The sequence below is a fragment of the Vibrio sp. 1CM7H genome, from assembly GCF_023161645.1.
Taxonomy (GTDB): Bacteria; Pseudomonadota; Gammaproteobacteria; order Enterobacterales; family Vibrionaceae; genus Vibrio; species Vibrio diabolicus.
On sequence record NZ_JALNTV010000013.1, the window covers coordinates 1 to 52305 of the forward strand.

48 protein-coding genes and 1 rRNA gene are annotated in these 52305 nt (G+C 45.2%); 37 read left to right on the forward strand and 12 right to left on the reverse strand.

Going from position 1 to position 52305, the window contains the following annotated elements:
* The 4 genes from MSG33_RS22095 to MSG33_RS22110 all read left to right on the forward strand — a co-directional run.
* A partial coding sequence (locus tag MSG33_RS22095; protein WP_248382129.1) for an EF-Tu/IF-2/RF-3 family GTPase occupies positions 1-573 on the forward strand: 573 nt, incomplete at its 5' end.
* A 331-nt stretch (positions 574-904) separates the two neighbouring features.
* Entirely contained in the window at positions 905-1093 is a 189-nt protein-coding gene (locus MSG33_RS22100) for a bacterioferritin-associated ferredoxin (protein WP_031780493.1), read from the forward strand.
* Positions 1094-1194: 101 nt separating this feature from the next.
* Positions 1195-1671, forward strand: a complete 477-nt coding sequence (gene bfr / locus MSG33_RS22105; RefSeq protein ID WP_248382130.1) for a bacterioferritin — start codon at positions 1195-1197, stop codon at positions 1669-1671.
* Positions 1672-1874: 203 nt separating this feature from the next.
* The gene (locus MSG33_RS22110) at positions 1875-3152 is read left to right on the forward strand and encodes a malic enzyme-like NAD(P)-binding protein (protein ID WP_006742766.1); all 1278 of its coding nucleotides are present in this window, start codon (positions 1875-1877) and stop codon (positions 3150-3152) included.
* 113 nt (positions 3153-3265) lie between these two features.
* Here the strand turns inward: MSG33_RS22110 and metJ are convergent, their stop codons facing one another.
* A complete protein-coding gene (metJ, locus tag MSG33_RS22115; RefSeq protein WP_005381353.1) occupies positions 3266-3586 on the reverse strand; it encodes a met regulon transcriptional regulator MetJ in 321 nt (106 codons plus the stop codon).
* A 225-nt stretch (positions 3587-3811) separates the two neighbouring features.
* Here metJ and MSG33_RS22120 point away from each other — a divergent pair, with 225 nt between their 5' ends.
* The 3 genes from MSG33_RS22120 to metF all read left to right on the forward strand — a co-directional run bounded on the left by MSG33_RS22120 (position 3812) and on the right by metF (position 8560).
* Positions 3812-4975, forward strand: coding sequence for an O-succinylhomoserine (thiol)-lyase (locus MSG33_RS22120; protein WP_053807714.1), 1164 nt, complete (start codon positions 3812-3814; stop codon positions 4973-4975).
* Between the two features lie 12 nt (positions 4976-4987).
* Positions 4988-7396 (forward strand): bifunctional aspartate kinase/homoserine dehydrogenase II, encoded by a 2409-nt coding sequence (locus tag MSG33_RS22125; protein WP_248382131.1) that lies wholly within the window; start codon positions 4988-4990, stop codon positions 7394-7396.
* Positions 7397-7657: 261 nt separating this feature from the next.
* The gene (gene metF, locus MSG33_RS22130; protein WP_248382137.1) at positions 7658-8560 is read left to right on the forward strand and encodes a methylenetetrahydrofolate reductase; all 903 of its coding nucleotides are present in this window, start codon (positions 7658-7660) and stop codon (positions 8558-8560) included.
* Between the two features lie 70 nt (positions 8561-8630).
* Here metF and MSG33_RS22135 read toward each other — a convergent pair whose 3' ends face one another.
* From MSG33_RS22135 to argE, 3 genes are all read right to left on the reverse strand, one after another.
* A complete protein-coding gene (locus MSG33_RS22135) occupies positions 8631-9170 on the reverse strand; it encodes a PadR family transcriptional regulator (RefSeq protein WP_005395734.1) in 540 nt (179 codons plus the stop codon).
* Between the two features lie 426 nt (positions 9171-9596).
* Positions 9597-12230 (reverse strand): phosphoenolpyruvate carboxylase, encoded by a 2634-nt coding sequence (gene ppc / locus MSG33_RS22140; protein ID WP_248382139.1) that lies wholly within the window; start codon positions 12228-12230, stop codon positions 9597-9599.
* 272 nt (positions 12231-12502) lie between these two features.
* Positions 12503-13639, reverse strand: a complete 1137-nt coding sequence (gene argE, locus MSG33_RS22145) for an acetylornithine deacetylase (protein ID WP_114324094.1) — start codon at positions 13637-13639, stop codon at positions 12503-12505.
* A gap of 144 nt (positions 13640-13783) precedes the next feature.
* Between argE and argC the strand changes: the two genes are divergently transcribed.
* The 4 genes from argC (at position 13784) to argH (ending at position 19028) form a co-directional block, all read left to right on the forward strand.
* On the forward strand, positions 13784-14788 hold the full coding sequence (gene argC / locus MSG33_RS22150) for an N-acetyl-gamma-glutamyl-phosphate reductase (protein ID WP_248382141.1): 1005 nt from the start codon (positions 13784-13786) through the stop codon (positions 14786-14788).
* Positions 14789-14809: 21 nt separating this feature from the next.
* Positions 14810-15601 carry an acetylglutamate kinase gene (argB, locus tag MSG33_RS22155; protein ID WP_248382143.1) on the forward strand — a complete coding sequence of 264 codons (792 nt, stop codon included), beginning with the start codon at positions 14810-14812 and terminating at the stop codon, positions 15599-15601.
* An 84-nt stretch (positions 15602-15685) separates the two neighbouring features.
* Positions 15686-16900, forward strand: coding sequence for an argininosuccinate synthase (locus MSG33_RS22160; RefSeq protein WP_006742773.1), 1215 nt, complete (start codon positions 15686-15688; stop codon positions 16898-16900).
* Positions 16901-17153: 253 nt separating this feature from the next.
* A complete protein-coding gene (gene argH, locus MSG33_RS22165) occupies positions 17154-19028 on the forward strand; it encodes an argininosuccinate lyase (RefSeq protein ID WP_248382145.1) in 1875 nt (624 codons plus the stop codon).
* 206 nt (positions 19029-19234) lie between these two features.
* Here argH and MSG33_RS22170 read toward each other — a convergent pair whose 3' ends face one another.
* The 3 genes from MSG33_RS22170 to MSG33_RS22180 all read right to left on the reverse strand — a co-directional run bounded on the left by MSG33_RS22170 (position 19235) and on the right by MSG33_RS22180 (position 22288).
* Complete coding sequence (locus MSG33_RS22170) at positions 19235-19504, reverse strand: DUF3624 domain-containing protein (RefSeq protein WP_012841349.1); 270 nt, start codon at positions 19502-19504, stop codon at positions 19235-19237.
* Positions 19505-19894: 390 nt separating this feature from the next.
* Positions 19895-21367 (reverse strand): dihydrolipoyl dehydrogenase, encoded by a 1473-nt coding sequence (locus tag MSG33_RS22175; protein ID WP_248382147.1) that lies wholly within the window; start codon positions 21365-21367, stop codon positions 19895-19897.
* Between the two features lie 192 nt (positions 21368-21559).
* A complete protein-coding gene (locus MSG33_RS22180; RefSeq protein WP_248382149.1) occupies positions 21560-22288 on the reverse strand; it encodes a redoxin family protein in 729 nt (242 codons plus the stop codon).
* A gap of 170 nt (positions 22289-22458) precedes the next feature.
* Here MSG33_RS22180 and oxyR point away from each other — a divergent pair, with 170 nt between their 5' ends.
* Positions 22459-23370, forward strand: coding sequence for a DNA-binding transcriptional regulator OxyR (gene oxyR, locus MSG33_RS22185; protein WP_005395720.1), 912 nt, complete (start codon positions 22459-22461; stop codon positions 23368-23370).
* Positions 23371-23421: 51 nt separating this feature from the next.
* Here the strand turns inward: oxyR and MSG33_RS22190 are convergent, their stop codons facing one another.
* On the reverse strand, positions 23422-25983 hold the full coding sequence (locus MSG33_RS22190) for a PBP1A family penicillin-binding protein (protein ID WP_104974736.1): 2562 nt from the start codon (positions 25981-25983) through the stop codon (positions 23422-23424).
* Between the two features lie 143 nt (positions 25984-26126).
* Here MSG33_RS22190 and pilM point away from each other — a divergent pair, with 143 nt between their 5' ends.
* The 14 genes from pilM (at position 26127) to rplI (ending at position 37316) form a co-directional block, all read left to right on the forward strand.
* The gene (gene pilM, locus MSG33_RS22195) at positions 26127-27143 is read left to right on the forward strand and encodes a type IV pilus assembly protein PilM (RefSeq protein ID WP_005395718.1); all 1017 of its coding nucleotides are present in this window, start codon (positions 26127-26129) and stop codon (positions 27141-27143) included.
* Positions 27127-27702, forward strand: a complete 576-nt coding sequence (locus MSG33_RS22200) for a PilN domain-containing protein (RefSeq protein WP_046874634.1) — start codon at positions 27127-27129, stop codon at positions 27700-27702. Before pilM ends, MSG33_RS22200 begins: the two co-directional genes overlap by 17 nt.
* Positions 27695-28288, forward strand: a complete 594-nt coding sequence (pilO, locus tag MSG33_RS22205) for a type 4a pilus biogenesis protein PilO (RefSeq protein ID WP_012841351.1) — start codon at positions 27695-27697, stop codon at positions 28286-28288. The genes MSG33_RS22200 and pilO overlap by 8 nt, the downstream gene beginning before the upstream one ends.
* Positions 28278-28793 (forward strand): pilus assembly protein PilP, encoded by a 516-nt coding sequence (locus tag MSG33_RS22210; RefSeq protein ID WP_005395715.1) that lies wholly within the window; start codon positions 28278-28280, stop codon positions 28791-28793. The genes pilO and MSG33_RS22210 overlap by 11 nt, the downstream gene beginning before the upstream one ends.
* Positions 28794-28818: 25 nt before the next feature.
* Positions 28819-30564 (forward strand): type IV pilus secretin PilQ family protein, encoded by a 1746-nt coding sequence (locus tag MSG33_RS22215; protein ID WP_248382151.1) that lies wholly within the window; start codon positions 28819-28821, stop codon positions 30562-30564.
* Between the two features lie 187 nt (positions 30565-30751).
* A complete protein-coding gene (gene aroK / locus MSG33_RS22220) occupies positions 30752-31270 on the forward strand; it encodes a shikimate kinase AroK (RefSeq protein ID WP_005381319.1) in 519 nt (172 codons plus the stop codon).
* Between the two features lie 32 nt (positions 31271-31302).
* Positions 31303-32403 carry a 3-dehydroquinate synthase gene (gene aroB, locus MSG33_RS22225; protein WP_248382153.1) on the forward strand — a complete coding sequence of 367 codons (1101 nt, stop codon included), beginning with the start codon at positions 31303-31305 and terminating at the stop codon, positions 32401-32403.
* A gap of 52 nt (positions 32404-32455) precedes the next feature.
* Entirely contained in the window at positions 32456-33970 is a 1515-nt protein-coding gene (locus MSG33_RS22230; RefSeq protein WP_124008948.1) for an AAA family ATPase, read from the forward strand.
* A 69-nt stretch (positions 33971-34039) separates the two neighbouring features.
* Positions 34040-34879 (forward strand): Dam family site-specific DNA-(adenine-N6)-methyltransferase, encoded by an 840-nt coding sequence (locus tag MSG33_RS22235; protein WP_047009939.1) that lies wholly within the window; start codon positions 34040-34042, stop codon positions 34877-34879.
* Positions 34880-34971: 92 nt separating this feature from the next.
* On the forward strand, positions 34972-35643 hold the full coding sequence (gene rpe, locus MSG33_RS22240; RefSeq protein WP_005395709.1) for a ribulose-phosphate 3-epimerase: 672 nt from the start codon (positions 34972-34974) through the stop codon (positions 35641-35643).
* A 242-nt stretch (positions 35644-35885) separates the two neighbouring features.
* The gene (gene rpsF, locus MSG33_RS22245) at positions 35886-36275 is read left to right on the forward strand and encodes a 30S ribosomal protein S6 (protein WP_005381299.1); all 390 of its coding nucleotides are present in this window, start codon (positions 35886-35888) and stop codon (positions 36273-36275) included.
* An 8-nt stretch (positions 36276-36283) separates the two neighbouring features.
* Positions 36284-36586, forward strand: coding sequence for a primosomal replication protein N (gene priB / locus MSG33_RS22250; protein ID WP_005381298.1), 303 nt, complete (start codon positions 36284-36286; stop codon positions 36584-36586).
* 16 nt (positions 36587-36602) lie between these two features.
* Positions 36603-36830: a 30S ribosomal protein S18 gene (gene rpsR, locus MSG33_RS22255; RefSeq protein WP_000090472.1), complete on the forward strand. Its 228-nt coding sequence runs from the start codon at positions 36603-36605 to the stop codon at positions 36828-36830.
* 33 nt (positions 36831-36863) lie between these two features.
* The gene (rplI, locus tag MSG33_RS22260; protein ID WP_005381278.1) at positions 36864-37316 is read left to right on the forward strand and encodes a 50S ribosomal protein L9; all 453 of its coding nucleotides are present in this window, start codon (positions 36864-36866) and stop codon (positions 37314-37316) included.
* Positions 37317-37395: 79 nt separating this feature from the next.
* On the opposite strand, the gene MSG33_RS22265 is transcribed toward rplI, so the two are convergent.
* A complete protein-coding gene (locus MSG33_RS22265) occupies positions 37396-38160 on the reverse strand; it encodes a DUF481 domain-containing protein (RefSeq protein WP_006743223.1) in 765 nt (254 codons plus the stop codon).
* Between the two features lie 221 nt (positions 38161-38381).
* Here MSG33_RS22265 and MSG33_RS22270 point away from each other — a divergent pair, with 221 nt between their 5' ends.
* Positions 38382-39782, forward strand: a complete 1401-nt coding sequence (locus tag MSG33_RS22270; RefSeq protein WP_005395704.1) for a replicative DNA helicase — start codon at positions 38382-38384, stop codon at positions 39780-39782.
* Between the two features lie 13 nt (positions 39783-39795).
* Positions 39796-40872 carry an alanine racemase gene (alr, locus tag MSG33_RS22275; protein ID WP_041853013.1) on the forward strand — a complete coding sequence of 359 codons (1077 nt, stop codon included), beginning with the start codon at positions 39796-39798 and terminating at the stop codon, positions 40870-40872.
* A 38-nt stretch (positions 40873-40910) separates the two neighbouring features.
* On the opposite strand, the gene MSG33_RS22280 is transcribed toward alr, so the two are convergent.
* Entirely contained in the window at positions 40911-41330 is a 420-nt protein-coding gene (locus tag MSG33_RS22280) for a secondary thiamine-phosphate synthase enzyme YjbQ (RefSeq protein ID WP_248382155.1), read from the reverse strand.
* Positions 41331-41636: 306 nt separating this feature from the next.
* On the opposite strand from MSG33_RS22280, the gene pgi reads away from it, so the two are divergent.
* Positions 41637-43289: a glucose-6-phosphate isomerase gene (pgi, locus tag MSG33_RS22285; protein ID WP_139059620.1), complete on the forward strand. Its 1653-nt coding sequence runs from the start codon at positions 41637-41639 to the stop codon at positions 43287-43289.
* A 105-nt stretch (positions 43290-43394) separates the two neighbouring features.
* Here the strand turns inward: pgi and MSG33_RS22290 are convergent, their stop codons facing one another.
* Positions 43395-43856, reverse strand: a complete 462-nt coding sequence (locus MSG33_RS22290; protein ID WP_005381269.1) for a chemotaxis protein CheX — start codon at positions 43854-43856, stop codon at positions 43395-43397.
* A 9-nt stretch (positions 43857-43865) separates the two neighbouring features.
* Positions 43866-44330: a zinc uptake transcriptional repressor Zur gene (gene zur, locus MSG33_RS22295; protein WP_005381268.1), complete on the reverse strand. Its 465-nt coding sequence runs from the start codon at positions 44328-44330 to the stop codon at positions 43866-43868.
* A gap of 321 nt (positions 44331-44651) precedes the next feature.
* Between zur and dusA the strand changes: the two genes are divergently transcribed.
* The 8 genes from dusA to MSG33_RS22335 all read left to right on the forward strand — a co-directional run.
* Positions 44652-45632: a tRNA dihydrouridine(20/20a) synthase DusA gene (dusA, locus tag MSG33_RS22300; protein WP_046874642.1), complete on the forward strand. Its 981-nt coding sequence runs from the start codon at positions 44652-44654 to the stop codon at positions 45630-45632.
* A gap of 163 nt (positions 45633-45795) precedes the next feature.
* Complete coding sequence (gene pspG, locus MSG33_RS22305) at positions 45796-46011, forward strand: envelope stress response protein PspG (protein WP_005398086.1); 216 nt, start codon at positions 45796-45798, stop codon at positions 46009-46011.
* A 98-nt stretch (positions 46012-46109) separates the two neighbouring features.
* Positions 46110-46769, forward strand: coding sequence for a TIGR04219 family outer membrane beta-barrel protein (locus MSG33_RS22310; protein WP_104971004.1), 660 nt, complete (start codon positions 46110-46112; stop codon positions 46767-46769).
* Positions 46770-46925: 156 nt separating this feature from the next.
* Positions 46926-47156, forward strand: a complete 231-nt coding sequence (locus MSG33_RS22315; protein ID WP_248382159.1) for a hypothetical protein — start codon at positions 46926-46928, stop codon at positions 47154-47156.
* A gap of 117 nt (positions 47157-47273) precedes the next feature.
* Entirely contained in the window at positions 47274-49145 is a 1872-nt protein-coding gene (locus tag MSG33_RS22320; RefSeq protein WP_248382157.1) for an assimilatory sulfite reductase (NADPH) flavoprotein subunit, read from the forward strand.
* Positions 49145-50881 (forward strand): assimilatory sulfite reductase (NADPH) hemoprotein subunit, encoded by a 1737-nt coding sequence (cysI, locus tag MSG33_RS22325; protein WP_053807695.1) that lies wholly within the window; start codon positions 49145-49147, stop codon positions 50879-50881. The genes MSG33_RS22320 and cysI overlap by 1 nt, the downstream gene beginning before the upstream one ends.
* Positions 50874-51653: a phosphoadenylyl-sulfate reductase gene (locus tag MSG33_RS22330; protein WP_139059615.1), complete on the forward strand. Its 780-nt coding sequence runs from the start codon at positions 50874-50876 to the stop codon at positions 51651-51653. The genes cysI and MSG33_RS22330 overlap by 8 nt, the downstream gene beginning before the upstream one ends.
* 577 nt (positions 51654-52230) lie before the next feature.
* A 16S ribosomal RNA gene (locus MSG33_RS22335) occupies positions 52231-52305 on the forward strand; the annotation flags it as partial.

Sequence of the window (52305 nt, forward strand, 5' to 3'; positions counted from 1 at the left end):
CGTGCGGTAGATCAGCCATTCCTAATGCCTATCGAAGACGTATTCTCAATCCAAGGTCGTGGTACAGTAGTAACTGGCCGTATCGAGCGTGGTATCCTAACTGTAGGTGACGAAGTTGCTATCGTAGGTATCAAAGACACTACTACTACTACATGTACTGGTGTTGAGATGTTCCGTAAGCTTCTAGACGAAGGCCGTGCAGGTGAGAACGTTGGTGCACTTCTACGTGGTACTAAGCGTGACGAAGTTGAACGTGGTCAAGTACTAGCGAAGCCTGGTTCAATCACTCCACACACTAAGTTCGAATCAGAAGTATACGTACTGTCTAAAGATGAAGGTGGTCGTCACACTCCATTCTTCAAAGGCTACCGTCCACAGTTCTACTTCCGTACAACTGACGTAACTGGTGACATCCAGCTACCAGAAGGCGTAGAAATGGTAATGCCAGGTGACAACGTACAGATGACTGTTGAGCTAATCGCACCAATCGCAATGGACGAAGGTCTACGTTTCGCGATCCGTGAAGGTGGCCGTACAGTAGGTGCTGGTGTTGTTGCTAAGATCTTCGACTAATTCATAACGAATTAAACGAAATCTTGCACTCTTCTTCTTTATGAAGAAAGCGCATCGAGAAAGGGAAGCTTAGGCTTCCCTTTTTTATATCTAAATTATATTTGGTTATAAGTGTTCGTAGGAAATACGTTAATTTTTTAATTTAAAAACAGAATATTACCGGCTCTATTTTTCAACACCTTTAGTCGTAACACCTAACCCTCTGATCTTTGCCTACTGTCACCAAATCTATATAACAAAATATTCTGAACAGGCCTATCAATGCGACTGGTAACAAGAACTATTCTTGTTTATATTGGTTGCCACAGGTTAATTTAATAGGTTTTTGAGTATGTACGTTTGTCTTTGCCATGGGGTCTCCGACAAGAAAATTAGGAAGTTGGCGATAGATGAAGGCGTAACGGATATTAAAGGAATCAAAAAATGCACAGCATTGGGTAGCCAATGTGGTAAGTGCATCAGACAGGCCAAGGATATTTTAGCGGAAACCAGTTACACGGTATTCAAACAAGCTAGCTAATTACTGTGAGCATGCGGTAATTAAGTAATTATTTGCCTAGCGTTTTGACACCTTCTCATTTGCTTCTACATTTAAATGAAGCTAAAGAGGAGGTTTTTGTCATGAAAGGCGATCCAATCATCATCCAACATCTCAATAAAGTGCTCGGAAATGAGCTCATCGCTATTAATCAGTATTTTCTTCATGCTCGAATGTATAAGGACTGGGGGTTAAAGCACCTAGCAGATAAGGAATATCACGAATCTATCGATGAGATGAAACATGCCGATCATCTGATTGAGCGTATTTTGTTTCTTGAGGGCTTACCGAATCTACAAGATTTAGGCAAGTTGATGATAGGTGAAGACACTAAAGAAATGATCGAGTGTGACTTAAAGCTTGAAATGGCCGCCATTCCAGATTTAAAAGATGCGATTGCCTATGCTGAAGACATTCGAGACTATGTGTCTCGCGATCTGTTTCAAGATATTCTTGAAGATGAAGAAGAGCATGTTGATTGGCTAGAGACGCAACTTGGCTTGATTGAAATGTCTGGCATTGAGAACTACCTCCAAGCGCAATACGTAGACGAAGAGTAATAACGTCCAGGATTTTGCGCACTTCAATTGTAAGAAGAAAAGAGCACCTGACTCGAAAATCAGGTGCTTATCCCCGCTATCTGGTCTAATCTCTTTTATTATCGGCTTTTTAAGGATATTGCTCGCAATCTTGCCTATGAAGTTTGATTTCTATCCGATAGAATTTATGCCCCCTTACCTAAAAATAAAAAAGAGAAACGTCCATGTCTGAAGACAATCGCCAAGCAGCCACTCCAGAAGAAGAACATCGCCAAAAAGCATTGGATTACCATGCTTATCCAACTCCAGGGAAGATTGCTGTCGAATTGACAAAGCCTGCGGAAACGGCGGGTGATCTTGCCCTTGCTTACAGCCCAGGTGTTGCAGAACCAGTGCGTGAAATCGCACAAAACCCTGATAACGTGTACAAGTACACAGCGAAAGGCAACATGGTTGCTGTTATTTCTAACGGTACCGCTATCCTGGGTCTAGGTAACCTAGGTCCACTTGCATCTAAGCCAGTAATGGAAGGTAAAGCGTTACTGTTTAAACGTTTTGCAGGTCTTGATTCTATTGATATTGAAGTTAAGCACCGCACGATCGATGAATTTGTTGATACTGTTGCAAGCATTGCAGACACTTTTGGTGGTATCAACCTTGAAGATATTAAAGCACCAGATTGCTTTGAGATTGAAAAGCGTCTAATTGAGCGTTGTGATGTACCAGTATTCCACGATGATCAGCACGGTACTGCGATTGTAACGGCAGCAGGCATGCTGAACGCGATCGAACTTCAAGGTAAGAAGCTTGAAGACTCAACGATCGTTTGTCTTGGCGCTGGCGCTGCAGCTGTTGCGTGTATGGAGCTGCTGATTAAATGTGGTGCAATGCGCGAAAAAATTTACATGCTGGATCGTAAAGGTGTGATCCACACTCGTCGTGATGATCTTAATGAATACAAGCAGCTATTCGCAAACAACACGGACAAACGCACATTAGAAGATGTGATTGAAGGCGCGGATCTGTTCCTAGGTGTATCTGGTCCAAACCTATTGCCAGCGGAAGCGTTGAAGCTGATGGCAGATAAGCCAATCGTATTTGCATGTTCGAATCCAGATCCTGAAATTAAGCCGGAACTTGCCCACGCTGTTCGTGATGATTTGATCATGGGTACTGGCCGTAGTGATTACCCGAACCAAGTAAATAACGTATTGTGTTTCCCATTCATCTTCCGTGGTGCTCTTGATGTGCGCGCAAGTGAAATCAATGATGAAATGAAACTTGCAGCCGTTGAGGCGATTCGTGAGCTAGCAAAAGAGCCTGTACCTGAAACTGTATTGAAGGCCGCAGGCGTCGATAAGCTTGAGTTTGGTGCAGACTACATCATTCCAAAACCAATGGACTCACGTTTACTACCACGTGTTGCAAAAGCAGTGGCTCAGGCGGCGGTTGATTCAGGTGTTGCTCGTATCGAGATGCCTGAAAACTACATGGCAGAGTAATATATCTATTAGATGTGATGTACAAAAAATGGGACGCAATCGCGTCCCATTTTTTATATCATTCTTTTGGCTCGAGATAAGAATTGCTATCTGAAGCCTCCAGCCTCGCTTTTTTACTCTTCGTCAAACGACTCAAACTCGATGCCCATTTCCGTCATCAGTGCTTTTACTTCTGTTGGAATATCATCTGGACGGTCTTTACGAAGGTCTTCATCTGTTGGAAGTGGCTGACCTGTGTACGCGTGCAAAAATGCTTCGCATAGTAATTCACTATTGGTTGCATGGCGTAAGTTATTGATCTGACGGCGAGTACGCTCATCAGTTAGCACTTTTAAAACTTTTAGCGGGATAGAGACGGTAATTTTTTTTACTTGTTCGCTTTTTTTGCCGTGCTCTGCATATGGGCTAATGTATTCGCCATTCCAGTCAGCCATTGCACACCTTCATTTATGTAATCGGTTAAAAATAATTTAGGTGCTGATTTTAGCTGCATTTACCGCCATAAGCAAAGACATATAGACGTCTAGAAGTGTTGACGTCTCATTTTTTGACGAGTAAAGTGAACAGAACAGCAAAGGAAGCGTGTTGATCACTTTATTTTACTCATTAGATATAGCGCATTCCTATTTAGAAGTCATTACCCGTGAAAGGATACACCCATGAGCTCTCGCAAACCTGCGACCATTGCAGTACGCACTGGTATTGAATCAGACAGCCAATATCACGCTGTCGTTCCACCTATTTATCTTTCCACTAACTATGGTTTTCCTGCTTTTGGTGAAGTACCTAAGTATGATTACACGCGATCTGGAAATCCAAACCGCGGACTGTTGGAAAGTGCGTTATCTGAACTCGAGTCTGGAAAAGGAGCGGTTGTCACGAACTGCGGTACGTCGGCATTAAATTTATGGGTGTCCGCTTTTCTTGGCCCTGATGATCTCATTATTGCTCCTCACGATTGTTATGGCGGCACCTATCGTCTTTTTAATACCCGAGCCAACAAAGGTGATTTTAAGGTTCAGTTTGTCGATCAATCAGACGAGCAAGCTTTGGATGCAGCATTAGCACAAAAACCAAAACTCATCTTGTTAGAAACCCCATCAAACCCTCTGGTTCGCGTGGTGGATATTTCTGAGACTTGTGAAAAAGCGAAGCGAGTTGGGGCATTGGTCGCGGTGGACAATACCTTTTTGACACCCGTGTACCAAAAGCCTTTGGACTTGGGCGCAGATTTCGTCATTCACTCCACAACGAAGTACATCAACGGTCATTCAGACGTGATTGGTGGCGTGATCATCACCAAAACAGAAGCGCATGCAGAAGAGCTTGCATGGTGGGGCAATTGCATTGGTGCGACTGGCACACCTTTCGATAGTTATATGACGTTGCGAGGCATTCGTACACTTGGTGCTCGCATGCGAGTGCATGAAGAGAGTTCACAGCAGGTACTGGCTTATCTCCAGAAGCAAGCGTTAGTTAAAACCATTTATCATCCAAGCCTGCCGGAGCACCCGGGTCATGACATTGCTAAAAAGCAGCAAACTGGTTTTGGCTCTATGCTGAGCTTTGAGTTTGCCGGTTCGTTTGAGCAGTTAAAAGTGTTCGTTAAAGAGCTCCAACTGTTTTCATTGGCTGAGTCATTAGGTGGAGTTGAAAGCTTGATTTGTCATCCGGCATCCATGACGCATCGCGCTATGGGAGAGGAAGCACTGGCAGAAGCGGGGGTGTCGCATCAACTATTGCGTTTGTCTGTCGGCTTGGAAGATGCACAAGATCTCATCACAGATTTAGAGCAAGCATTCGCTAAAGCTGCCCAACAATAGGAGACGATAATAATGACTTTACAACGTCAGCTGCATAAGTTTGGTGGCAGTAGCTTAGCAAACCCAGAATGCTATTTACGCGTTGTGGATATTCTTAAGGAGTATTCGACGGAAAATGATCTTGTGGTCGTCTCGGCGGCAGGAAAAACCACTAACCGCTTGATTGAGTTCCTGGAAGGGCTAGACAAAGATGGCCGAATCGCGCATGAAGCACTTCAAAGCCTAAGGCAGTTCCAAACGGAGTTAATAGAAAACTTGTTGGAAAATGAAGTACAAGAAGAGCTATTAGCGTTACTGCATGATGAGTTCAGTACCTTATCTGAGCTGACAGCACCACTCACTGGCGCGCAAAAAGCCGCGGTACTAGGACACGGAGAAGTTTGGTCTGCTCGTCTATTGGCCGCGTTATTATCTCAACGTTCTATCCCCGCTGTTGCACAAGATGCACGAGCGTTTTTACGTGCGGAAGCCGGGACTCAACCTGAAGTTGATCGCGCTCGTTCATATCCTTTGATAAAAGAAGTTCTCGCGCAACACAATCATAAACGTGTGGTAATTACTGGCTTTATGGCTCAGAACGAGGCGGGCGAAACCATTTTACTTGGTCGTAATGGCTCTGACTATTCTGCAACTGTCATTGGTGCTCTGGCTGAAGTGAGCACGGTCACCATTTGGAGTGACGTTGCCGGTGTCTATAGTGCCGATCCGCGTTTGGTGGCAGACGCGTGTCTGTTACCGTTACTTCGATTGGATGAAGCCAGCGAACTCGCCCGTTTAGCCGCCCCAGTCCTACACAGTCGTACACTTCAGCCTGTGGCGCAAAGTACTATGGATCTCAACCTCAAGTGTAGCTATCTGCCGGAATCGGGCTCTACTCGTATTGAGCGTGTCTTAGCGTCTGGCCGTGGCGCTAAAATTATTACCTCGCTGGATGATGTTTTATTGGTGCAGCTGTCTTTCATGCATGGGCACGACTTCGAAAAAACACAGAATGATGTATTACAAGCGTTGCAGCGAGCGCAATTGGAACCATTGGCATTTGAGGCACAGCCCGATCAACACACGTTGCGCTTGGCGTATACCGCAGAAATTGCTGGTGGCGCACTGAAACACTTACAAGAGCTTGCGGTTGAAGCGGAGATTAAGCTCAAAGAAGGCTACTCGCTCTTAGCGGCAGTAGGCGCTGGCGTTACGAAAAACGCCAACCATTGTTTTGGTTTTTATCAGAAGTTAAAACACTCTCCGGTTGAATTTATTTCTGAAACTGAGTCGGGGCTGAGTTTAGTCGCCGTTTTGCGTCGTACTGATACCGAAGTGTTGGTTCAAACGATTCATAGCCAGTTGTTCCAAGCGCAAAAGCGCGTGGCGGTGGCTTTATGTGGCAAGGGCAACATTGGTTCTAGTTGGTTAAATCTATTTGCAACTCAAAAAGGTGAACTCGAAAAACGTCATGGCATGAGCTTTGACCTTGTCGCAGTCGTGGATAGTCAAACCTACTGGTTCGATGAACAAGGTATTGATGCAGCAAGTGTTGCTGAACGATTTGATGATGAAAGCCTAGTAAACGATGGGTCTTGGTTGACTCAATTAGGAGCGCTAAAAAATTACGATGAAGCCGTAGTGCTTGATGTGACAGCGAGTAAAGACTTAGCTCAGCGCTATGTAGGAATTGCACAGCAGGGCATTCATTTGATTTCCGCTAACAAAGTGGCGGGTTCGGCAGATAGCCAGTATTACCATCAGGTTCAAGATGCATTCGCTAAAATTGGTCGTTACTGGCTGTACAACGCGACGGTTGGTGCGGGGTTACCAATAAACCATACCGTGCGAGATCTACGTGAAAGTGGTGATGAGATCGTTGCTCTATCGGGTATTTTCTCAGGGACGTTATCATGGTTATTCCAACAATTTGACGGCTCAGTACCATTTAATGATTTAGTCGACCTCGCTTGGCAGCAAGGTTTAACAGAGCCTGATCCTCGTTCTGATTTAGATGGTTCAGATGTGATGCGTAAGCTGGTTATCTTAGCTCGAGAGTCTGGTCTCGATATTGAGCCGGGCAGCGTTAAGGTTGAATCTCTGGTACCAGAAGAATTAAGAGAACTTAGCATCGATGACTTCTTCGATAACGGGGGGCTGTTGAGTGAAATACTGCAAGAGCGCCTGACAAAAGCACAGAGAAACGACCAAGTGCTTCGCTACGTTGCTCGTTTAGAAAAAAATGGTAAAGCGACGGTGGGAGTAGAAGCGTTATCTCGTGAACATGCGCTCGCCAACCTACTGCCGTGCGACAACATTTTTGCCATTGAAAGTAAGTGGTACAAAGATAACCCACTCGTTATTCGAGGGCCAGGCGCAGGAAGAGAAGTGACAGCCGGCGCGATTCAATCCGACCTCAACCGATTAGCCGGTTTATTCTAAAGTTGCGAGATACCTAAAACCCTGGAACCCGACCAGGGTTTTTTATTTTTCCTTCAGTGCCATACTGAAGTATCGGCTTATGATAAGTGGTGAAATAACGTTCAAGTAATAACTTGAACTATCCTCATTATTAACTTGAGAAAAATTCATAATTACAAGGTTGACATTAAATCGTATTCAATACATTCTGTAGACATATAGACGTCTAAACGTCGATTTAAGGAATTTGTTTTCGTGGCGGAGTGCCACAGGGAGAGTAAGATGGGATACACGCACGCAGGCCATATTGACGCCTTGAACCAGAATATTGCTGAGTTGTCAGACAACATCAATGTATCATTTGAGTTTTTTCCACCAAGCAGCGCGAAGATGGAAGAGACACTCTGGAATTCAGTGCACCGTCTTAAAACGCTCCAACCTAAATTTGTTTCTGTGACTTACGGCGCTAACTCTGGCGAGCGTGACAGAACGCACTCCATCATTAAAGAAATCAAAGCAACAACCGGATTGGTTGCTGCTCCTCACCTCACTTGTATTGATGCGACTCGCAAAGAGTTAATTAATATTGCCGATGATTACTGGAATAATGGTATTGAAAATATCGTTGCTCTGCGTGGTGATATTCCTCCTGGTGGCGGTGCGCCTGACATGTATGCCTCGGATCTGGTTGAGCTGCTGAAATCACGTCATGATTTTGATATCTCAGTAGCCGCATTTCCTGAGGTTCACCCTGAAGCTAAAAGTGCGCAGTCTGACTTATTGAACCTAAAACGTAAGGTTGATGCAGGCGCAAACCGTGCAATTACTCAGTTCTTTTTTGACGTCGAGTCTTACCTTCGTTTCCGCGATCGCTGTGTGGCGGCAGGAATTGATGTGGAAATTGTCCCTGGTATTTTGCCAGTGTCGAACTTTAAGCAAGCCTCTCGCTTTGCTGCGCAGAACAATGTGAAAGTACCTGGCTGGATGAGTAAACAATTCGAAGGCTTGGATGATGATCCGGTGACTCGTCAGCTTGTGGGAGCAAGTCAAGCTATTGATATGGTGCGCGTACTTAGTCGTGAAGGCGTTAAGGATTTCCACTTCTACACCCTAAACCGTGCAGAGATGACTTACGCTTTATGTCATACGCTAGGCGTTCGTCCTCGCGCTGTAGTAGGTGCATAAATCGGGTTTCAAAAAGACAAAAGGCTTGCCAAGTGGCAAGCCTTTTTCGTTGTATCAAAGTAAAAGGAAATTAACCAATCACTTCAAGCTCTGTTAGGACTTCTTCAGCCCACGTGATCCACGTTTCACGTAACAGTAGGTTACGACGAAGCGTTAGACGTTCTAGGCGAGCTTGTTTATCTAAAGTTGACGGTGTTGCGTAGTAAGCCGCTTCAATTTCTTTGTAGTGAGAAACCAGTTTGCGAGACTCTTCAACCAGTTCGGCGAGTTGATCACGGAAAGGTGTTGATGGTTGAACGGCACATGCCATCAATTTCGCTGAAAATTCATCACGAACAGTCGGGTGTGCAGTTGGTTGATCAAACCATTCTCCTAAAGCGCTGCGACCAGCATCTGTGATGGAGTAAACCTTACGGTCTGGTTTGCCTTCTTGGGGTTCTAATACGCAAGTAACCAGCTCTTTCTCGGCCATTTTATTGAGTTCACGGTACACTTGTTGGTGGCTTGCTTTCCAGAAGTAACCGATGCTAGCAGAGAATTCTTTAGTGATATCGTAACCGGTTGCGTCGCGAGTGCTAAGAACAGTTAAGATTACGTGTGGTAATGACATGTCTTCAATCCAAATGGTCAATAAACTTGTAAACAAGCTACTTATACTTTCAGCTGTGCTCTTTCTGGCACTTGAGTTTTTTAATGTATAAGTAGCACCAACAATGTTGGTCCTGTCACCTTAAAGCCGTTTATCACCTAGAGAGATGGGGAGTCCCATCATGGCTGGAGCAGGTATGATTGGATTTATGAGCTCTCAGCAGGCAAGTAGTATATAAATAATAAGCATGAAGTGGAATAGTAGGACAAAATTACCCTAAAAAACTAACATAATAATCAATAGTGTTAACTTGTGGTTTTTTATTCTTTTTGTGTGGTAATTTTTGGGTTTTTTATAGTTTATTAAACTGCCTTTTGGTTGCGAAATTATCCAGCGCCAAAAAAAAAGCTGAGCACTTGCTCAGCTTTTTTATTACAAATGAAGCGATTAGCCTGTGTTGCGCATGCCAGCTGCAATACCAGCAATTGTCACCATTAGCGCTTCTTCTAGGTTTGCAGATGCTTCTTCGGTTTGGCGTGTACGGTATAGCAACTCGGCTTGTAGCATGTTCAATGGTTCAACGTAGATGTTGCGCAAGCGAATCGATTCGAGTCCCCAAGGGTCATGCTGCATCAAGTTTTCGTTGTTCTCTACATTCAGTACTGCTTTGATATCTTCTTGAAGCTGAGCGCGAAGCTTTTCACCGAGTGGACGGAGTGATTCATCCACCAATCGCTCATCGTAATAGCGAGAAATATCGATATTACACTTCGAGTACACCATTTCTAACATGCCAAGGCGAGTCGAGAAGAACGGCCATTCACGACACATCTCTTCGAGCAGCGCTTGGTGACCTTTATCGATCGAGTATTGAATCGCTTCACCCGCACCTAGCCAAGCAGGAAGTACCAAACGGTTTTGGCTCCATGAGAAGATCCACGGGATTGCACGTAAGCTTTCTACTCCGCCCTTCGGATTACGTTTTGCAGGACGAGAGCCAAGTGGCAACTTACCGAGCTCGAGCTCTGGTGTCGCTTGACGGAAGTAAGGCACAAAGTCAGGCTCGCCGCGAACTACGTTGCGATAAGACTCGCAGCTAACTTCAGATAGCACTTCCATTAAGTCGCGCCATTCTTGTTTTGGCTCTGGTGGTGGCAATAGGTTGGCTTCTAGAATCGCGCTCGCGTAAAGGTTAAAACTGTTTACGGCGACATCTGGAAGGCCCAGTTTAAAGCGGATCATCTCGCCCTGTTCTGTTACGCGCAAACCACCTTTCAAGCTTTTTGGTGGTTGAGACAGAAGTGCAGCGTGTGCAGGTGCGCCGCCACGACCAACGGTGCCGCCACGACCGTGGAATAGAGTTAGTTCAACACCTTCTTCTTCCGCCACTTTTACTAACGATTCCATCGCATGGTACTGAGCCCAGCCTGCAGACATGACACCCGCATCTTTCGCTGAGTCAGAGTAACCAATCATGACCATTTGGTGGTTTTGGATAAAGCCACGGTATAGGTCGATACCCATCAGCTGTTTGATGACCGATTCTGCATTGTTCAAGTCGTCTAGCGTCTCGAATAACGGGCAAACATCCATACGATATGGGCAGCCAGCTTCTTGCAGAAGTAGGTGGACTGCTAACACATCTGATGCAGTGCGTGCCATAGAAATAACGTAGGCACCGAATGCTTCACGCGGTTGTGCTGCAATAATCTTACAGGTGTCCAAAACCTCTTTGACAGGTTCTGATGGTTCCCAATCACGAGGCAGAAGAGGACGTTTAGATGCGAGTTCGTTGGTTAGGAAAGCAATCTTATCTTGCTCGCTCCATTGTTCGTAATCACCAATGCCTAAGTAGCGGGTTAATTCAGACAATACGTCTGAATGACGAGTGCTCTCTTGGCGGATATCAAGGCGAACAAGATGAATACCAAATGCTTTTACGCGGCGCAATGTATCCAGTAGAGAGCCATTTGCGATCACACCCATGCCACATTCATTTAGCGACTGGTAACAGGCATACAGAGGTTCCCAAAGTTGCTCGACTTTTTGCAACGGAGCTTTAACGGCCAGTTTTTGACCATGGATTTTAGCATCGAGAATATCTTTGGTTTCGTTCAATAGGGTGCGAAGTTGTTTCAGGATCGCACGATATGGTTCGTGCTGATCTTCGCCAGCAAGCTCACGAACTTGGTCGTTTGAAACCGTCATAGACAGTTCACTGATCAACTCGTTGATGTCATTGAGATAAAGATCTGCGGCTTTCCAACGAGACAGAAGCAATACTTCACGCGTCACGCTATGAGTGACGAACGGGTTACCGTCGCGGTCACCCCCCATCCAAGAAGAGAAGTGCACAGGGCGAGCATCAATTGGTAAACCTTCACCCAAGTAAGATTTCAAGCGATCGTGCATTTCACGTAAGAAGTCTGGCACTGCTTCCCACAGTGAGTTTTCTACTACGGCAAAACCCCATTTCGCTTCATCCAATGGAGTAGGGCGTTGTTGACGAATCACGTCAGAATGCCAGCTTTGTGCGATAAGTTGCTCTAAGCGACGCTCGGTTTTCTTGCGCTCTTTAGAAGAAAGATCACTCAGTTCCAACTTTGATAAGCACTCATTGATCTTGACCAATTTGTTGATCATGGTGCGACGCGTGATTTCCGTTGGGTGAGCCGTCAATACCAATTCAATATTCAGACCACGAACCGCTTGCGCAGTGTCCAGTTTGCTCACATCGTTTTGTACCAGTTTAGAAAACAGCGAGTTAATCGCGTCTGGTTCACAAATGTGCTCTTCACAATGGCGTGAAATCGTGTGGTATTGCTCAGCAATATTGGTGAGATTTAGAAATTGATTAAACGCACGGGTAACGGGCGTTAGTTGCTCATCGGGTAGGTGTTTGATTTCTTCTATCAAGCTTTCCCTGTCTGCTTGATTACCTGCTTGAGCCGATTTGGATAATTTACGAATGGTTTCCACTTTCTCGAAGATTTCTTCGCCATGGGCATCGCGAATGGTGTTACCCAATAAGTGGCCTAACATGCGCACATTACTTTTGAGTGCGGCGTATTTCTCGTTCATTGTCGTCCTGCCTCGTAAAAAAACTACATCCATTGTCCTTGTTAAGACTCCAATCTAGCGAAAAGCACCAGTTATAGTCAAATAAAGCAGACTAAGTTTGCAATTATTCCGCTGTCTCCTGATTTAGAGCAAATTTACGGCAGCTGTAGAATAAGAAGTGAAAATTAATTACAAAATAACAAGTTAAAGAAGTGTTAAGGCTAGCGCTAAATTGTGAAGATAAAAAGATGCAGCTCAATCGAGCTGCACTGACTTTTGAGTTTATTCGTGTATTAACAGCAATACTTGACCATTGCCTTTGAAAGCACATCAATTGTGGGATCGATAAAATCAAATGAGAGAAACTCATCCGGTTGGTGCGCTTGGTCAATTGAACCGGGGCCGAGAACTAAGGTTGGACAGAGCTGTTGTAAGAAGGGCGCCTCAGTACAGTAGTTCACGGTTTCTGAACTGGTTTGGCAGATCTCTTCAACACCACCGATAAATGGGTGGTCATGTTGGCATTCGTAACCCGGAATTGGTTCATGTAACGGAATTATCTCCAAGCGTCCAGGCCACTTTGCTTCGACTTCTTTTAATGCTCCGCGCAGCATATTTTCTAGGCCATCCAGGCTGATCCCTGGTAGTGGGCGAACATCATAGTGCAGCTCACAGCAACCACAAATACGGTTAGCGCTGTCACCGCCGTGAATGTGTCCAAGGTTTAGGGTAGGGCTTGGAATGGCAAAACCCGGATGGTGGTATTCTTTCACCAATTTATCGCGCAGTTGCATCATGGCAAACATCACTTCATGCATGATCTCAATCGCGTTAACGCCTAAGGCAGGATCGGATGAATGGCCTGACTTACCCGTGACCCGAATTGCATTCGCCACATGACCTTTGTGGCCGCGAATAGGAACGAGGCTGGTAGGCTCACCAATAATGCAGTAATCCGGCTTAAAAGGGGCGTTTACGGTGAAATGTCGTGCACCCAACATTGTGGTTTCTTCGTCACAAGTGGCTAATACGTATAGCGGCTTGGTCTGCTTGCTCCAGTCGACTTTTTTGACGGCTTCGTAAATAAAGGCAAAAAAGCCTTTCATGTCTGCCGTGCCTAAACCGTAAAAGCGGTTGTCTTTTTCAGTCAGCTTATGTGGATCAAAGTTCCATCGCCCTTGATCGAATGGCACGGTATCACTGTGGCCAGCAAGTAAAAGGCCGCCTTCACCCTCTCCCATACGTGCAATCATATTGTGCTTGCCTGGCTCCACCTCGATCACTTCAACGTTGAAGCCCAGATCTTTAAACCAAGATGCGAGTTTTTCGATGACTTTTGCATTGCCCTGATCCCAGCTCGGATCCGTGGAGCTGATAGAAGAGGTGCTGATGAGTCCTTCATAGACCTCTAGAAAAGTTGGTAATTGCATGGATTCTTCAAATCTCCTGTTGACAGACAGACCACAAAAATGTAAAACACATATTAAATCATATTTAATGAATAAAAAATCAAAATAAAGCAAAAATTAAATATGAATAGTCATTTGAGCCTTTAAGTATATGGATGTCACACAATGCTAAAAACCACGATTATTGGAGCCAGCGGTTACACCGGCGCAGAGTTAGCGTTAATGGTTAATAAACACCCACAACTCACGCTATCAGGTTTATACGTTTCCGCCAACAGTGTTGATGCAGGAAAGAATATTGCGCAGCTGCACGGTAAGTTAGCAGGCATCATTGATATTCCGGTCTCGCCACTAACGGATCCACTGCAAATCGCTCAAGAATCGGATGTGGTGTTTTTAGCAACGGCTCATGAGGTGAGCCACGATCTAGCCCCAACTTTCTTGGAGGCAGGCTGTCAGGTATTCGATTTATCGGGGGCATTCCGCGTCCAAAGTGAAGGTTTTTACAACACCTTTTATGGCTTCGAGCATCAACATAATAACTGGCTAGATAAAGCTGCATACGGTTTAGCAGAGTGGAACCAGGAATCAATTAAAACTGCTCCCTTAGTTGCTGTAGCTGGTTGCTACCCGACTGCTTCGCAGTTAGCCATCAAACCTCTACTCGAAAATGCATTAGTGGATACCAATCAATGGCCTGTCATTAACGCGACCAGCGGTGTGTCCGGAGCTGGGCGTAAAGCTTCTATGGTGAACAGTTTCTGTGAAGTGAGCTTGCAACCTTATGGTGTATTTACTCATCGTCACCAACCAGAAATTGCTCAGCACTTAGGTTGCGATGTGATTTTTACTCCGCACCTAGGCAACTTTAAACGCGGCATTCTTGCCACGATCACCATGAAGCTAGCATCACGCGTTACAGAGCAACAAGTCGCTCAAGCATTTGAACATGCTTATCTAGGAAAGCCAGCCGTGCGTTTAAAAGGCGATGGTATTCCACGTATTCAGGATGTCGAAAATACCCCTTTCTGCGATATCGGCTGGAAGGTACAAGGCGAACATATCATTGTGATTTCAGCCATCGACAACCTACTCAAAGGTGCATCAAGTCAAGCGATGCAATGTCTCAATATTCATTATGGTTACCCAGAACTGACAGCTTTGCTGTAGTCGTTGAAAGAGGGAAATGCGATGACGCAAACCAATCAAGCTCCTTTAGTCATTAAGCTAGGCGGTGCTGCTCTATCTTGCACTCAAACCTTAAGCCAACTGTTTGGTGCCATTGCGGCTTACCAAAAATCGGCACAGCGACAAATCGCCATCGTTCATGGCGGTGGCTACCTAGTTGATGAGTTGATGGCAAAGCTTCAGCTTGAAACCGTAAAGAAAAACGGTTTACGCGTAACGCCTTACGATCAAATTCCGGTGATTGCAGGCGCGCTTGCAGGCACAGCGAATAAGCTACTTCAAGGTCAAGCCATCGCAGATGGACTCAATGCAGTAGGTCTTAGCCTTGCGGATGGTGGTTTGTGTCTTGTTGAAGAACTTTACCCAGAACTCGGCGCGGTAGGTAAAGCATCACCGGGTGATTCAACGCTATTACAAGCGGTATTAAACACAGGCGCACTGCCGATCATCAGTTCAATTGGCTTAACCACAGATGGCCAGATGATGAATGTGAATGCTGACCAAGCCGCAGTCGCGGTTGCGGGCGCATTAGATGCGGAGTTGGTCCTGCTATCAGACGTGAGTGGTGTATTAGATGGTAAAGGCCATTTGATCAAAACCCTGTCGGAACAACAAGCGAACATGTTGATCGATGGACATGTGATCACAGACGGCATGATCGTCAAAGTTAAAGCTGCTTTGGAGGCGGCCAATGATCTTGGTCGCCCTATCGAAGTCGCGACCTGGCGTTACCCAGAAAAATTAGTACAGCTATTCGCTGGTGAAAGTATTGGAACGCAATTTTTGCCTCAATAAGCATCAGCAAAAGAATTCAATATTAGGAAGTAGTAGTTGGCACTGACCGCCGAGCGCAGCGCCAGTTAAGTTTGGAGAAGAAAGATGAGCAAAGTGAACGTAAATAAAGTGGTAGTCGCATACTCAGGCGGTCTAGATACCTCAGTAATTATCCCGTGGCTAAAAGAGAACTACGATTGTGAAGTCGTTGCTTTCGTTGCCGATGTTGGTCAAGGCGCAGAAGAGCTAGAAGGTATTGAAGAGAAAGCAAAAGCTTCAGGTGCTTCTGAGTGTTACATCGCTGATCTGAAAGAAGAGATGGTGGCGGATTACATTTACCCAACGCTAAAAACCGGCGCGTACTACGAAGGTAAGTACCTGCTGGGTACATCAATGGCGCGTCCAATTATTGCTAAAGCACAGGTTGAAGTCGCACGTAAAGTGGGCGCGGACGCATTGTGTCACGGCTGTACAGGTAAAGGTAATGACCAAGTTCGTTTCGAAGGCGCATTCGCAGCACTAGCACCAGATCTACAAGTGATTGCACCTTGGCGTGAATGGGACCTAGTGAGCCGTGAAGAATGTTTAGATTACCTAGCTGAGCGTAACATTCCTTGTTCAGCGTCTCTTACTAAGATCTACTCACGTGATGCAAATGCATGGCACATTTCCACTGAAGGTGGCGTCCTAGAAGATACGTGGAACGCACCAAACGAAGATTGCTGGGTATGGACTGTAGACCCAGAGCAAGCACCAAACGAAGCGGAATACGTCACGCTGAAAGTAGAAAAAGGTGAGGTGGTCGAAGTTGATGGTGAAGCGATGACACCATACAACGCGTTGGTTTATCTAAACGAAAAAGGTTCGAAGCACGGTGTTGGTCGTATCGATATCGTTGAAAACCGTCTTGTTGGAATGAAGTCTCGTGGTTGCTATGAAACACCGGGAGGCACCATCATGATGGAAGCGCTGCGCGCTGTAGAGCAGCTTGTGCTAGACAAATCATCATTCGAATTCCGTGAGGAGCTAGGTCTAAAAGCGTCTCACCTTGTATACGATGGCCGTTGGTTTACGCCGCTATGTAAGTCGATCCTTGCCGCTTCTGAAGAGTTAGCGCAAGACGTGAATGGCGAAGTGGTTGTTAAGCTCTACAAAGGCCAAGCCACGGTAACGCAAAAACGTTCTGACAACAGCTTGTACTCAGAAGAGTTCGCAACTTTTGGTGAAGATGAGGTTTACGACCAAAGCCATGCGGGTGGTTTCATCCGTCTTTACTCGCTATCAAGCCGTATCCGTGCGTTGAACAGCCAGAAGAAATAATCTCTTCACATCTCGGATTGAGTAAAGACCTGCTATTGGATAGCAGGTCTTTTTTGTTGGCTTACGTCTATGAGTACAAAGATGCAAATGCATTCTATTTGAATATATATGTAAAAATATTGAATTTATACTTTATTTTTTGTCGAAATTGCCGTAACGTTGACCCATAAGAAAAAGTGAGCAAATGACCATCAAATTGGTTACTACTCATTCGAGAACGTTAGAGTAAGCAATAGTCATCAGGAGAAACGCAATGGCATTATGGGGCGGAAGATTTACCCAAGCGGCAGACACTAGATTTAAAGAGTTTAACGATTCGTTGCGTTTTGACTACCGATTGGCTGAGCAAGACATCGTAGGTTCAATCGCATGGTCTAAAGCTCTGCTTTCTGTAGATGTTCTATCGGCAGAAGAACAGCAAAAGCTGGAACTTGCTTTAAACGAGCTGAAGTTAGAAGTGATGGAAGATCCTCATCAAATTCTTCGCTCAGATGCAGAAGATATCCACTCGTGGGTTGAACAGCAGCTGATTAGTAAAGTGGGAGATTTAGGTAAAAAACTCCACACTGGGCGTTCTCGTAATGACCAAGTAGCGACAGACCTAAAACTTTGGTGTCGTCAGCAAGGCCAGCAACTGTTGATTGCTTTAGATCGTCTGCAAGCACAAATGGTTCATGTTGCTAAGCAGCACCAAGGCACAGTATTGCCTGGCTATACTCATCTTCAGCGCGCTCAACCTGTCACCTTTGCTCACTGGTGTTTGGCTTATGTTGAAATGTTCGAGCGTGACTACTCTCGTCTGAATGATGCCTTACAGCGCCTCGACACTTGTCCACTTGGTTCGGGTGCTTTAGCTGGCACGGCTTATCCGATTGATCGTGAACAATTAGCTCATAACCTTGGTTTCCACCGCGCTACGCGTAATTCACTCGATTCGGTTTCGGATCGTGATCATGTGATGGAACTGATGTCGGTGGCCTCGATTTCTATGTTGCACCTTTCTCGTCTTGCAGAAGATATGATCTTCTACAACTCAGGGGAGTCTAACTTTATTGAGTTAGCGGATACGGTGACGTCTGGTTCGTCATTGATGCCACAGAAGAAAAATCCGGATGCACTTGAGTTGATCCGTGGTAAGACAGGGCGTGTCTATGGCGCATTATCGAGCATGATGATGACAGTGAAAGCCCTACCATTGGCGTACAACAAAGACATGCAAGAAGATAAAGAAGGGTTGTTTGATGCGTTAGACACATGGAATGATTGCATGGAAATGGCAGCGCTGTGTTTTGATGGCATTAAAGTAAATGGTGAGCGTACGCTTGAAGCTGCGAAGCAAGGGTATGCGAACGCGACTGAGTTAGCTGATTACTTAGTGGCGAAAGGCATCCCATTCCGTGAGGCGCACCATATTGTGGGCGTAGCGGTGGTAGGGGCAATTGATAAAGGCTGTGCGCTGGAAGAATTGTCTCTGCAAAAGCTAAAAACCTTCTCTGAGGTGATTGAAGATGATGTGTATGACATTCTGACAATAGAGTCTTGTTTGGAAAAACGTTGTGCGCTGGGTGGCGTTTCGCCTCACCAAGTCGCTTATGCGGTAGAGCAAGCGGATAAACGTCTGAGCCAGCGTGACAGCTCGGCAGTGAAAGTGCGTCCTGCACGTTTGACGGACATTGAAACACTAGAGGGCATGGTGGCTTATTGGGCGAATCTCGGTGAGAATCTACCCCGCTCTCGTAATGAGCTCGTGAGAGATATTGGCTCCTTCGCGGTGGCTGAGCATCATGGTGAAGTGACAGGTTGCGCTTCTCTATATGTGTATGACTCAGGGTTGGCTGAAATACGCTCTCTTGGTATCGAAGCAGGCTGGCAAGGTCAAGGACAGGGCAGTGCAATCGTAAATCACTTGGTTGAGAAAGCACGTCAAATGGCGATAAAGAAGGTCTTTGTCCTCACTCGAACGCCAGAGTTCTTTATGAAGCAGAGCTTCTTACCAACATCGAAGTCGCTGTTGCCAGAAAAAGTCTTGAAAGATTGCGATCAGTGTCCACGTCAGCACGCGTGTGATGAAGTGGCGCTAGAGATCAATTTAATGGAGCAAGTGATCCAAAAATCGTATGTGGCATGAGCTGAAATTTCGGAGTGATTTTATTAGCATTCAATGACATAGTTATTCTCTGATTCACTTACATCAGTATTTGCTAAAAAAATCGAAAAAATTTGGAACCTTTGAGAGGAAGCTCGGTCTATTAAAGTACCACTGCTTTTTCTTAGAAGAATCTAAGAGAGCCCCAGAACTGATATTGGTTTTGGGGCTTTTTTCTATCTGCCACTTTACTCTTTTTTATCCGTCTCTTTTCGTCCTCGCCGACGTTGCCACGGCAAGATGACAAAACGCATCCATAAATGCAAAAACAATAAAATATTGAAAGCGAAACCAGCAAAGATCAAAGCGATCGACTCGATGCTTTGTGGATCATCTTTGAACGCAAACCACCACACAATCCAGCACAGTACCGAAAGCACCGTTAACTGATCCAAGCATCGTTGGCAACGCCCAAGCTTTTTCCAAAACCAATGTTCCTCGCAACGGCGACAAGTCATAGTGTTTTCCAAGGCATCAGTGTTGCTTCAGATTATATACCCAACACAAAGAGAGAAAGCGTTTTTTGTCGCAGCTTAGAGCGCAGGAACACAACCAAAAATGGAAAGTTAGCTTTGTAGAGCTTATGTGGCACGTGATTGATGTATGGTGCGCTGTCAGTCTTTAATAGGAAAAATAATCATGTCGACAGAATTGAAATTTGCGCTGAGTATCGCTGGTGGCTTTTTTACGATCGGTGTAGTCGCGATCATCATGGTAAGTCGTTACGCAATGATGGCAGTGTAGTACTTATGTAATCGCCTCAAAGTAGTCAACAGAAAGCCTCGTTAATCACGAGGCTTTCTGTTTTGTTTGGTATGTAAAGACTGGCTCGATTGAGCATGAAAGCGTTAGCAACCAGGCCCACAGTCAAGGCAATGTTTCACCATTTCTGGCCCTAAGTGTAGTTTTGCATTCAAATCACGTAGAGCGGTGCGGACACCCTCTTCGATCACTGGATGATAGAAGGGCATATCTAGCATCTCAGAAACCGTCATTCTATTTTGGTGTGCCCAAGCCAAAAGATGCGCGAGGTGTTCTGCGTTAGGCCCCATCATCTCTGCACCTAAAAAGCGTCCAGTACCTTGCTCGCCATAGACATGTAACATCCCTTTGTTTCGTAGCATGACGCGTGAACGCCCTTGATTCTCAAACGAGACTTCGCCAGTAACAAAACAACCACAGCTTCCTAAGCGAGTTTCTAGTTGTTTGAAAGTTTCGCCGACCATAGCTATTTGCGGATCGGAGAATACAGCTGAAATTGGCGAACGACGCAGACCTGCACGAATATCCGGAAAGCGACCAGCATTATCACCAGCAATGCGACCTTGGTCAGCGGCTTCGTGCAGCAGTGGAATTTGGTTACTTGCATCACCTGCGATGAAGATGCTCTCTACCGAAGTTTGCAATGTATAGTGATCTGCGGTTGGTACGCCGCGTTCATCGAGGGTAATATTGGTGTTCTCGATCGCTAGCTTATCTACGTTAGGACGTCGTCCAGTGGCTGCTAAAACGTAATCAACAATAAAGGTTTCTAATTCGCCATCGTGGTTGATGAATTGGATTTCGACCTTGTCTTCGCTGTCATTGTCTGATGAAGCAATGCGCTTCATGCTTTCTACTTTTACATCGGCATCAAGATAGAACTCTTCTTTAAAAGTTTTATCGGCATAAGCCATCACCTCTGGATCTGTCAGTGGACCAACTTGACCACCAAGACCAAAGAGCTTCACTTTCACCCCTAGGCGGTGCAATGCTTGACCGAGTTCAAGACCGATCACTCCAGGGCCAAATACCGCAACGGACTCAGGCAAATCATCCCAACCAAAGACATCATCATTAATTACGAGACGGTCACCCAACTCATTCCAAGCTGCTGGATAAGCAGGACGAGAGCCCGTCGCGATCACAATCCGTTTTGCGGTGACCTGAGTATGGTCATCTATGATAAGTGTATGATCATCGGCAAACTTCGCGTAACCTGACAACTTGTCGTCTGCGGGAATATCATCGACGCTTTCAAGCACAAAGCCAACAAAACGATCACGTTCGCGTTTTACACGATCCATGACTTCTTGTCCGTTAATGCGTATTTCACCTTGCGGATGGATCCCAAATCCAGGCGCTTTTTCGATTTGGTGGACACTTTCTGCGGCCGCAATCAACAGCTTAGAGGGCATGCAACCGACGCGAGCACAGGTTGTTCCGTAAGGGCCGCCTTCAATCATTACTACGCTATTAGTATGAGCTTTTGCTGCTCGATAAGCGCCAAGACCAGCAGTACCACCACCAATAATCGCTACGTCGACATTAACTGGTTTCATCGTGAACTCTCGCTTTTCGTTTTTAAGCCAAGCTAGCTACATTGAGCTTGGAGAGTGAATTGGGTCGTTGAATCTGTATAAGGAGTCACCTTATCGGTAGACGACTACTTATCTAGACTAGTAGAAGAAGTGAGTTAGGGTTGGCCTCCGAGCCAAAGGCACCGGAGACCGAGGGTGTAGGCTATGGACAGCTTAGCCTAGATACGCTTCTAGCTCTTCGCTACCGCCGATGTGCTTGCCACCGATAAAGACTTGTGGAACAGTCGTGCGACCAGATATAGCTCGTAGACTAACTGTCGTTGCGTCTTTACCCAGAATCACTTCTTCATATTGAAGACCGTGGTCAATCAGGTTTTGTTTCGCTTTCATACAGAAAGGGCAGCCTGGCTTAGTGAATACCGTGATGGACTCTTGCGTTTTGTAGTCTGGCGCAATGTAGTTCAGCATGGTGTCTGCGTCTGACACTTTGAATGGGTCGCCTGGTTCGTTTGGCTCAATGAACATTTTTTCCACTACGCCATCTTTTACTAGCATGCTGTAACGCCATGAACGTTTGCCAAAGCCGATGTCGTTTTTATCCACTAACATACTCATGCCATCGGTGAATTCACCATTACCGTCAGGAATGAAGGTAATGTTTTCTGCTTCTTGGTCTTGTTTCCATGCATTCATCACGAACGTATCATTGACTGAGACACAAATAATCTCATCCACTCCGTGCTCTTTAAATACAGGGAACAATTCGTTGTAACGAGGTAGATGGCTTGATGAACAGGTTGGAGTAAATGCACCCGGTAAGCTAAATACGATAACGGTCTTACCTTTAAATAGCTCATCAGTCGTTACATTCATCCAAGAGTCACCTTGACGAACTGGAAAAGTAACTTGAGGGACTTGTTGACCTTCTTTAGATACAAACATAATGATTTCCTTTAACTATTTTAAATTATGCGTATAGAGCTTAGCGTTTTTCTTTGCTCTGTTTCGTTCTGTTGAGCCCATTATTGTAAAAATCCTTTGATAGCTCTAATCGTTTGGTGTTATGGTTTTGATAGGTATTAACTATTGTTAAAAGAAGCGAATTGTGAGTTATGAATATTCGAGATTTTGAGTACTTAGTTGCACTTGCGGAACATAAGCACTTTCGCAAAGCGGCAGAAGCATGTTTTGTTAGCCAACCAACATTGAGTGGACAAATTCGTAAGCTAGAGGATGAACTCGGTACCACGCTTTTAGAGCGAAGCAGCCGTCGCGTTTTGTTTACCGATTCAGGGTTGCAGTTGGTGGAGCAAGCTAAGCGTATCTTAAGTGAAGTGAAAACTTTTAAAGATATGGCGAGTGGTCAGAGCGGAGCAATGACTGGGCCTATGCATATCGGTTTCATCCCGACGGTAGGTCCGTATCTACTACCCAAAATTCTGCCGCAAATAAAAGAAGCATTTCCTGAACTGGAGCTGTTCCTGCACGAAGCTCAAACACATCAGTTGGTGCGTCAATTAGAAGAAGGTAAATTGGACTGCTTGGTCTTGGCTTCGGTTGATGAAACGGCACCTTTTAAAGAAATCGAAGTGTATAACGAGCCGTTAAGCGTTGCGGTGCCATGTGATCATGAGTGGGCCTCTCTCGACCATGTTGATATGTTGGAGTTGAATGGTAAAACCGTTTTAGCGCTAGGAGACGGCCATTGTCTGCGTGATCAAGCGTTAGGTTTCTGTTTTGCTGCCGGAGCGAAAGACGATGAACGCTTTAAGGCAACCAGTTTGGAGACACTGCGGAATATGGTCGCTGCTGGTGCTGGGATTACGTTATTGCCTCAGCTTTCTATCCCCAATGAGAAGCAAAAAGATGGCGTGTGCTATGTACCAGCCGTTAACCCTACGCCTTCGCGCAATATAGTGCTTGTATATCGCCCAGGCTCACCACTGCGTGCAAGGTTTGAAGCTTTGGCGGCGAAGATTAAAGAAGTATTGGCTTCCTATCCTTCATTGAACGCCGCGGCGTAAAAGCCGACATAAAAAAGGGAGAGCGAATGCTCTCCCTTTTGCTTTAGTGATTTAGAACAGCTCTTCTGCGCCAGAGCCGGAAGAATAAATACTGTCTTCCAAACGGTCTCCAGCGTATTCGGTAGGCTCAGTGCCTTTTTCAAAGTATTCGAACATCGATGTGCTGTCTACTTTGTGCGTTAGCATGCCAGTGTTGCGATCAATACGAACACGAATGATGTTATCTGGAATATTTTTACCTTGCTCAGGTGTTTCTTCTAGTGCAACGCGCATAAAGTCAATCCAAGCGGGTTCTGCGGTTTTCGCACCCGATTCAGCACCAGAAATTTGGCCTTTTCCTAGGTTGCTATTAACCGTTGTGCGACCAAGGGCGCGTGAGTGATCATCAAAACCAACCCAAGCAATGGCAACAACACCAGGACCATAGCCGTTGTACCAAGCATCTTTGGAGTCATTCGTTGTACCCGTTTTACCACCGATATCACGACGCCCCAGTTTTTGTGCACGCCAGCCAGTACCGTTCCACCCCGTACCTTCACGCCAGTTACCACCACCCCAAATGTTGCTGTACATCATCTCACGCATCAAGAATGCGTTTTGCTCAGAGATAACTTGTGGAGCATATTGAGGTTCATCATTTTCCAGTGCGTTGTCTGTTGCCAAACCATCAATCGCGACGTCTTGTTCGCCAAACTCATCGGCATAGCGATTGTCTGGTTGAGCGCTCATTTGTGGGCAATCCTTATGACAAACGCTCTTTGGATTCGCTTTAAACAGCACTTCACCGAATGCATCTTCCACGCGTTCTACGTAGAACGGTTCGACGTAATAACCTCCGTTCGCAAATACAGAGTAGCCTTGTGCCACTTTCATTGGTGTTAAGCTGCCAGCTCCGAGCGCGATGGTCTCTGAACGTGGTACTTGGTTAATATCAAAACCAAAACGAGTAAGGTACTGACGAGTTTCATCAAGGCCTACTTCACGCAGCGTACGCACTGCCATCACGTTCTTTGACTGAGCTAATCCGAGGCGAAGGCGAGTTGGACCGCCATAGGTTGGTGGTGAGTTTTTAGGTCGCCAAGCCGAACCAGAACCTGCGTCCCATTTGTTAATTGGCGCATCGTTGATCAGAGTGGCTAGGGTAAGTCCCTTGTCAATTGCGGCTGAGTAGATAAATGGTTTGATACTTGAGCCAACCTGACGCACTGACATAGTGGCACGGTTAAACTTACTATGAACAAAGTTAAAGCCACCCACTAACGACAATATCGCACCATTTTCCGGGTTCATCGCGACAAACGCGGTGTTCGCTGTTGGCACTTGGCTCAGTTTCCAGCTTTGTGTCGTGTTGTCATCTTCATTGGTTTCGCTCACTTCGCGAACCCAAACTTGTTGACCCGTCGCTAGCACATCATGCGCTGATTTTGGTGTTGAACCTTGGCGGTTTTCGGTGATGTATTTACGTGCCCAATGCATTCCAGTCCAAGGAATGGTCTGCTCTTCATGGTTTTTAACCCAAACTTGCGCAGTTTTATCATCGACTTTTGTCACGACGGCAGGGTAAAGGTCACCATAAGTTGGCTGCTTCTTAAGGTGCTTTTCTATTTGCTCGCTGTTCCAAGCGGTTTCACCTTCTTTCCAAAGCACTTTCTCCGCACCGCGGTAGCCGTGACGTTCATCGTATGACAGCAGATTATTTACCACGGATGTATTCGCGGCATCTTGCAGTTTAGAGTCCACCGTCATGTAGATATTCAAGCCAGAGGTATAGGCTTCTTCTTCACCGTACTCTTTCACGGCCCATGCACGAGCTAGTTCCGCCACATAAGGAGCGGAAAGTTCAATTTCAGCACTGTGGTAACGTGCCACGATAGGTTCGTTGCGTGCTTCGTCATACTGTTCTTGCGTGATGTATTTTTCATCAAGCATTCGCATTAACACGACGTTACGGCGTTTTGTCGCACGCTCAAGAGAGTAAATTGGGTTCATCGTTGATGGCGCTTTTGGCATCCCTGCGAGTGTCGCAAGTTCGCTTAACGTCAATTCATCAAGGCTCTTACCAAAGTAAACTTGAGCGGCCGCACCAAAACCATATGAGCGGTAACCAAGGAAGATTTTATTGACATAAAGTTCCATGATTTCTTGCTTACTCAGAAGCTGCTCAATGTGGATAGCAATGAAAATCTCTTTAATCTTACGCATGATCTTCTTCTCATTAGATAAGAAGAAGTTACGCGCTAGCTGTTGCGTAATGGTGCTTGCGCCCTGCTTAGCGGAACCTGAAATCGCAACTACAACGGCTGCACGAGTGATGCCGATAGGATCGATACCTGGGTGTTCGTAAAAACGGCTATCTTCGGTTGCGATTAGCGCATGAATTAAGTCTTGAGGAATTTCATCATAAGTAACAGGAATACGACGCTTTTCACCGAACTGTGCGATCAGCTTCCCGTCTTGACTAAACACCTGCATAGGTGTTTGTAATTCAACGTCTTTTAGAGTTGCAACATCTGGCAATTCAGGCTTCACGTACTGATAGAAGCCAAATATTGTGGTGACTCCAAGAATTATGCAAATCAATGTTAAAAATAATAAACGCTTTATGAACTTCACCGGAGAATCCCTGATTGGTTGAGGCTGTGTAACGGCAAACCCTTGTACTCTTAGGTCAAAAATTTAGCACATAGAGATATTAACTCTTATTTGGGTGCTAATAACAACCTTTGCACGAAGAAATTTCGGAGCGAGAGTAAGAGATGGATAAGCTAATCGTTACCGGCATCGATATAGGCCATAACAGCCTCAAAGCCGTAGTACTTAAACCCACAGGCAACAATTACGCTCTGTTGGGTTACAAAGAAATATTACTAAAGGAAGGTATTGTCGCTGAAAATAACACTATAAATCATCAAGAAATTGTAAAGACCCTAAAGCTGATTAAAAAAGAACTGCCTTTTGGTGCTAAAAAGGTCGCAATTTCAGTGCCTGATAATTCGGTGATCAGTAAAAAACTGCAAATAGAACAAAACCTTGAAGATAGCGAAGTTGAGTTTGCTGTGATTCAGGCATTTTCTCATCAATCGCCATTCCCTGTCGAAGAGCTGAGTTTAGACTTCGTCCGTCTTCGTGCCGAAGATGGGTTGCGTGGGACTGATAACTATCAAGTGTTTGCGACAAGAAAAGATGTGGTCGATAGTCGCGTGGATGCATTACAAAAATCCGGACTAAAACCCGTTTTAGTGGACGTGCATTCACAAAGTCTTGGTCATATCTGGAAGCTCACCGCCGATCGCTTTCCTGACAAAAATAAGTACTGCTTACTCGATATTGGCACCTCATCGAGCTCCTTTACCATGTTTACCGAACAAGGTGAGCTGTTTCACAAAGAGTTTGCTTGCGGCACTCGAGGAGCAAACAGCCCTGTTCAAGATGATTTGATGTCCGATGATGCTCAGGAGAAAACAGAGCTGTTTAATCGCCAAATCGTGGAACGGGTGAAACGTCAGATGCAGCTCTACACCTCAATTAATGGCTCGCAAAATATCAAAGGTATCTGGTTATCAGGGGAAGGAGCTTCGACACCAATGCTCGCGGAAGAGTTATCTCAGCAACTGTCACTAGAGTGTGAATTGCTAAACCCGCTAGGGCTATTTGAGATGAAGGTGTCCAAACGTAAACGTCGTGCCGCGGATTGGCAGCATTTCTCTACAGCCGCAGGACTCGCGATTCGTGGCATTCATTGGCTAGGAGGTGCGCGTGCTTTATCGCATTAATTTACTTCCTTGGCGAGAGAACCAAAGAGAAGAGCACCGACGTCGTTTCATTAGCTTGGTCGCGTTAGGCATGTTGGTCGCCATTGGTATTCAATGGGGTATTGGAAAGTTTTTTGAGTACCAACAAGATCAGCAGCAGGAGCGGCTTGATTACCTTACTCACTACATTGCTGAGCTCGACCAGCGTATTGAAGCAATGAAAATCGCCGAGCAAGAGCACAGCAAAATCCTCGAACGTTTAAAAGTGGTTGAAGGGTTACAAAACGGTAGAAACAAAACGACCGAGTTTATGAACTTGATGCCAGCCGTCATTCCTGAAGGTGTATATGTTGACAAGATCAAAATGAATGATCTGGAAATTGAGATCTCTGGGATCTCTGATAGCACTCCAAAACTTGCCACGATGCTGGACAACATGGAGCGTTCGGCCAAGTTGAATGATGTAGAAATGCACTCCATCGTTCACGGAAAAGCGCGTTTTGGAAAAGAGTTCCAAACGTTCAAAGTGTCTTTCATGTTCAAAGTGCCGGAGAAGAAAGTGGAGGCCCAGCATGGTTGATTGGCAGGATCTCGAAATAGATGAAATGGCAGAGTGGCCATTGTTGCCTCAGCTTGTGGTTATCGCGCTGCTGATTTTCCTCATTCAAGGTTTTGGCTATTGGTTTTACCTTAAGCCAAAAGAAGAGCAATTGAATAACTTGGTCCAGCAGGAGCAGACGCTCAAGGTAGCACTGAAGATCAAAGCGAACAAAGTAGCTGCATTGCCTCAGCTTCAATCTCAGTTGGATGAACTCACCACGCGTTACGAGTTATTGCTACAACAACTGCCCGCGCAAAAAGAGTTGGCTACGATGCTCGCTTCGGTGAATGAACTCGGTATCGACAATAAGTTGACCTTTACCCGTATCGACTGGGGTGAAAAGCAATCAGAGCATTTCCTCTATCGTCTTCCTTTAAACATTGAGTTAACGGGAGATTTTCATGACATCGGACATTTTTCTCAGGCGATAGCAACGCTACCTCGAATCATCACGTTTAAAGATGTGACTTGGCAGCGTGTCAGCCAAGAAAGTGAAACTCTGCACTTTAGGGTACGAGCCAATACCTATCAGTTTAAGCCAGAGGAGACGAACAATGACAAGTAAGCACTTGTTACTGGTACTGATGGGGTCTCTGCTACTTGGATGTCAGGCGAATGATGAGTCATTAACGGATTTTATTCGAGGGGTGGAGAGTCAGGCGCGTCGAGATGTCGAGAAACTTAAGCCTGCAGATAAGTATGTTGCCGTCACGTACGCACCTGAAGTACAGCGTGCGCCCTTTGAGTTACCAAAAGAAGCTACGATCGCCACTCAGCCCGTTGCAAGAAAAGATTGCTGGCAACCGCCTTCAAGAAGGCGCACTGGCAAATTAGAAAAATTCCCATTAAGCCAATTACGTTTGAAAGGAGTTATGGGCATGGGTAATACGGTTTCTGGTCTCGTTCAGGCACCCAACGGCACCGTTTATAAAGTGAAGCCGGGGCAATACCTCGGACGCAACAACGGCAAAGTGACCCATGTCAGCCATTCCTATTTGTTAATTAATGAAACGTTGCCCGACGGCTTAGGGTGTTGGCAGAAGCGTAAAGTTAAGTTGGCTTTGAGATAGCCCCATTTATTTTTGATATTGAGTAATGAAAATGAGACAAGGATTAACACGTACACCAAGGATACTAACTGGGCTCTTCTCCTTATGGTTGTTTGTATTTTTAGCCCCTTTAGTGGCAGCAGAAGAAGTATCGTCTAATGCCTTAAAGAGTATCGATTTTCGCACTAATAAAGATAAAGACGCCGTTATTGTCGTTGAACTGGCGTCACCTGCCGCGATTGTTGATGTCAAACGCGTACAGGAAGGGTTAAGTATCGATTTGCTTAATACTTCGGTAAAAGACGAGCAACTGTATCTCCTAGACGTAAAAGATTTCTCGACTGTGGTTGAAAGCGTAGAGGTGTTTCGCGATACCTCAACTACGCGCTTGGTTGCGCACATTAATGAAGAATATACGCATGATTACCGTTTAACGGGGCGATTCTTGGAAATCAAAGTGGCTAAGATCAAACCCAATGAGAAAGCCCCGGATAAAAGCATTCTAGAAAAAGAAGGCAAGCTCATTTCAATTAACTTCCAAGATATTCCTGTACGTAACGTGTTACAGCTGATTGCTGACTACAACCAGTTCAACTTGGTTGTCTCAGACTCCGTAGAAGGTAACCTCACACTTCGTCTTGATGGTGTTCCGTGGCAGCAAGTGTTGGATATTATTTTGCAAGTTAAGGGGTTAGATAAGCGTGTGGATGGCAACGTGATTCTGGTTGCTCCAACAGATGAGCTTGATCTGCGCGAAAAACAGCAACTCGAAAAGCAGCAGCTAGAACAAACGATGGGAGAGCTCTCGTCTGAAATCATCAAGGTAAACTTCGCCAAAGCATCAGATATTGCAGAGATGATCAACGGAGAGGGGAACATCAGTATGTTGTCTGAGCGAGGCAGTATGACCATTGATGAGCGGACTAACTCGTTATTGATTCGTGAGTTACCTGAAAACATTGAAGTGATTCGAGAAATTATTGAATCTTTGGATATCCCGGTGAAGCAGGTTCAAATTGAAGCGCGTATTGTGACCATCAATGAAGGCAATATGGACGAGTTGGGAATTCGCTGGGGCTTTACCTCTATTAATGGCAATAACACGGTTGGTGGCTCTATCGAAAACAACCTTGCCACGATTGGTTTATATAGCGGTGGTGAAGGAGAAGACGGTGGTGACGGTGATGGAGTAGGTATCGATGACTTCCTAAACGTAAACTTAGCTGCAACCAGTCCAAACGCGACCAGCATTGCTTTTCAGGTTGCAAAATTAGGCTCAGACACCTTGTTAGACCTCGAGCTTTCTGCGCTGCAACAAGAGTCCAAAGCTGAGATTATCTCAAGCCCACGTTTGATCACTACCAATAAGAAGCCTGCCTATATTGAGCAGGGTACCGAGATACCTTATTTAGAGTCCTCATCAAGTGGTGCTACGACGGTAACGTTCAAAAAAGCAGTATTGAGTTTGAAGGTGACGCCACAAATTACACCGGATAACCGCCTTGTGTTGGACTTAAGCGTTACGCAAGATAGACCTGGACAAGTCGTGAAAACAGGTACTGGTGAAGCCGTTGCGATTGATACTCAACGTATCGGGACGCAAGTGTTAGTAAATAACGGTGAAACCGTCGTTCTTGGTGGTATTTTCCAGCACAGCATTACTAACTCGGTGGACAAAGTGCCTTTGTTAGGCGATCTACCACTATTAGGTGCGCTTTTCCGTCGAAGTTATGAAAATGTTGGCAAAAGTGAGCTGTTAATTTTCGTCACCCCTAAGGTGGTGATTCAGTAGTTCTACCTCGTGAAAAACTGATTAAATCAAAAATAAAGTTGCAATAGTGGCACCATGCTTGGATAATTTCGGGTCTTATCACGAATTATCTGTGAGGAACTGGTGCCACAAGCCTTGTAGAACAGCGATTTAGCTGTGTTTTCTTGTGGCGATCTTATTGAATCAATGTTGTAAATTACTGCTAAACATGGCTGAGAAACGTAATATTTTCCTTGTTGGCCCAATGGGCGCCGGCAAAAGTACAATTGGTAGACATCTAGCACAGCAACTGCATATGGAGTTTGTTGACTCCGATACAGTGATCGAAGAACGCACTGGTGCAGACATCTCTTGGGTTTTTGATGTAGAAGGTGAAGAAGGCTTCCGCAAGCGTGAAGAAGCGGTACTTGAAGACCTAACACAAGAGCAAGGCATCGTGCTTGCGACTGGCGGTGGCTCTGTTAAGAGCAAAGAAAACCGTAATCGTCTTTCGGCACGTGGTGTTGTTGTTTACTTAGAAACGACGATTGAAAAGCAACTTGCGCGCACAAACCGTGACAAGAAGCGTCCTCTACTTCAAACGGACAACCCTCGCGAAGTATTGGAGCAATTAGCTGAAGAACGTAATCCTCTGTATGAAGAAGTAGCGGATTACACTGTTCGCACTGACGATCAGAGTGCAAAAGTGGTAGCCAACCAGATCGTAAAAATGCTAGAAGAGAGATAAGTTTTTATCTTTTTTTTAATTGGAGCAAACCGATGGAACGGATTACGGTCAACCTAGCTGAGCGTAGCTACCCAATCTCTATTGGCGCCGGGTTATTTGAGGACCCGGCGTACCTCTCTCAAGTTCTCTCAAACAAAAATGCAAAACAAAAAGTTGTTGTGATCAGTAATGTCACAGTGGCGCCTTTGTATGCTGACAAAATTTTAAAGCAACTCGAGCAGCTCGGTTGTAGTGCATCCTTGTTAGAATTGCCTGACGGCGAACAGTACAAAAACTTGGATGTGTTTAACCAAGTGATGAACTTCCTCCTCGAGGGGAATTACGCTCGTGATGTTGTGATCATCGCGTTAGGTGGTGGCGTTATTGGCGACCTTGTGGGTTTTGCTTCTGCCTGTTACCAGCGTGGGGTCGACTTTATTCAAATACCAACGACATTACTATCTCAAGTGGATTCTTCGGTGGGTGGAAAAACCGCGGTTAACCATCCGTTGGGTAAGAACATGATAGGTGCGTTTTACCAACCTAAAGCCGTGATCATCGATACCAACTGTTTATCGACGTTGCCTGAGCGTGAATTCGCAGCAGGTATCGCAGAAGTCATTAAGTACGGCATCATTTACGATGCAGACTTTTTTGTATGGTTGGAAGAAAACCTTGAACGCATGTACGCGTTGGATGAAGAAGCGCTAACTTATGCCATTGCACGTTGCTGTGAAATAAAAGCGGAAGTGGTGGCTCTGGATGAGAAAGAATCGGGCATCCGCGCTCTGCTCAACTTAGGTCACACCTTTGGTCATGCGATTGAAGCTGAGCTTGGCTACGGCAATTGGCTGCATGGTGAAGCGGTTTCTGCTGGCACGGTTATGGCGGCCAAAACTTCGCATCTGCGCGGTCTTATCTCAGCAGAGCAATTTGAGCGTATTGTTGCGATTTTGAGTCGTGCCAAACTGCCTGTTCAGACTCCAGAAAGTATGAGCTTCGATGACTTCCTCAAACATATGATGCGAGATAAAAAAGTCCTCTCTGGTCAATTACGATTGGTTTTGCCTACAGGCATTGGCAGTGCCGAGGTCATTGCTGATACGACACAAGACGTACTCAAACAGGCGATAGACTTCGGTCGCGATATTTAACCTTGTAATGGCGCCTTTGGGCGTCATTCTTGTAGTGTATTAAGGTTATTAGATGAGTGTTGCTCACGTTCTGGAACTAGATTCTCAAATCGAGTTGCTTGATAGGTTGGGATTGCTGACTAATTTTGGTTCCAATTTCATTGCGATTAATGGTCATGATGGTTATGGAAAATCTTGGTTAGCGCAGCGATACCTTGAAGTGGGTGCCAGTAACAAGAATCAATGTTTGTTACTTTGTCATTCTAATCAAGATGATGTGCAGCGCCGCATCCTTATTTTGAGTCAACTGGTTTCGGACGCATTGTTTAATCAGCAAGAACCTTTACTTGATAGCCTCGAAAGACTATTGGGTGATGAGCCTTGTGATATCGCGATTGTGGTTGATGATGCGCATTTATTAAGTGAGACGCTCGTTTCTGAGCTTTGGATGCTGGTTTTAGAGGCGCATCATAAGCCGAATTGGACCATCAATGTCTTATTATTTACGCAGTCTGGGCGCTTAGAAGGATTGCTGTCACGTCTCAGTTACGGACAAGAGATAAAGCCTGTTGAGCTTGATATTGATATGTTGTCCGAAGTGGAAGCCCGTCGTTTCTTTGAATCACTTGTTGCGCGCTATGTTGATGATGAGGCGGAGAAGCGGGTTCGAGATGCATTTAAAAAAGTTGACCCAGTACCGGGTGACATCATGGCGTTAGGAGAGATGAAAGTGGAAAAAAGGATCATTATCCGCTCGATTGTCGGTTCACCGCTGAATATTGCGTTAGTGGTATTAGCATTACTGTTGCTTGCTGCTGGTGGCTATTGGTGGATGTATAATCAACCAAGCCCTGATGATAAAGCGCAGCAAATTGCTGGTAGTTTAGAGCAAACGGCTATTCCAACTTTTGAAGAGTCAGGAATCAGTGCAGCGCAGTCTTCACTACAATCTGTGACTGATGACACTAGCAGTGGCCTTGATGGCTCTGGCGCGATTGATGATTCTGATTCATTACCGCCAGCAGTAACGGAAGAAGTGGCGAGCGTTGGCAGTGATGACAATCAACAGAGAGTGGTGATTGAGTCGAATGTGGTCGATGCATTGCTTGAAGGTAAAGCTGATTCAGCAGACACAAAAGCGATTGATGATATCGTAGGTACTGATAAAGCAGAAACTGCTGATGAAACTGACTCTCCTTTGATTAAAGTCGTAAAACCAAATCAAGGTATGACGCAAACTTCTGCTCAGTCAGGAGAAGACGGTGCGAAGCAGCCTGTGGTTAAGTTTTCATTTGCTCGCGAAGAATTAAAAGCACTATCACCAAGAGCCTATACACTGCAGCTTGCTGCTATGACGTCAATGGAGGATGTACAAGCCTTCCTCGATGAGCATCAGCTGAATAATCAAGTACGAATTTATCCTACCGTTCGCAATGACACCGAGTGGTATATCATCACATACCAAGATTATCCGACAATTCAAATGGCTCGCGATGCCGTTGCAAGCTTGCCTGATTCGGTTAAGTCGGTGAGTCCTTGGGCAAAATCACTCCGTCAGGTTCATCGCGAAATTGATCGCGTGAAATAAACCTGAGCTTCGCTGAAAAATATGTTACATTCCGCAGCCTTAATTTTTGGTCGATAGATAGAGCAGTAGATGAAAAAGCAACGAGCCTTTCTTAAATGGGCAGGAGGAAAATACGGACTGGTTGAAGACATCCAACGTCATTTACCGCCGGCTCGAAAGCTAGTTGAACCTTTTGTTGGCGCGGGCTCAGTTTTTCTGAATACCGACTATGACCATTACCTACTGGCAGATATAAATCCAGATCTGATCAATCTGTACAACCTACTGAAAGAACGCCCTGAAGAGTATATCTCTGAAGCGAAGCGTTGGTTTGTCGCTGAGAACAACCGTAAAGAAGCTTACTTACACATTCGCGCTGAGTTTAATAAAACCGATGACGTGATGTACCGTTCTTTAGCGTTTTTGTACATGAACCGCTTTGGTTTTAATGGTCTATGCCGTTACAACAAAAAAGGCGGTTTTAACGTTCCGTTCGGTTCATATAAAAAGCCTTACTTCCCAGAGGCGGAATTGGAGTTTTTTGCCGAAAAAGCCAAGAAAGCCACGTTCGTTTGTGAAGGTTATCCAGAAACTTTTCGCCGAGCACGTAAGGGGAGTGTGGTGTATTGCGATCCTCCTTATGCACCGCTTTCAAACACGGCAAATTTCACCTCATACGCAGGTAATGGTTTCACGTTGGATGACCAGGCTGCATTAGCCGACATTGCTGAAAGAACGGCGACTGAGCGTGGTATTCCGGTTCTGATTTCTAACCACGACACTACGTTGACGCGTCGGTTGTATCACGGTGCAGATCTCAATGTAGTAAAAGTAAAGCGCACCATTAGCCGCAATGGCAGTGGTCGTAATAAAGTCGATGAGCTGCTTGCGCTTTTTCATGCCCCTGAGATGGATAAACCAAGCTCTTAGTTCTCACACTATTAAATCTAAATAGTGGATCTCCCCACTGGCTTCGGTAGAATTGCGCGCAGATTGTTTGCTCATTACTACTGAGGTCAGGTATGAAAGATTTTCTTATTGCTCCATCCATTTTATCGGCAGATTTTGCTCGTCTCGGTGAAGATGTCGAGAAAGTACTCGCAGCGGGTGCGGATGTGGTGCATTTCGACGTTATGGATAACCACTATGTACCAAACCTGACTTTTGGTGCACCTGTGTGTAAAGCACTACGCGATTACGGCATCACCGCACCAATCGATGTTCACCTAATGGTGAAGCCGGTTGACCGCATTATTCCTGATTTCGCAAAAGCGGGTGCGTCGATGATTACATTCCATGTGGAAGCTTCTGATCATGTAGACCGTACACTGCAGTTAATTAAAGAGCACGGCTGTCAGGCTGGTGTGGTACTAAACCCAGCAACGCCACTTGCGAGCCTTGAGTTCATCATGGACAAAGTCGACATGATTCTACTGATGTCGGTTAACCCTGGCTTTGGTGGTCAATCATTCATTCCTCACACGCTAGATAAACTGCGTGCAGTTCGTAAGATGATCGATGAGTCTGGTCGAGATATCCGTTTAGAAATTGATGGCGGTGTGAAGGTTGACAACATTCGTGAAATCGCAGAAGCGGGCGCAGACATGTTCGTTGCAGGCTCGGCAATTTTCGGTCAGCCAGATTACAAACAAGTGATCGACCAAATGCGCACGGAGCTGGCTGAAGTAAAATAAGCCCCGATATACGCGCGATAATACCCTGATTTTAAAGGCTGTCACTTTATTGGTAGCCTTTGTTATTTCTAACGTTGGATGAAATAAAATATCCCCTGCGTTGAGCAAATAATCACTTGCCTATTTTGCGCCCTTTCTGTACTATTCGTGCTCCTTAAACTCAGTCAATTATCTTTAGTTCCTTGCTTCCTCTGGACGACTGAGCCATTTGTGGAAGCTGAATAATCCGTAAGGAGCAACCAATGCGTCATTACGAAATCGTATTCATGGTGCACCCAGATCAAAGCGAGCAAGTTGCTGGCATGATCGAGCGTTACACTGGTTCAATCACTGAAGCTGGCGGTAAAATCCACCGTCTAGAAGACTGGGGCCGTCGTCAACTGGCTTACCCAATCAACAAGCTTCACAAAGCTCACTACGTTCTTATGAACGTTGAAGCTGACCAAGCTGTAATTGATGAGCTAGAAACTGCTTTCCGTTTCAACGATGCAGTTCTACGTAACATGATCATGCGTACTAAAGCAGCGATCACTGAGCAATCTATCATGCTTAAGCAAAAAGAAGAGCGTGCTCCACGTCGTGAAGAGCGTTCTGAAGCTAAGCCTGAAGCTAAGTCAGAAGCTGCTGAGTAAGTTTTCTTATGGCCAATCGAATGGAGCTGAGCGGCACTATTGCCAAACCGCCCATTCGTAGTAAAAGCCCTGGTGGCATTGAACACTGTCGGTTTTGGCTGGAGCATCGCTCTACTATTATCGAAGCTGACTTACCTCGACAAGTTTATTGTCGTATGCCGGTAGTCGTCAGCGGGCTTGGGTCACAAGCACTAACTCAGAATTTAGTTCAAGGCAGTAACATTAAGGTAAGTGGTTTTGTCACTTATCAAACCGGCCGAAATGGCGTGGGAAAATTAGTGTTACACGCCGACAACATTACTCAAATTTAAGATCAGGAGATAGCCCATGGCTCGTTTCTTCCGTCGTCGTAAATTCTGCCGTTTCACTGCAGAAGGCGTACAAGAGATTGATTACAAAGACGTAGCAACTCTTAAAAACTACATCACTGAAGCTGGTAAAATCGTACCTAGCCGTATCACTGGTACAAGCGCTAAGTACCAGCGTCAACTAGCACGTGCTATCAAGCGTTCACGCTACCTAGCTCTACTACCGTACACTGACAAGCATCAGTAATCGGTTCATTTTATTAAGAAAGAGGATTAAGCAATGCAAGTTATTCTACTTGATAAAATTGGTAACCTAGGTGGTCTTGGCGATACTGCAAACGTTAAATCTGGCTACGCTCGTAACTTCCTTATCCCACAAGGTAAAGCAGTTATGGCAACTAAAGCTAACGTTGAAATGTTTGAAGCTCGTCGTGCTGAACTAGAAGCTAAAGTTGCTGAGCAACTAGCTGCTGCAGAAGCTCGCGCAGAGAAAGTTAACGCTCTAGAAGCTGTAGTTATCGCTTCTAAAGCTGGTGACGAAGGCAAACTATTCGGTTCTATCGGTACTCGTGACATCGCTGACGCTATCACAGCTGCAGGCGTTGAAGTTGCTAAGAGCGAAGTTCGCCTTCCTGAAGGTGCTCTACGTACAACTGGTGAGTTCGAGATCAGCGTTCAACTTCACTCTGAAGTTTTCGCAACTGTGAACCTACAAGTTGTTGCTGCTGAGTAATTCAGTATCAAGACGAAATACTAAAAAGCACCTCTTCGGAGGTGCTTTTTTTATTTCTAAAACTGGGAGAAAAAACGGGTTAAAAAGCGAAGAGTAAATTAACGGAAAAAACGCTATCCGCTTTGCTTAAGCCTTCAGGCACTTTATCGTGATACTGACGAGAGTGTGCCAGCTTCAGTGCAATATCTTCAGTAATATCATTGGTCACGCTGAGTTCACTATCGGCCCGAGTGTTACTTTTACCTGTTACCAACGTAATATCAGCCGCGAAACTCAGATTATCTAATGCGTGCCAAGTCGTATTGATATTCCCTCGAAAAATGCCTTCTCGAACGATATCGGGAAAGACAATGTCGTCATCATCTATCTCATCTAAATTTGGTTCTTGATAACGAAAACCAGGACCGACTTCTACCTCTAAAATGAAGTTTTCAGTGTAGGAAAACTGGTAACCCAAACCGCCTGATAGGGTGTAGTCTTTAAAATAGGCACTGTAACGAGAATCCACCCCTTTAAAGCTGCCATACAAATACGTTTTAGGACCTAACTTGTAGTCACTCTGTAGGGCGTAGGTGGATGAGCGTTTGTCTTCTTCACCGTCTTTGTACAAGTTGTAGTACTTCCATTCACCATTAGAACGGTGTCGACCTGACGTATATTCAGCACTCAAACGAGCATTCAGGGAACGAGAGTCCGTGTTACCTGTGTGAGCTTGATAGCCGAACTCCACCTCGGTTTTTAATGGGTCGGGCACATCAATATTTTGCTCTGGCTGTACTGATTCGTCAGCATACGATGCACTAGCGCATAGTAGGCTAAAGCTAAGTAACCAGTATCGGGACACATCAACCTCGAACGTAATTAAAAAGGAGGGGCATGATACTGATACAGATATTTTGTTGGGTCAATGGTAGGTTAATTTTTATTAGAGCTGGGCGGAAGAACCAGACTATTACTTGTGCGGTTCGCATGTTGATTTCTTAACAAGTAATTGTCGCTTCGGGGAAGCATCTCAGTTAGGTTAAGGTTATAATCGTGGGTCAATAGTAGTTATCGAGCAAAGTCATGGCGGAAAACAGAAATCGCAAACCTTCAGACAGTCAGGTCGACGCAATCAAAGTGCCACCTCACTCACTAGAAGCCGAGCAATCAGTAATTGGTGGTCTCTTACTGGACAATGAACGTTGGGACACCGTTGCCGAACGTGTTGTAAGCAGTGATTTCTATAGTCGTCCGCATCGCCTGATTTTTGAAGGTGTAAAAACCATTCTTGAAGCGGGCAAGCCTCTCGATCTTATTACTTTATCGGAATACCTGGAGCGTCACGAGCAATTAGAAGATGTGGGCGGTTTTGCTTACCTTGCAGATTTGGCGAAAAATACGCCAAGTGCCGCTAACATTAACGCGTACGCTGATATTGTTGCCGAGCGTGCGATCGTCCGTGGTTTGATCGGTGTCGCGAATGAGATTGCGGATGCGGGTTACGATCCTCAAGGTCGAAGTTCGGAAGATCTGATTGATATGGCGGAGAGTAAAGTTTTCGCCATCGCTGAGTCACGAACCAGTGAAAACGAAGGGCCACAAAATGTCGATAACATCCTCGAAAAGACGTTAGAACGTATCGAGTTGTTATATAAAACGCCGCAAGATGGTGTAACGGGTGTCGACACAGGTTTCACTGACCTCAATAAGAAAACCGCAGGTTTGCAAGGTTCTGATTTGGTGATTGTCGCGGCGCGTCCATCGATGGGTAAAACGACCTTTGCGATGAACTTGTGTGAAAATGCGGCCATGCAACAAGAGAAGCCTGTGCTTATTTTCTCGCTAGAGATGCCAGCCGAGCAGTTGATGATGCGTATGTTGGCCTCTTTGTCTCGCGTTGACCAAACCAAGATCCGTACGGGTCAGTTGGATGACGAAGACTGGGCGCGTATTTCTTCTACTATGGGTATCTTGATGCAGAAGAAAAACATGTACATTGATGACAGCTCCGGTCTAACTCCGACCGAAGTGCGTTCACGCGCTCGCCGTATCGCACGTGAACATGGCGGTCTGTCGATGATCATGGTCGACTACCTTCAGCTTATGCGCGTGCCTGCACTCTCTGATAACCGTACGCTGGAAATTGCGGAGATATCGCGCTCTCTGAAAGCGCTGGCAAAAGAGCTGAATGTGCCCGTCGTGGCGCTGTCTCAGCTTAACCGTTCCCTAGAGCAACGTTCAGATAAACGCCCAGTAAACTCGGACTTGCGTGAGTCGGGCTCTATCGAGCAGGATGCCGACTTGATCATGTTCATCTACCGTGACGAGGTGTATCACCCAGATAGCCCATACAAAGGCACGGCAGAAATCATCATTGGTAAGCAACGTAACGGCCCTATCGGCTCTGTGCGTCTCACCTTTCAAGGTCAACACTCGCGCTTTGACAACTACGCGGGTCCTGCATTCGATATTGATGATGAGTAACCCCATGAGCTATATGAAAGCGGCCAAGGCGTGCATTGATTTGTCTGCGTTGCAGCACAACTTACAGCGCGTGAAAGCGCAAGCGCCCCAAAGTAAAGTGATGGCTGTAGTGAAGGCCAATGGCTATGGTCACGGATTACGTCACGTTGCAAAACATGCCAACCATGCGGATGCCTTTGGCGTAGCTCGCATTGAAGAAGCGTTGCAACTGCGCGCTTGTGGAGTAGTAAAGCCAATTCTATTGCTAGAAGGTTTTTACTCTCCAGGTGACTTACCTGTTCTTGTGACGAACAACATCCAAACCGTGGTGCATTGTGAAGAGCAGCTTATCGCTTTGGAGCAAGCCGACCTTGAAACTCCGGTTGTCGTGTGGCTTAAGATTGACAGTGGGATGCACCGTCTTGGCGTTCGCCCTGAGCAATATGATGAGTTTGTCACGCGGTTGAAAGAGTGTCCAAACGTAGCCAAGCCGTTACGTTACATGAGTCACTTTGGCTGTGCAGATGAGCTGGATAGCCATATCACTCCCCAACAGATTGAGCTGTTTAAGTCGTTGACCTCTGGTTGTCAGGGGGAGCGTTCACTTGCTGCATCTGCGGGGTTGTTGGCATGGCCTCAAAGCCATTTGGATTGGGTTCGTCCGGGCATCATCATGTATGGTGTATCGCCATTTGATGACAAGACCGCACAAGATCTGGGGTATCAACCCGTGATGACACTTAAATCCCATCTTATTGCGGTACGTGAAGTTAAGAAGGGCGAAAGTGTTGGCTACGGCGGTATGTGGACCAGTAAGCGAGATACAAAAGTCGGTGTCATCGCAGTAGGGTATGGCGACGGTTACCCAAGAAGTGCCCCGAACGGCACTCCGGTTTGGGTAAATGGTCGTAAAGTACCTATCGCAGGTCGAGTTTCTATGGATATGCTGACGGTCGATTTGGGACCAGATGCAACGGATAAAGTCAGCGACGAAGCGATTCTTTGGGGGAAAGAGCTCCCAGTAGAAGAAGTGGCGGGTCACATTGGTACCATTGCGTATGAACTCGTGACTAAGCTAACGCCTCGCGTCGAGATGGAGTACTCAAAATAAACAGCGAAAGGCTAACCTAAGGTTAGCCTTTGTTTTATCTACTCACCGTTAATCGTAGCAATAACGCGGCGGCCGCCGCCAAAGTCTCGGTGCTCACCCAAGTAAATGCCCTGCCATGTTCCTAAAGCTAATCGACCATTTTGGATTGGTATCGTCACACTACTGCTAAGTAGGGATGCTTTAATGTGTGCTGGCATGTCGTCATCACCTTCATAGGTGTGCTGATAATAAGGAGCACGCTCTGGTACAAACTTGTTGAAATGCGCTTCCATGTCCATACGCACGGTTGGATCAGCATTCTCATTTAAGGTCAAACTGGCGGAGGTATGCTGAATAAATAGGTGTAATAAACCTACTGAAAGCTCGTTTATTTGTGGTAATTGTTGTTCAATTTCATCAGTTATTAGGTGAAAACCGCGGCTTCTCGCTTTTAATTGCAGTGTTTTTTGTGCCCACATACGTGTTCCTTTGGAAATTTATAAATTGGCGTCTATCCTATTCCAATTAGAGCCTGTCATTAGTAAGTGATATGATTCTTGTCATCGTAAATGAATTGTTCATTTTCAGGGCAGGGAACGTGACCTAACTCAATGTGAGTGTAAATACTCTCAGTCATAATTGGCACCTGAAAAAAAATTACAAAGACTTGTTTTGCGGCAATTCGCCCAAACATCTAATTAATATTCTATTTGCTAAATCGGGGATTCCACAGTTTTCGCTAGACTGTAAGGAATGGAACCTACTGTAACATCGGGATAAAGACCATGTTGAAAAATATCAATCCAACGCAAACACAAGCTTGGAAAGCGCTAACTGCGCATTTCGAATCTGCACAAGATATGGATCTTAAAGAGTTATTTGCTCAAGACGCAGCGCGTTTCGACAAATACTCTGCACGTTTCGGCTCAGACATCCTAGTCGATTACTCAAAGAACCTCATCAATGAGGAAACTCTGAAGCACCTGTTCGCTCTTGCGAACGAGACTGAGCTGAAATCTGCAATTGAAGCGATGTTCAGTGGTGAAGCGATCAACCAAACAGAAGGTCGCGCTGTTCTTCACACTGCACTACGTAACCGCGCGAATACACCAGTAATGGTAGACGGCGAAGACGTAATGCCAGCAGTGAACGCGGTTCTAGAAAAAATGAAATCATTCACTGAACGCGTTATCGGCGGTGAGTGGAAAGGTTACACAGGTAAAGCAATTACAGATATCGTGAACATCGGTATCGGTGGTTCTGACCTTGGTCCTTACATGGTGACGGAAGCTCTAGCACCATACAAAAATCATCTAAACCTTCACTTCGTATCTAACGTTGATGGTACTCACATCGTTGAAACGTTGAAGAAAGTTAACCCAGAAACGACGCTATTCTTGATCGCGTCTAAGACGTTCACAACGCAAGAAACCATGACTAACGCGCACACTGCTCGTGATTGGTTCCTAGAGTCTGCGGGTGATCAAGCGCACGTGGCTAAGCACTTTGCTGCGCTTTCAACGAACGCGACAGCCGTGTCTGAGTTCGGTATTGATACCGCGAACATGTTCGAATTCTGGGACTGGGTTGGTGGCCGTTACTCACTATGGTCTGCAATCGGTCTATCAATCGCATTAGCGGTAGGTTACGACAACTTCGTTGAGCTGCTTGAAGGTGCTCACGAGATGGACAAACATTTCGTATCAACGGACCTAGAAAGCAACATCCCTGTGATCCTTGCTCTGATCGGTATTTGGTACAACAACTTCCACGGTGCGGAATCAGAAGCTATCTTACCTTACGATCAGTACATGCACCGTTTCGCGGCGTACTTCCAGCAAGGTAACATGGAATCAAACGGTAAATACGTTGACCGTGAAGGCAATGCTGTGACTTACCAAACGGGCCCTATTATTTGGGGTGAACCAGGTACCAACGGTCAGCACGCGTTCTACCAACTGATTCACCAAGGCACTAAGCTGATCCCATGTGACTTCATTGCACCTGCAATCAGCCACAACCCAGCTAGCGATCATCACCAAAAACTGATGTCCAACTTCTTTGCGCAAACTGAAGCACTAGCGTTTGGTAAGAGTGAAGAAACCGTGAAAGAAGAGTTGGTGAAAGCAGGTAAGAACGCTGAAGAAGTGGCAGCGATTGCGCCATTCAAAGTGTTTGAAGGTAACCGTCCAACAAACTCTATCCTAGTGAAGCAAATCACGCCTCGTACGCTAGGTAACTTGATCGCAATGTACGAACACAAAATCTTCGTACAAGGTGTTATCTGGAACATCTTCAGCTTTGACCAATGGGGCGTGGAGCTAGGTAAACAACTGGCTAACCAAATCCTACCTGAGCTTGCAGACGAGTCTCAAATCGGCTCGCATGACAGCTCAACAAATGGTCTAATCAACGCATTTAAAGCGTTCAAAGCTTAATGTTTGGTTTGAATAGATAAAGAAAAGGTCAGCAAATGCTGACCTTTTTTATTGCCTGAGGCAAAAACAAAATAGGTTGGCCAGTGCCAACCTATTTTTTCTCTTTTATTCGAAGCAAATTTCGATAAAGGCATTTCCCCATTGGGAAGAGAAAGGCATGATGATGATTGAGCCCTCACACTTGTGGCGAATCGTATGGCCTCGGCCAGAAACCACTACCGGTGTTGCCATATCAAAATCAAAACCACTTTCCGCCAGAATGCGTTTCGCACCACCAGTAACCATGTTGGTGATCTCACCCACCATATCGGTGACCTCTTCATTGAGTCCATTTGGACGCTCACCAAGCATATTCTGCATGATTTCTAGAGCTAGCGCTTCATCAAAGGTAATCGACATTGAACCACGAGTTTGTGGACCTACCATGCCAATCAGACCAGAAACGTCACCTCGTGCGATCTCATCTTTTTTGATTCGCGGTTTTTGTGGCTTCAGCTCAAGAGAAGCCATGGTTTTTAGCACGTTCATTAAAGAAGCTAAAAACGGGTTTACAAATTCAGCGCGCATAACGTTCTTCTATACTTTTTCTTTCGTCTCGGAGGAACAGGCCTGGCATTCACCATGAGTTTCAATAACTTGGTTGGTCAGTTTGAATCCATGCTTCTCGGCGTTTTCGGCTAACAAGGATATCAGCGTCTCATCTTCGAGTTCAACGACATCACCACATTTATCGCAAATTAGTAATTGGAAAAAGTGCTGCTGAGTATTGAAAGAACAACAAGTAATAAAGCTATTTGTCGATTCCACTCGGTGGATGAAGCCTTGCTCTAGGAGAAAATCTAATGCTCGATAAACAGTGGGAGGCTTAGCCTGAGGCTCACTCTCTTTTAGTTGCTCCAATAGCTCATACGCACTTGAGGCGCGGCGATTAGAACAAATGAGTTCAAATACGCGTCGGCGTTGCGGAGTCAATCGTACTCCACGCTCTGCGCAGATACTTTCAATTTGTTCAATGATTGTTGGGTTCAAACCTTTCACCATAACTATCGGACGTGCTCTATGATAAATCATTTCTATACGAAGTTCGTTTAGAAATGCTTCATTTTACCCACTATCAGAACGAAAATCATGAATTAAAGCAAGTCGGTGGTGGTGTGAAGTCGGAATAGTCATCACAGAATGAATCAACGAGTGACGAATTCGTATTACTGCTGCATATTCTTAAGCATTTGGCTAGCCAGTCAACCAAATCATTCTCGCTGAAACTAGCACCTAGAGGTGCTTGGGTATACAATACCCGACTTATTTTTTGAGCGTACTGCTGCGCTCGACCTTGGCAACATAAAAACGGGTGTTTATATCATGACTCATTCTTGCAGGCTCTCCGTAGCACCAATGCTCGACTGGACCGATCGTCATTGTCGCTACTTCCATCGCTTAATGACCAAAGAAACCCTGCTGTACACTGAAATGGTGACGACAGGTGCGATCATTCATGGAAAAGGAGATTTCCTCGCTTACAACGAAGAAGAGCATCCGTTGGCCCTTCAGTTGGGTGGTTCAAACCCAGAAGACTTGGCAAAGTGTGCCAAACTGGCTCAAGAGCGTGGCTACGATGAGGTTAACCTCAATGTGGGTTGCCCGTCTGACCGTGTACAAAACGGTCGCTTTGGTGCTTGCCTAATGGCGGAACCGCAGTTGGTTGCGGATTGTGTCGCTGCAATGAAGGACGTGGTTGATATTCCTGTGACAGTCAAGACTCGTATTGGTATTGATGATCAAGATTCTTACGAGTTCCTAACGGATTTTGTTTCTATTGTCTCAGAAAAGGGGGGCTGTGAGCAGTTTACTATCCACGCGCGTAAAGCTTGGTTAAGTGGCCTTAGCCCAAAAGAAAACCGCGAGATCCCACCATTGGATTACCCACGCGCTTACCAATTGAAGCAAGACTTCTCACACCTAACGATTGCGATTAACGGTGGCGTGAAATCATTAGAAGAAGCAAAAGCACATCTTCAGCATCTTGACGGTGTGATGATTGGTCGTGAAGCATACCAAAGCCCATATTTACTGGCATCGGTAGACCAAGAGTTGTTTGGCTCTAATGCTCCAGTGAAGAAACGCAGCGAAATTGTTGAAGAGATGTATCCATACATTGAAGCGCAATTAGCGAAAGGTGCGTACCTTGGTCATATTACCCGCCACATGTTAGGTTTATTCCAAAGCATGCCCGGTGCTCGTCAATGGCGTCGTCATATCAGTGAAAATGCGCACAAACCAGGTTCTGGTCTAGAAGTGCTGCAAGACGCGTTAGCGAAGATTCCAAAAGAATTGAATGTGTAAAATTCACCAGTGGTTGGCTAAAATTACCAACTAAAGAACAAGTAAGCCAGAGTGCAGAAATGCCTCTGGCTTTATTTTTGAATAAAAATCATTGTGTTATCTTTATCTTGGTAAGTTGGTATGGAAACTGCTCTGTTTATTAAAAACAAATGGAGAAGTGATTATGTTGGAGCTAATCTTTATTTTAGTCTTTGCGGCGACCCTATTGGTTACCGGTATCACAATGATGACCGTATTCGCAGCAACCGGTATCGCGTTAGTTGTGATGTTTTTACTGGGAATGGTCGGAGCGGTACTCAAACTATTGCCATGGTTAATCGTGATTGCATTGGGTGTTTGGTTCTTCAAGAATTACGTTGCCCAGCCCCGCTATAAATAATGAGTGACATGATTTAGTTGATAGAGAGACGTGAGAGTATGGTATATTTCTTCTCACGTCTTCAACGTGAACATCAGCTATCTCGGAGTACACACTACATGACAAATAAAGCGACCATCGCTTTAACAGCATTATCGTTGGCAGTATCTTTTCCTGTTTTTGCAGAATATTCTGTATCGACGAAAGTCGGCGCAGAGATCTGGGCTGCTGACACTAAAGTAAATGAAGTAAGACGAGATAGCAGCACAACAGGCGCATTTTACGCGGCGATTGAGCATGATGTGAAATACGTTCCTAATGCGCGCCTTCGTTACTCAAGTGTTGATGCGGATTACATGGGGTTCGATAAGCTCGATTTCACCATGTACTACCAAGTTCTGGAGCATGATTTATTGCATTTTGATGCGGGTGTTACATTCAGTAATTTAAGTGACACTAAATACATTGATGCTGGCTCAAACAAGCGTATAGAAGAGTTTGATGAGCTGATTTGGGCTTGGTACGGTTACGCAGAGATTCAAGTTCCGGACACAAATTTTGATGTGATTGGTGAGATAAACTTTGGTGACAACAAAGGTATCAAAAGCACTGATTTCATGGCCGGTGTTCAATACCATGTACCGCTCGAAAAAGCTCAACTGGCTTTTCGTGGTGGTTACCGCGTGATTGATTTGGAGTCCGAGAAATTCATGTCGGATCTAGGGAAAGAGTTTATTTTTGCTAACGGCTTTTTTGTGAGTGCAGAATACGCATTCTAAATGCAGCCAGATTAGATACTCGATTTTTTAAAACGTCGCTTTATAAGCGGCGTTTTTTTATATCACTTCATTATATCCAATCGAATTTTCTGCCTATTTTGCTGACTTAGACCATGCTTACCTAGGAGCAATGTGAAAGTTAAAGCAGGGATAGCGATGACAATAAACGAACTAAGACATCTATTCCGTGAAAACCAGCTTGTCGAAGCGATTATTGAACCTGCAATCCAAGAGGGTGGCTGGGTTGTGGAGTTCAGACATGCGCGCGGTGGTTTTGTTTTTCTGACGGACTGTCATGGTGAAGAATGTCTTTATGAAGATTTGGATGCAGCGTCAAAATCGGCAATGGCAGTAGGCTTTCAACAAGTCCGCATTGAAGATCGATGAGCAAAAAGTAAGCCGTTCTTACTTCCAAAAAGTTATAAAACATTCACTTCTATTCTTTCTTGTTATTAAGGAGAGTGGGTACTCTATCGTCACGCAATGAATAGGGATGTCGTGATAATGTCTTTTCAAAAGAATGAGTATTCTCACAAGAATGTGTCTGAAGATAATAATGGGCAAGGAGGAAATCCTCCAATCGCAAGCCCTCTGAATGACCAACAAATTAGCTCACTCCAACAAACTGTCTCTGAGTTGTCTTCACAGCAACTTGCTTGGGTCAGTGGGTATTTTTGGGGATTAGCTCAAAATCAACCAAATACAGCGGTAACGCCAATTGCACAAGCGACGGCAGCCGTATCAGCGAAGCCTGCAGGTAAGTTGAGTATTATTTTTGCTTCCCAAACTGGCAACGCTAAAGGCGTTGCTGAAGCTCTAGAACAGGAAGCAAAAGCAGAAGGAATTGCTGTCGAACTTTTTGATGCAAGTGATTACAAAGGTAAAAACTTAGCCAAAGAAACACATGTCATTATTGTGGCATCGACGAATGGCGAAGGCGAAGCACCAGATAACGCTATAGAGCTACACGAGTTTTTGCAATCTAAGAAAGCTCCTAAGCTGTCAAACCTTCAATATGGCGTTATTGCTCTGGGTGACTCGAGCTACGAATTCTTCTGCCAAACCGGTAAAGACTTCGACGCTTACCTATCAAAGTTAGGCGCGACCCCATTTATCGATCGTCTTGATTGCGATGTGGATTATGAAGCACCAGCAGCTGAATGGCGTAAGAATGCGTTAGGTAAGGTAAAAGATACGCTTTCTTCTGGCACTGAAGCGGATGTGGTTCAACTTCCTGTGGGTCAGGCGGCGACTGCGCACTCTCCTTACAATAAACAAAACCCATACACAGCGACGTTACTGACCAGTCAAAAAATCACGGGTCGTGATTCTGGAAAGGATGTTCGTCATATAGAAATTGACTTGGAAGGTTCGGGGTTAACGTATCAGCCTGGTGATGCGCTAGGTGTGTGGTTTGAAAATAGTTCAGAACTTGCTAATGCCATTCTTGGTAAGGTCGGTTTGTCTGGGGTTGAAACCGTTGATGTTGATGGCGAAAGCTTGTCAATCCATAGTGCTCTCGTGAGTAAATATGAAATCACAACATCTAACCCACAGCTCATCACAAAGTTTGCCGAGTTATCCGGTAGTAAGAAGCTACAAAAGCTGGTTGACGATAAAGATAAACTTCGCGAGTACTCTGCCAATACTCAAATTGTTGATGTATTGGCAGAGAAGAAAACCAAGTTAACCGCAGATGAGTTGATTAGTTTGCTTCGTCGTCTTACTCCTCGCCTTTACTCTATTGCATCAAGCCAAGAAGAGGTCGATGAAGAAGTACACCTAACGGTTGCTTTGGTTGAGTACGAACAAAACGACGAAAAACGATATGGTGGTGCGTCTAGCTTCTTAGCACAGCGTCTCGAAGAGGGAGATGAAGTTAAAGTATTCGTTGAGCATAACAACAACTTCAAACTGCCGGAAGATGATAGCACTCCAATTATCATGGTTGGTCCGGGCACTGGGATCGCACCATTCCGTAGCTTTATTCAGGAACGTGAAAACCGTGATGCTGAAGGCAAAAACTGGTTGTTCTTTGGTGATCGCACGTTCACTCAAGACTTCTTGTACCAAGTGGAATGGCAAAAGTACCTCAAGTCAGGAGTACTAAGCCGATTGGATGTTGCCTTTAGTCGTGACCAAGTAGAAAAGGTTTACGTACAACATCGCATCTTAGAAAACTCAGCTCAAGTGTGGCAGTGGATCCAAGAAGGCGCTTATATCTATGTCTGCGGTGATGCAACGCGTATGGCAAAAGATGTGCACGACGCACTGGTTATCGTTGCTGAACAAGAAGGCAAGATGCCGCGTGACGATGCAGAACAATTTATTAATGACCTACGTAAAGCGAAACGTTATCAGAGGGATGTGTACTAATGACTTTTTCTACTGAAAATAACAAGCAGATTGTATTAGGCGAAGAGCTAGGGCCGCTATCTGATAACGAGCGCCTGAAGCGAGAAAGTAACTTATTACGTGGCACCATTGAGCAAGATTTACAGGACCGTATTACTGGTGGCTTTACTGCCGACAACTTCCAGTTAATTCGTTTCCACGGTATGTATCAGCAAGACGATCGTGATATCCGTAATGAACGCACAAAGCAAAAGCTAGAGCCATTGCATAACGTGATGCTTCGTGCTCGCATGCCTGGAGGCATCATCACGCCAACGCAATGGTTAGCGATCGACAAGTTCGCAACGGAGCACTCTTTATATGGAAGTATTCGTCTAACGACGCGCCAAACGTTCCAGTTTCATGGAGTATTGAAACCGAATATTAAGTTGATGCATCAAACGCTCAACAGTATTGGCATTGATTCGATTGCAACCGCGGGTGATGTAAACCGAAACGTGTTGTGTACCACTAACCCGGTCGAATCAGAACTTCATCAAGAAGCTTATGAATGGGCGAAGAAGATCAGTGAACACCTGCTTCCAAAAACACGTGCTTACGCTGAGATTTGGCTGGACGGTGAGAAAGTAGAAAGCACTGAAGAAGATGAACCTATTCTGGGTAAAAACTATTTACCGCGTAAGTTTAAAACCACAGTGGTTATCCCACCGCAAAATGACGTAGATGTACACGCTAACGATCTCAACTTCGTAGCGATTGCAGATAACGGCAAGCTGGTTGGTTTTAACGTCCTGGTCGGCGGCGGTCTAGCGATGACACATGGTGATACGTCAACTTATCCGCGCCGCGCTGACGACTTAGGTTTCATCCCATTAGAGAAAACGCTTGATGTTGCAGCGGCGGTGGTTACCACTCAGCGTGATTGGGGTAATCGCTCAAACCGTAAGAATGCCAAAACCAAATACACACTTGACCGTGTAGGTACTGATGTCTTTAAAGCCGAAGTCGAAAAGCGAGCAGGCATTCAGTTTGAAGCAAGCCGCCCGTACGAGTTTACTGAGCGTGGTGACCGTATTGGTTGGGTAGAAGGAATTGATGGTAAACATCACTTAGCACTTTTCATCGAAAATGGTCGTCTGCTGGACTTCCCAGGTAAACCACTTAAAACGGGTGTTGCTGAAATTGCCAAAATCCATAAAGGCGATTTCCGTATGACTGCCAACCAGAACTTAATTGTTGCGGGGGTACCTAAAAGCGAAAAAGCGAAGATCGAAAAGATCGCTCGTGAACATGGCTTGATGGATGACAATATCAGTGAGCAGCGCAAAAACTCAATGGCGTGTGTTGCCTTTCCAACGTGTCCGCTAGCGATGGCAGAGGCAGAGCGTTTCCTTCCTCAGTTTGTTACTGATGTGGAGGGGATTTTGGAAAAGCACAACCTACCAGAAAATGACAACATCATTTTGCGTGTAACTGGGTGTCCAAACGGTTGTGGTCGCGCCATGTTGGCTGAAATTGGTTTAGTGGGTAAAGCGCCAGGTCGTTACAACCTACATTTAGGTGGTAACCGTGCTGGTACTCGAGTACCAAAAATGTACAAAGAGAACATCACGGATAAGCAAATCTTAGAAGAGATTGATCTGCTGGTGGCTCGATGGTCGAAAGAGCGTGAAGAAGGCGAAGCCTTCGGCGATTTCACTATTCGTGCAGGCATTATCCAAGAAGTGCTCGTATCAAAGAGGGACTTTCATGCTTGATTCTGTAGCATCCAGGCTGGAGCTTACAGAGTTACTGACATTAACAAAGACGGAGCAAATCCTCCGTCTTGCTCAAATTAATGTCGAACTCGAAAAGCTTTCAGCACAAGAGAGAGTAGCGTGGGCTTTAGATAATCTAGAAGGCGAGTTTGCGGTTTCTTCTAGTTTTGGTATTCAAGCCGCGGTTATGCTTCATTTAGTGACTCAAGTCAAAGCGGATATCCCCGTCATTCTAACCGATACAGGATACCTGTTTGCTGAAACCTATCAATTCATTGATGAGCTGACAGATGCTCTCAACCTAAACTTAAAAGTTTATCGAGCGAAAGAAAGTGCGAATTGGCAAGAGGCTCGATATGGAAAGTTATGGGAGCAGGGTGTAGAGGGAATTGAAAAATACAACAAGCTCAATAAAGTGGAGCCAATGCGTCGAGCGCTAAAAGAGCTTAATGTTGGAACGTGGTTCTCTGGACTACGTCGAGAGCAAAGTAAATCACGAGCAGGTTTACCGATACTATCAATTCAGAACGGTGTGTTTAAGTTTTTGCCAGTAATTGACTGGACTAATAAAGACGTTCATTACTACTTAGAACAACACGGCCTTAAATACCACCCATTGTGGGATGAAGGTTACCTTTCAGTTGGTGATACTCATACCACTCGTAAATGGGAGCCGGGAATGTCAGAGGAAGAAACTCGATTCTTTGGTTTAAAACGAGAGTGTGGTTTACATGAAGATGATGGTTCAGAACAAGATGGGTCCGGCATATAACCATAGTGACCTTTAAATCGAGTTTAGAGTAAATAAAGAAAGCTGCAATAAAGCAGCTTTCTTTATTTATAGCACCTGAAAAACACGCTTTATAGAATAACTCTGTGGATAAGTTGTGCGAGTTCTTGGGGTAAAGTTGAATAAATAAAGCTTTGATCGAAAACTCATCGCTTAACCATTATTTTTGCAATTTTTGAAAAATAACGCTTGCCAATGTGAGCGCGATCTCTATAATGCCTCCTCGTCGACAGGGCAAGGGCTCACAAGGGTTTAAGCGAAGTTGATAAGGCTGAAAAGAAAAACGAAATAATTTAAAAAAAGTGTTTGACACAATAAATTATCTCGCTAGAATGGCCGCCTCTTCCGAAGTGATGTCAATCACAAAGAAGAGTTGCTCTTTAACAATATAGACCTATCAATCTGTGTGGGCACTCGTTGATGATAATCCAAATAGTTTCTTCGGAAACAATTTAGGTTTCAATGATACGAAGTGACCATTGAATCTTCGGATTCAGCACAGTCAATTCAAACATTACTTTATGTAATGTTCAGTATTCATTGAGCCGAACAAAATCTTAAATTGAAGAGTTTGATCATGGCTCAGATTGAACGCTGGCGGCAGGCCTAACACATGCAAGTCGAGCGGAAACGA

Excerpts from the sequence above, each read along its gene's own strand:
- bfr (WP_248382130.1), top strand. The coding sequence starts at position 1,195 with ATGAAAGGCGATCCAATCATCATCCAACATCTCAATAAAGTGCTCGGA.
- MSG33_RS22110 (WP_006742766.1), top strand. The coding sequence starts at position 1,875 with ATGTCTGAAGACAATCGCCAAGCAGCCACTCCAGAAGAAGAACATCGC.
- MSG33_RS22100 (WP_031780493.1), top strand. The coding sequence starts at position 905 with ATGTACGTTTGTCTTTGCCATGGGGTCTCCGACAAGAAAATTAGGAAG.
- rpsF (WP_005381299.1), top strand. The coding sequence starts at position 35,886 with ATGCGTCATTACGAAATCGTATTCATGGTGCACCCAGATCAAAGCGAG.
- MSG33_RS22180 (WP_248382149.1), bottom strand. The coding sequence starts at position 22,288 with ATGTTTGTATCTAAAGAAGGTCAACAAGTCCCTCAAGTTACTTTTCCA.
- MSG33_RS22175 (WP_248382147.1), bottom strand. The coding sequence starts at position 21,367 with ATGAAACCAGTTAATGTCGACGTAGCGATTATTGGTGGTGGTACTGCT.
- rplI (WP_005381278.1), top strand. The coding sequence starts at position 36,864 with ATGCAAGTTATTCTACTTGATAAAATTGGTAACCTAGGTGGTCTTGGC.
- oxyR (WP_005395720.1), top strand. The coding sequence starts at position 22,459 with ATGAATATTCGAGATTTTGAGTACTTAGTTGCACTTGCGGAACATAAG.
- pspG (WP_005398086.1), top strand. The coding sequence starts at position 45,796 with ATGTTGGAGCTAATCTTTATTTTAGTCTTTGCGGCGACCCTATTGGTT.
- dusA (WP_046874642.1), top strand. The coding sequence starts at position 44,652 with ATGACTCATTCTTGCAGGCTCTCCGTAGCACCAATGCTCGACTGGACC.
- MSG33_RS22270 (WP_005395704.1), top strand. The coding sequence starts at position 38,382 with ATGGCGGAAAACAGAAATCGCAAACCTTCAGACAGTCAGGTCGACGCA.
- rpe (WP_005395709.1), top strand. The coding sequence starts at position 34,972 with ATGAAAGATTTTCTTATTGCTCCATCCATTTTATCGGCAGATTTTGCT.
- MSG33_RS22320 (WP_248382157.1), top strand. The coding sequence starts at position 47,274 with ATGTCTTTTCAAAAGAATGAGTATTCTCACAAGAATGTGTCTGAAGAT.
- MSG33_RS22330 (WP_139059615.1), top strand. The coding sequence starts at position 50,874 with ATGCTTGATTCTGTAGCATCCAGGCTGGAGCTTACAGAGTTACTGACA.
- aroK (WP_005381319.1), top strand. The coding sequence starts at position 30,752 with ATGGCTGAGAAACGTAATATTTTCCTTGTTGGCCCAATGGGCGCCGGC.
- priB (WP_005381298.1), top strand. The coding sequence starts at position 36,284 with ATGGCCAATCGAATGGAGCTGAGCGGCACTATTGCCAAACCGCCCATT.
- MSG33_RS22135 (WP_005395734.1), bottom strand. The coding sequence starts at position 9,170 with ATGTCATTACCACACGTAATCTTAACTGTTCTTAGCACTCGCGACGCA.
- MSG33_RS22280 (WP_248382155.1), bottom strand. The coding sequence starts at position 41,330 with ATGTGGGCACAAAAAACACTGCAATTAAAAGCGAGAAGCCGCGGTTTT.
- rpsR (WP_000090472.1), top strand. The coding sequence starts at position 36,603 with ATGGCTCGTTTCTTCCGTCGTCGTAAATTCTGCCGTTTCACTGCAGAA.
- cysI (WP_053807695.1), top strand. The coding sequence starts at position 49,145 with ATGACTTTTTCTACTGAAAATAACAAGCAGATTGTATTAGGCGAAGAG.
- MSG33_RS22310 (WP_104971004.1), top strand. The coding sequence starts at position 46,110 with ATGACAAATAAAGCGACCATCGCTTTAACAGCATTATCGTTGGCAGTA.
- metF (WP_248382137.1), top strand. The coding sequence starts at position 7,658 with ATGGGATACACGCACGCAGGCCATATTGACGCCTTGAACCAGAATATT.
- metJ (WP_005381353.1), bottom strand. The coding sequence starts at position 3,586 with ATGGCTGACTGGAATGGCGAATACATTAGCCCATATGCAGAGCACGGC.
- MSG33_RS22235 (WP_047009939.1), top strand. The coding sequence starts at position 34,040 with ATGAAAAAGCAACGAGCCTTTCTTAAATGGGCAGGAGGAAAATACGGA.
- zur (WP_005381268.1), bottom strand. The coding sequence starts at position 44,330 with ATGGTGAAAGGTTTGAACCCAACAATCATTGAACAAATTGAAAGTATC.
- ppc (WP_248382139.1), bottom strand. The coding sequence starts at position 12,230 with ATGAACGAGAAATACGCCGCACTCAAAAGTAATGTGCGCATGTTAGGC.
- argH (WP_248382145.1), top strand. The coding sequence starts at position 17,154 with ATGGCATTATGGGGCGGAAGATTTACCCAAGCGGCAGACACTAGATTT.
- aroB (WP_248382153.1), top strand. The coding sequence starts at position 31,303 with ATGGAACGGATTACGGTCAACCTAGCTGAGCGTAGCTACCCAATCTCT.
- argC (WP_248382141.1), top strand. The coding sequence starts at position 13,784 with ATGCTAAAAACCACGATTATTGGAGCCAGCGGTTACACCGGCGCAGAG.
- MSG33_RS22210 (WP_005395715.1), top strand. The coding sequence starts at position 28,278 with ATGACAAGTAAGCACTTGTTACTGGTACTGATGGGGTCTCTGCTACTT.
- argE (WP_114324094.1), bottom strand. The coding sequence starts at position 13,639 with ATGCAATTACCAACTTTTCTAGAGGTCTATGAAGGACTCATCAGCACC.
- MSG33_RS22125 (WP_248382131.1), top strand. The coding sequence starts at position 4,988 with ATGACTTTACAACGTCAGCTGCATAAGTTTGGTGGCAGTAGCTTAGCA.
- pilM (WP_005395718.1), top strand. The coding sequence starts at position 26,127 with ATGGATAAGCTAATCGTTACCGGCATCGATATAGGCCATAACAGCCTC.
- argB (WP_248382143.1), top strand. The coding sequence starts at position 14,810 with ATGACGCAAACCAATCAAGCTCCTTTAGTCATTAAGCTAGGCGGTGCT.
- alr (WP_041853013.1), top strand. The coding sequence starts at position 39,796 with ATGAAAGCGGCCAAGGCGTGCATTGATTTGTCTGCGTTGCAGCACAAC.
- MSG33_RS22120 (WP_053807714.1), top strand. The coding sequence starts at position 3,812 with ATGAGCTCTCGCAAACCTGCGACCATTGCAGTACGCACTGGTATTGAA.
- MSG33_RS22160 (WP_006742773.1), top strand. The coding sequence starts at position 15,686 with ATGAGCAAAGTGAACGTAAATAAAGTGGTAGTCGCATACTCAGGCGGT.
- MSG33_RS22215 (WP_248382151.1), top strand. The coding sequence starts at position 28,819 with ATGAAAATGAGACAAGGATTAACACGTACACCAAGGATACTAACTGGG.
- MSG33_RS22290 (WP_005381269.1), bottom strand. The coding sequence starts at position 43,856 with ATGCGCGCTGAATTTGTAAACCCGTTTTTAGCTTCTTTAATGAACGTG.
- MSG33_RS22230 (WP_124008948.1), top strand. The coding sequence starts at position 32,456 with ATGAGTGTTGCTCACGTTCTGGAACTAGATTCTCAAATCGAGTTGCTT.
- MSG33_RS22170 (WP_012841349.1), bottom strand. The coding sequence starts at position 19,504 with ATGACTTGTCGCCGTTGCGAGGAACATTGGTTTTGGAAAAAGCTTGGG.
- pilO (WP_012841351.1), top strand. The coding sequence starts at position 27,695 with ATGGTTGATTGGCAGGATCTCGAAATAGATGAAATGGCAGAGTGGCCA.
- MSG33_RS22315 (WP_248382159.1), top strand. The coding sequence starts at position 46,926 with ATGACAATAAACGAACTAAGACATCTATTCCGTGAAAACCAGCTTGTC.
- pgi (WP_139059620.1), top strand. The coding sequence starts at position 41,637 with ATGTTGAAAAATATCAATCCAACGCAAACACAAGCTTGGAAAGCGCTA.